This window comes from Rhodobacter viridis, from assembly GCF_003217355.1.
In the GTDB taxonomy this organism is placed as follows: Bacteria; Pseudomonadota; Alphaproteobacteria; order Rhodobacterales; family Rhodobacteraceae; genus Rhodobacter; species Rhodobacter viridis.
The window spans coordinates 167048-224068 of the sequence record NZ_QJTK01000001.1; the positions used below are offsets into that span (position 1 = coordinate 167048).

Annotated in this window: 53 protein-coding genes (2 of these 53 only partly in view); 39 read left to right on the top strand and 14 right to left on the bottom strand. The window is 65.1% G+C overall.

Going from position 1 to position 57021, the window contains the following annotated elements; all coding sequences use genetic code 11:
* From C8J30_RS00795 to C8J30_RS00925, 27 genes are all read left to right on the top strand, one after another.
* On the top strand, positions 1-581 hold the 3' portion of the coding sequence (locus C8J30_RS00795; protein WP_110803833.1) for a glutathione S-transferase family protein. 67 nt of this gene lie to the left of the window's left edge; only the last 581 of its 648 coding nucleotides appear in the window; its start codon lies off the left edge, out of view; it ends in the stop codon at positions 579-581.
* Positions 574-1437 (top strand): hydroxymethylglutaryl-CoA lyase, encoded by an 864-nt coding sequence (locus C8J30_RS00800; RefSeq protein ID WP_110803834.1) that lies wholly within the window; start codon positions 574-576, stop codon positions 1435-1437. The genes C8J30_RS00795 and C8J30_RS00800 overlap by 8 nt, the downstream gene beginning before the upstream one ends.
* Complete coding sequence (locus C8J30_RS00805) at positions 1430-2215, top strand: crotonase/enoyl-CoA hydratase family protein (RefSeq protein ID WP_110803835.1); 786 nt, start codon at positions 1430-1432, stop codon at positions 2213-2215. The genes C8J30_RS00800 and C8J30_RS00805 overlap by 8 nt, the downstream gene beginning before the upstream one ends.
* Before the next feature lie 286 nt (positions 2216-2501).
* Positions 2502-2858, top strand: coding sequence for an NADH-quinone oxidoreductase subunit A (locus C8J30_RS00810; RefSeq protein WP_110803836.1), 357 nt, complete (start codon positions 2502-2504; stop codon positions 2856-2858).
* Positions 2849-3382 (top strand): NuoB/complex I 20 kDa subunit family protein, encoded by a 534-nt coding sequence (locus C8J30_RS00815; RefSeq protein ID WP_110803837.1) that lies wholly within the window; start codon positions 2849-2851, stop codon positions 3380-3382. Before C8J30_RS00810 ends, C8J30_RS00815 begins: the two co-directional genes overlap by 10 nt.
* An 11-nt stretch (positions 3383-3393) precedes the next feature.
* Positions 3394-3993: an NADH-quinone oxidoreductase subunit C gene (locus tag C8J30_RS00820; protein WP_110804261.1), complete on the top strand. Its 600-nt coding sequence runs from the start codon at positions 3394-3396 to the stop codon at positions 3991-3993.
* A 45-nt stretch (positions 3994-4038) separates the two neighbouring features.
* Complete coding sequence (locus C8J30_RS00825) at positions 4039-5280, top strand: NADH-quinone oxidoreductase subunit D (protein WP_110803838.1); 1242 nt, start codon at positions 4039-4041, stop codon at positions 5278-5280.
* Positions 5280-6449, top strand: a complete 1170-nt coding sequence (locus C8J30_RS00830; RefSeq protein WP_110803839.1) for an NADH-quinone oxidoreductase subunit E — start codon at positions 5280-5282, stop codon at positions 6447-6449. The genes C8J30_RS00825 and C8J30_RS00830 overlap by 1 nt, the downstream gene beginning before the upstream one ends.
* Positions 6450-6546: 97 nt before the next feature.
* Entirely contained in the window at positions 6547-6999 is a 453-nt protein-coding gene (locus tag C8J30_RS18265; RefSeq protein ID WP_146227839.1) for a hypothetical protein, read from the top strand.
* A gap of 198 nt (positions 7000-7197) precedes the next feature.
* Complete coding sequence (gene nuoF / locus C8J30_RS00840; RefSeq protein WP_110803840.1) at positions 7198-8493, top strand: NADH-quinone oxidoreductase subunit NuoF; 1296 nt, start codon at positions 7198-7200, stop codon at positions 8491-8493.
* A gap of 17 nt (positions 8494-8510) precedes the next feature.
* Positions 8511-8855, top strand: a complete 345-nt coding sequence (locus C8J30_RS00845) for a hypothetical protein (RefSeq protein WP_146227840.1) — start codon at positions 8511-8513, stop codon at positions 8853-8855.
* Positions 8852-9700, top strand: a complete 849-nt coding sequence (locus tag C8J30_RS00850) for a class I SAM-dependent methyltransferase (RefSeq protein WP_110803842.1) — start codon at positions 8852-8854, stop codon at positions 9698-9700. The genes C8J30_RS00845 and C8J30_RS00850 overlap by 4 nt, the downstream gene beginning before the upstream one ends.
* 92 nt (positions 9701-9792) lie before the next feature.
* Positions 9793-11790 (top strand): NADH-quinone oxidoreductase subunit NuoG, encoded by a 1998-nt coding sequence (gene nuoG, locus C8J30_RS00855; RefSeq protein ID WP_110803843.1) that lies wholly within the window; start codon positions 9793-9795, stop codon positions 11788-11790.
* 3 nt (positions 11791-11793) lie between these two features.
* Complete coding sequence (locus tag C8J30_RS00860; protein ID WP_110803844.1) at positions 11794-12201, top strand: hypothetical protein; 408 nt, start codon at positions 11794-11796, stop codon at positions 12199-12201.
* A 33-nt stretch (positions 12202-12234) separates the two neighbouring features.
* Complete coding sequence (nuoH, locus tag C8J30_RS00865) at positions 12235-13272, top strand: NADH-quinone oxidoreductase subunit NuoH (protein WP_110803845.1); 1038 nt, start codon at positions 12235-12237, stop codon at positions 13270-13272.
* Between the two features lie 2 nt (positions 13273-13274).
* On the top strand, positions 13275-13556 hold the full coding sequence (locus tag C8J30_RS00870; RefSeq protein ID WP_146227841.1) for a hypothetical protein: 282 nt from the start codon (positions 13275-13277) through the stop codon (positions 13554-13556).
* Positions 13556-14047, top strand: a complete 492-nt coding sequence (gene nuoI, locus C8J30_RS00875) for an NADH-quinone oxidoreductase subunit NuoI (RefSeq protein WP_023916454.1) — start codon at positions 13556-13558, stop codon at positions 14045-14047. Before C8J30_RS00870 ends, nuoI begins: the two co-directional genes overlap by 1 nt.
* The gene (locus C8J30_RS00880; RefSeq protein ID WP_110803847.1) at positions 14044-14454 is read left to right on the top strand and encodes a carboxymuconolactone decarboxylase family protein; all 411 of its coding nucleotides are present in this window, start codon (positions 14044-14046) and stop codon (positions 14452-14454) included. The genes nuoI and C8J30_RS00880 overlap by 4 nt, the downstream gene beginning before the upstream one ends.
* Positions 14451-15059: an NADH-quinone oxidoreductase subunit J gene (locus C8J30_RS00885; protein WP_110803848.1), complete on the top strand. Its 609-nt coding sequence runs from the start codon at positions 14451-14453 to the stop codon at positions 15057-15059. The genes C8J30_RS00880 and C8J30_RS00885 overlap by 4 nt, the downstream gene beginning before the upstream one ends.
* 43 nt (positions 15060-15102) lie before the next feature.
* A complete protein-coding gene (gene nuoK / locus C8J30_RS00890) occupies positions 15103-15411 on the top strand; it encodes an NADH-quinone oxidoreductase subunit NuoK (protein WP_110803849.1) in 309 nt (102 codons plus the stop codon).
* 6 nt (positions 15412-15417) lie between these two features.
* Positions 15418-17559 carry an NADH-quinone oxidoreductase subunit L gene (gene nuoL / locus C8J30_RS00895; RefSeq protein WP_110803850.1) on the top strand — a complete coding sequence of 714 codons (2142 nt, stop codon included), beginning with the start codon at positions 15418-15420 and terminating at the stop codon, positions 17557-17559.
* Positions 17559-19097, top strand: a complete 1539-nt coding sequence (locus C8J30_RS00900) for an NADH-quinone oxidoreductase subunit M (protein WP_110803851.1) — start codon at positions 17559-17561, stop codon at positions 19095-19097. The genes nuoL and C8J30_RS00900 overlap by 1 nt, the downstream gene beginning before the upstream one ends.
* A gap of 12 nt (positions 19098-19109) precedes the next feature.
* The gene (nuoN, locus tag C8J30_RS00905) at positions 19110-20546 is read left to right on the top strand and encodes an NADH-quinone oxidoreductase subunit NuoN (RefSeq protein WP_110803852.1); all 1437 of its coding nucleotides are present in this window, start codon (positions 19110-19112) and stop codon (positions 20544-20546) included.
* Positions 20536-21294 carry a biotin--[acetyl-CoA-carboxylase] ligase gene (locus C8J30_RS00910; RefSeq protein WP_110803853.1) on the top strand — a complete coding sequence of 253 codons (759 nt, stop codon included), beginning with the start codon at positions 20536-20538 and terminating at the stop codon, positions 21292-21294. Before nuoN ends, C8J30_RS00910 begins: the two co-directional genes overlap by 11 nt.
* Before the next feature lie 11 nt (positions 21295-21305).
* On the top strand, positions 21306-22082 hold the full coding sequence (locus C8J30_RS00915) for a type III pantothenate kinase (protein WP_110803854.1): 777 nt from the start codon (positions 21306-21308) through the stop codon (positions 22080-22082).
* 47 nt (positions 22083-22129) lie between these two features.
* Positions 22130-23755, top strand: coding sequence for a ribonuclease J (locus C8J30_RS00920; protein ID WP_181420753.1), 1626 nt, complete (start codon positions 22130-22132; stop codon positions 23753-23755).
* 198 nt (positions 23756-23953) lie between these two features.
* A complete protein-coding gene (locus C8J30_RS00925; protein WP_110803856.1) occupies positions 23954-25240 on the top strand; it encodes a DUF3422 family protein in 1287 nt (428 codons plus the stop codon).
* A gap of 80 nt (positions 25241-25320) precedes the next feature.
* Here the strand turns inward: C8J30_RS00925 and ilvN are convergent, their stop codons facing one another.
* Positions 25321-25881: an acetolactate synthase small subunit gene (gene ilvN, locus C8J30_RS00930; protein WP_110803857.1), complete on the bottom strand. Its 561-nt coding sequence runs from the start codon at positions 25879-25881 to the stop codon at positions 25321-25323.
* A 77-nt stretch (positions 25882-25958) separates the two neighbouring features.
* Complete coding sequence (locus tag C8J30_RS00935; RefSeq protein WP_110803858.1) at positions 25959-27704, bottom strand: acetolactate synthase 3 large subunit; 1746 nt, start codon at positions 27702-27704, stop codon at positions 25959-25961.
* 598 nt (positions 27705-28302) lie between these two features.
* Between C8J30_RS00935 and C8J30_RS00940 the strand changes: the two genes are divergently transcribed.
* From C8J30_RS00940 to C8J30_RS00960, 5 genes are all read left to right on the top strand, one after another.
* Positions 28303-28875: a TRAP transporter small permease subunit gene (locus C8J30_RS00940; protein ID WP_110803859.1), complete on the top strand. Its 573-nt coding sequence runs from the start codon at positions 28303-28305 to the stop codon at positions 28873-28875.
* A 2-nt stretch (positions 28876-28877) separates the two neighbouring features.
* The gene (locus C8J30_RS00945; protein ID WP_110804262.1) at positions 28878-30722 is read left to right on the top strand and encodes a TRAP transporter large permease; all 1845 of its coding nucleotides are present in this window, start codon (positions 28878-28880) and stop codon (positions 30720-30722) included.
* A gap of 484 nt (positions 30723-31206) precedes the next feature.
* On the top strand, positions 31207-32841 hold the full coding sequence (locus C8J30_RS00950; RefSeq protein ID WP_110803860.1) for a long-chain fatty acid--CoA ligase: 1635 nt from the start codon (positions 31207-31209) through the stop codon (positions 32839-32841).
* A 99-nt stretch (positions 32842-32940) separates the two neighbouring features.
* A complete protein-coding gene (gene prfB / locus C8J30_RS00955; protein WP_110803861.1) occupies positions 32941-34068 on the top strand; it encodes a peptide chain release factor 2 in 1128 nt (375 codons plus the stop codon).
* 4 nt (positions 34069-34072) lie between these two features.
* Positions 34073-34627, top strand: coding sequence for an AAA family ATPase (locus C8J30_RS00960; RefSeq protein WP_110803862.1), 555 nt, complete (start codon positions 34073-34075; stop codon positions 34625-34627).
* 129 nt (positions 34628-34756) lie between these two features.
* Here the strand turns inward: C8J30_RS00960 and C8J30_RS00965 are convergent, their stop codons facing one another.
* The 3 genes from C8J30_RS00965 to C8J30_RS00975 form a co-directional block, all read right to left on the bottom strand.
* Entirely contained in the window at positions 34757-35263 is a 507-nt protein-coding gene (locus C8J30_RS00965; RefSeq protein WP_110803863.1) for a bactofilin family protein, read from the bottom strand.
* Complete coding sequence (locus C8J30_RS00970) at positions 35253-36569, bottom strand: M23 family metallopeptidase (protein ID WP_110803864.1); 1317 nt, start codon at positions 36567-36569, stop codon at positions 35253-35255. Before C8J30_RS00970 ends, C8J30_RS00965 begins: the two co-directional genes overlap by 11 nt.
* Positions 36570-36756: 187 nt before the next feature.
* Entirely contained in the window at positions 36757-37233 is a 477-nt protein-coding gene (locus C8J30_RS00975; protein WP_110803865.1) for a peroxiredoxin, read from the bottom strand.
* A gap of 153 nt (positions 37234-37386) precedes the next feature.
* Here C8J30_RS00975 and C8J30_RS00980 point away from each other — a divergent pair, with 153 nt between their 5' ends.
* The 5 genes from C8J30_RS00980 (at position 37387) to lpdA (ending at position 45233) form a co-directional block, all read left to right on the top strand.
* Complete coding sequence (locus tag C8J30_RS00980; RefSeq protein ID WP_220033682.1) at positions 37387-40683, top strand: AsmA-like C-terminal region-containing protein; 3297 nt, start codon at positions 37387-37389, stop codon at positions 40681-40683.
* Positions 40680-41732: a tRNA preQ1(34) S-adenosylmethionine ribosyltransferase-isomerase QueA gene (queA, locus tag C8J30_RS00985; RefSeq protein WP_110803867.1), complete on the top strand. Its 1053-nt coding sequence runs from the start codon at positions 40680-40682 to the stop codon at positions 41730-41732. Before C8J30_RS00980 ends, queA begins: the two co-directional genes overlap by 4 nt.
* Positions 41733-41756: 24 nt before the next feature.
* Entirely contained in the window at positions 41757-43016 is a 1260-nt protein-coding gene (locus C8J30_RS00990) for an MFS transporter (RefSeq protein ID WP_110803868.1), read from the top strand.
* Between the two features lie 137 nt (positions 43017-43153).
* Entirely contained in the window at positions 43154-43717 is a 564-nt protein-coding gene (locus C8J30_RS00995; RefSeq protein WP_110803869.1) for a DUF924 family protein, read from the top strand.
* Positions 43718-43838: 121 nt separating this feature from the next.
* Positions 43839-45233, top strand: coding sequence for a dihydrolipoyl dehydrogenase (gene lpdA, locus C8J30_RS01000; RefSeq protein WP_110803870.1), 1395 nt, complete (start codon positions 43839-43841; stop codon positions 45231-45233).
* Between the two features lie 27 nt (positions 45234-45260).
* On the opposite strand, the gene C8J30_RS01005 is transcribed toward lpdA, so the two are convergent.
* Positions 45261-45638 carry a rhodanese-like domain-containing protein gene (locus C8J30_RS01005; RefSeq protein ID WP_110804263.1) on the bottom strand — a complete coding sequence of 126 codons (378 nt, stop codon included), beginning with the start codon at positions 45636-45638 and terminating at the stop codon, positions 45261-45263.
* Between the two features lie 230 nt (positions 45639-45868).
* Here C8J30_RS01005 and uvrA point away from each other — a divergent pair, with 230 nt between their 5' ends.
* Entirely contained in the window at positions 45869-48742 is a 2874-nt protein-coding gene (gene uvrA, locus C8J30_RS01010; protein ID WP_110803871.1) for an excinuclease ABC subunit UvrA, read from the top strand.
* A gap of 22 nt (positions 48743-48764) precedes the next feature.
* Here the strand turns inward: uvrA and C8J30_RS01015 are convergent, their stop codons facing one another.
* Positions 48765-50669 carry a calcium-binding protein gene (locus C8J30_RS01015; RefSeq protein WP_110803872.1) on the bottom strand — a complete coding sequence of 635 codons (1905 nt, stop codon included), beginning with the start codon at positions 50667-50669 and terminating at the stop codon, positions 48765-48767.
* Between the two features lie 165 nt (positions 50670-50834).
* Between C8J30_RS01015 and C8J30_RS01020 the strand changes: the two genes are divergently transcribed.
* Positions 50835-51449 (top strand): class I SAM-dependent methyltransferase, encoded by a 615-nt coding sequence (locus C8J30_RS01020; protein WP_110804264.1) that lies wholly within the window; start codon positions 50835-50837, stop codon positions 51447-51449.
* Positions 51450-51451: 2 nt separating this feature from the next.
* Here C8J30_RS01020 and C8J30_RS01025 read toward each other — a convergent pair whose 3' ends face one another.
* The 7 genes from C8J30_RS01025 to C8J30_RS01055 all read right to left on the bottom strand — a co-directional run.
* A complete protein-coding gene (locus C8J30_RS01025) occupies positions 51452-51799 on the bottom strand; it encodes a hypothetical protein (protein WP_110803873.1) in 348 nt (115 codons plus the stop codon).
* 69 nt (positions 51800-51868) lie between these two features.
* The gene (locus tag C8J30_RS01030) at positions 51869-52069 is read right to left on the bottom strand and encodes a YgaP family membrane protein (protein WP_110803874.1); all 201 of its coding nucleotides are present in this window, start codon (positions 52067-52069) and stop codon (positions 51869-51871) included.
* A gap of 78 nt (positions 52070-52147) precedes the next feature.
* Entirely contained in the window at positions 52148-52804 is a 657-nt protein-coding gene (locus tag C8J30_RS01035) for a Crp/Fnr family transcriptional regulator (RefSeq protein ID WP_110803875.1), read from the bottom strand.
* A gap of 49 nt (positions 52805-52853) precedes the next feature.
* A complete protein-coding gene (gene mmsB / locus C8J30_RS01040; RefSeq protein ID WP_110803876.1) occupies positions 52854-53726 on the bottom strand; it encodes a 3-hydroxyisobutyrate dehydrogenase in 873 nt (290 codons plus the stop codon).
* A 30-nt stretch (positions 53727-53756) separates the two neighbouring features.
* Positions 53757-54797, bottom strand: a complete 1041-nt coding sequence (locus tag C8J30_RS01045; protein WP_110803877.1) for an enoyl-CoA hydratase/isomerase family protein — start codon at positions 54795-54797, stop codon at positions 53757-53759.
* Positions 54794-55942 (bottom strand): acyl-CoA dehydrogenase family protein, encoded by a 1149-nt coding sequence (locus C8J30_RS01050; RefSeq protein WP_110803878.1) that lies wholly within the window; start codon positions 55940-55942, stop codon positions 54794-54796. Before C8J30_RS01050 ends, C8J30_RS01045 begins: the two co-directional genes overlap by 4 nt.
* Positions 55943-56159: 217 nt before the next feature.
* Positions 56160-57021: the 3' portion of a CoA-acylating methylmalonate-semialdehyde dehydrogenase gene (locus C8J30_RS01055; RefSeq protein WP_110803879.1), read on the bottom strand. Its footprint extends 638 nt past the window's final position; only the last 862 of its 1500 coding nucleotides appear in the window; its start codon lies off the right edge, out of view — the gene reads right to left on this strand; the stop codon is at positions 56160-56162.

A 57021-nucleotide genomic window follows, 5' to 3' on the forward strand; every position in this document is an offset into this window, starting at 1 on the left:
GCGAGCCGGCCGAGATCCGACTCTGGTCGCTGACCGATGGCAGCCTGCGCAGCCCCGAGTTTCGCGCGCTCTCGCCCGCCGGGCGGGTGCCTGCGCTGGAAATCGACGGTCGGGTGATCTTTGAATCGGGCGCCATCGTGCAATACCTGACCGAGACCCGCGGGCGGTTGGCGCCGATGCCCGGCGACCCCGAGCGCGGTGCCTTTCTCGAATGGGTGCATTTTGCCGAAACGCAGGGCAACATCCTGCAATCGCTCAACATTCACCACATCTTCCTGCGCCCTGACACGGCGCGCTCGGTGCCGTTGATGCGGCTCGACACGAAGCGGCTCGAAATCACCATGCGCGCGCTTGAAACCCGGCTGACCGGGCGCGACTGGATTCTGGGTGCCTTCTCGGCCGCCGACTGCATGTTCGGCTTCAACATGGATGCGATGTTCCGCTTCGTGCCCCGCGAGAGCTTCCCCGCCATCGCCGATTGGGTGACGCGCGCCAAGGCGCGGCCCGCCCACATCCGCGCGGTCGAGCGCGGCGGCGACACGATCTATACCCGCGAGTTTTACGAGCTGCCCGATGGCTGAGCGCGTCGAAATCGTCGAGATGGCGCCGCGGGACGGCTTGCAGAACGAAGTCCGCTTCATCGCCACGTCCGACAAGATCGCGCTGGTCGATGCGCTTTCGGATGTCGGTTTCACCCGGATCGAGGTGGCCTCCTTCGTCAGCCCGAAATGGGTGCCGCAGATGGCCGATGGCGCGGCGGTGCTTGCGGGCATCACCCGACGCCCCGGCACGCGCTATGCGGCGCTGACGCCCAATCTGCGCGGGGTCGAGGCGGCGCTTGCGGCGGGCGTCGATGAGGTGGCGATCTTCGCCTCGGCCTCCGAGGGGTTTTCGCGCGCCAATCTGAATTGTTCGATCGCCGAGAGCCTTGAGCGTTTCGCCCCCGTCGTGGAAGCGGCGCAGGCGGCGCTGGTGCCGGTGCGGGGCTATGTTTCGATGGTCACCGATTGCCCCTTCGAGGGGGCGATCGCGCCCGACAGGGTGGCGCAGGTGGTGGCCGCCTTGCGTGATCTGGGCTGCTACGAGGTCAGTCTGGGCGACACGATCGGGCAGGGGCGGCCCGAGACCGTCACGGCGATGCTGAACGCTGTTCTGAACCAGATGCCGTCCGAGCGGCTGGCCGGGCATTTCCACGACACCGCGGGCCGGGCGCTCGACAATATCGAGGCAAGTCTGGCACTGGGCCTGCGGGTCTTTGATGCCGCGGCGGGGGGGCTGGGCGGCTGTCCCTATGCGCCGGGGGCAGCGGGGAATGTGGCGACGGAAAAGGTGGCCGCGCGGCTGATGGCGCTGGGCTACGAGACCGGGCTTGACCCGGCGGCGCTGGCCCGGGCGGCGGCTTTGGCGCGGGCGATGAAGGGGGGGAGCCATGTTTGAGACGATCCGGATCGAGACTGACGCGCGCGGGGTGTCGACCCTTTGGCTTTCGCGCGCGGCCAAGCACAACGCGCTCGATGCGCAGATGATTGCCGAACTCACCCGCGCCATCGGCCAGCTCGGCGCCGACCCCGCGGTGCGGGTCGTGGTGCTGGCGGCCGAGGGGGCCAGTTTCTGCGCGGGCGGCGATCTGCGCTGGATGCAGGCCAATATCACCGCCACGCCCGAGGCGCGGGCGGCGAGTGCCCGCACCTTGGCCGCGATGCTGGCTGCGGTGAACGACTGCCCGAAGCCCGTCATCGGCCGTGTGCAGGGCAATGCCTTCGGCGGGGGCATCGGCATGATCTCGGTCTGCGATGTCGCCCTTGCCGTGCCCGAGGCGCGGTTTGGCCTGACCGAAACGAAGCTCGGCCTGACCCCCGCCACCATCTCGCCCTATGTCATCGCCCGGATGAGCCCGGCGAAGGCGCGTGCCGTCTTCATGTCGTCGCGGCTCTTTTCGGCCGAGGAGGCGGTGGGGCTGAACCTGCTTTCGCGGGTGGTTTCGGCCGCCGATCTGGACACCGCGATCGAGGCGGAAGTGACGCCTTATCTGGCCTGTGCGCCGGGCGCCGTGGCCGAGGCGAAGGCGCTGGTGCGTGAGCTGACGCCGGGGCTCGACTCGCAGGCGCAGGAGCGCACCATTGCCGCCCTTGTCGCACGCTGGGAAAGTGACGAAGCGCGCGAAGGTCTGGAGGCCTTCTTTGCGCGTCGTGCGCCTCACTGGCTTGTGAACTGAAAGATTCGCAATATTATTTCGTGAATTGGCCGATTCGGATCGGTTCTCGCCCGCGCACGGAAGCGAGACATGTTGCCGCATTGCGGCAAACACTTGAGCTACCATGAAAACGTCTCAAATCCGGTGTGCATCGGTATACAAAATGCGCGTCAAGCCCAGAATCCGGGCGTCGCGATGTTGACCGGAGGGGGGGAGAGGGCTATTCCATCCCTTGCCGCCTCCGCGCACGGGAAGGTGCAAACGGGGGCAAAAGGGGTCAAAGATGCAAGACGCGCTCACGCATGGAATGTTGCGGGAATATCTTCCCATACTCGTCCTTCTGGCCATGGCGATCGGACTTGGGCTGGTGCTGATTGCCGCCGCTGCGATCATCGCCTATCGCAATCCCGACCCGGAAAAGGTTTCTGCCTACGAATGCGGCTTCAACGCCTTCGACGACGCGCGGATGAAGTTCGACGTGCGCTTCTACCTCGTCTCGATCCTGTTCATCATCTTCGATCTTGAAGTGGCGTTCCTGTTCCCCTGGGCGGTCGCCTTCGGCACGATGAGCATGGTCGCCTTCTGGTCGATGATGGTGTTCCTGACCGTGCTGACCGTCGGCTTTGCCTATGAATGGAAGAAGGGGGCGCTGGAATGGGCGTGATGACCGGAGCCAACACCGCCGCCGTCGACATGGACGTGGCAGCTGCGGCGCTCAACCGCGACCTGCAGGACAAGGGCTTCCTGCTGACAACCGCCGAAGACATCATCAACTGGGCGCGCAACGGCTCGCTGCACTGGATGACCTTCGGTCTGGCCTGCTGCGCCGTCGAGATGATGCATACCGCGATGCCGCGCTATGACGTGGAACGGTACGGCTTCGCGCCCCGCGCCTCGCCGCGTCAGTCGGACGTGATGATCGTCGCGGGCACGCTGACCAACAAGATGGCCCCGGCGCTGCGCAAGGTCTACGACCAGATGCCGGAACCGCGCTACGTGATCTCGATGGGCAGCTGCGCCAATGGCGGCGGCTACTATCACTACAGCTACTCTGTCGTGCGCGGCTGCGATCGCATCGTGCCGGTCGACATTTACGTTCCCGGCTGCCCGCCCTCGGCGGAGGCGCTGATGTATGGTATCCTGCAGTTGCAGCGCAAGATCCGCCGCACCGGGACCCTGGTGCGCTGAGGAGGATGAGCATGAGCGACAAGCTGCAAGCCCTTGCCGATCATCTGGCCGCGAAGCGCGCCGGTGACGTGATCTCGACCGAAGTGGTGCATGGTGAGCTGACGGTGACCGTCAAGGCCGCCGCGATCGTCGGGTTCGTGCAGTTCCTGCGCGACGATGCCGAGTGCCGCTTCACCACGCTGGTGGACATCACCGCCATCGACTGGCCCGAGCGCGTGGCCCGGTTCGACATGGTCTGGCACTTCCTGTCGATGTGGAAGAACCAGCGTATCCGCGTCAAGGCGGCGGTCGCCGAAGACGAGATGTGCCCCTCGATCGTCGAGGTCTATCCGGCGTCGAACTGGTATGAACGCGAAGTCTTCGACATGTTCGGGATCCTGTTCTCGGGCCACCCGGACCTGCGTCGTCTGCTGACCGACTACGGCTTCCGCGGCCACCCGCTGCGCAAGGACTTCCCGACGACCGGCTACATCGAACTGCGCTACGACGAGGTGCAAAAGCGCGTCGTCTACGAACCGGTGAAGCTGGCGCAGGAATACCGGCAATTCGATTTCCTCAGCCCGTGGGAAGGCGCGCAGAGCGTGCTTCCGGGCGACGAGAAGCGCAGCTGATCCGGCATCGGAACGGCTGAGGCAAGAAGCACAAGGGGAAGAGGCATGGACGGCGATATCCGGCACAACAGCTACGACGACGGCTCGGAAGACGTGCTGACCGGCGAGCAGAGCATTCGCAACTTCAACATCAACTTCGGCCCGCAACACCCTGCGGCGCACGGGGTTTTGCGGATGGTTCTGGAGCTTGACGGGGAAATCGTCGAACGTGCCGACCCGCATATCGGTCTGCTGCACCGCGGCACCGAGAAGCTGATGGAAAGCCGGACCTACCTGCAGAACACGCCCTATTTCGATCGGCTCGACTATGTGGCGCCGATGAACCAGGAGCATGCCTGGTGCCTGGCGATCGAGAAGCTGACCGGCACCGCCGTGCCGCGTCGCGCCTCGATCATCCGGGTGCTGTTCTCGGAAATCGGCCGCATCCTGAACCACCTGCTGAACGTCACCACGCAGGCGATGGACGTGGGTGCGCTGACGCCGCCGCTCTGGGGCTTCGAGGAACGCGAAAAGCTGATGATCTTCTACGAACGGGCCTGTGGCGCGCGTCTGCACGCGAACTACTTCCGTCCGGGCGGGGTGCATCAGGATCTGCCGCCTGCGCTGATCGACGATATCGAGATCTGGGCGAAGGCCTTCCCGCAGGTTCTTGACGATATCGAGGGTCTGCTGACCGAAAACCGCATCTTCAAGCAGCGCAACGCCGATATCTGCATCATCACCGAGGAAGAAATCTCGAAATGGGGCTATTCCGGCGTGATGGTGCGCGGTTCGGGCTTTGCGTGGGATCTGCGCCGCGCGCAGCCCTATGAGTGCTACGACGAATTCGACTTCAAGATCGCCGTAGGCAAGAATGGCGACTGCTATGACCGCTACCTTGTCCGCGTGGCCGAGATGCGCGAGTCGACCTCGATCATCCTGCAGGCCTGCGCCAAGCTGCGTGCGCCGGACGGGCAGGGCGATATCCTCTCGCGCGGCAAGCTGACGCCGCCGAAGCGGGCCGAGATGAAGACCTCGATGGAGGCGCTCATCCACCACTTCAAGCTTTACACCGAGGGCTTCAAGGTTCCCGCGGGCGAGGTTTACGCCGCGGTCGAGGCGCCCAAGGGCGAGTTCGGCGTCTATCTGGTCGCCGATGGCACCAACAAACCCTATCGCGCCAAGATCCGCGCGCCGGGCTACGCGCATCTGCAATCGATCGATGCCGTCGCCAAGGGACACCAACTGGCCGATGTGTCGGCCATCATCGGCACGATGGACGTCGTGTTCGGGGAGATTGACCGCTGATGCTGCGCCGTTTGCACGCCACCCAACCCGAGAGCTTCGCCTTCACCCCCGCCAACCGCGCCTGGGCCGAGGCGCAGATCACCAAATACCCCGAGGGCCGTCAGGCTTCGGCGGTGATCCCGCTCTTGTTCCGCGCGCAGGAGCAGGAAGGCTGGCTCTCGAAGCCCGCGATCGAATATGTCGCCGACATGCTCGACATGCCCTATATCCGCGTGCTCGAAGTGGCGTCCTTCTACTTCATGTTCCAGCTGCAGCCGACCGGCTCGGTGGCGCATATCCAGGTCTGCGGCACCACCAGCTGCATGATCATGGGCTCGGAAAACCTGATCGAGGTCTGCAAGCACAAGATCGCGCATCACCCGCATGAGCTGTCGGCCGATGGCAAGTTCAGCTGGGAAGAAGTCGAATGTCTGGGCGCCTGCGCGAATGCGCCGATGGCCCAGATCGGCAAGGATTACTACGAAGACCTGACCGAGGCGGGGCTGGCGCGGCTGATCGACGATCTGGCTGCGGGCAAGGTGCTGAAGCCGGGGTCCGAAGCCGGGCGTTTCGGCGCCGAACCGGCCAGCGGCCTGACCTCCTGCACTGCCACGCCGGGGGCGCGGGAAGAGCATAACGGCACCGTCTCCCGGGCCGTTTCCGTGGGCGATGGAACCCGTCGGATCGACGGCTCCGAGGTGCGGCTTTCCGCCCCATGGCAGGTGTCGGGCCAGATGGCGGCGATCGGTCTGATGACCGCGCGGCCGCGCTCGGCGGTGCTGCAGCAGGCGGCGGCCGAAGCGGCGAAAGCGGCCTCGGCGGCGGCGGTAGCCGGGGGGACGTCAGCCCCGGTTGCGGGCGGGGCAGAGGCCGCGCCGAAAGCCGCGGAATCCGCTGAAACTGCAGGACAGAAGCCGGTTGCATTGGCCGCGGCGCGCGAGGGCAAGGCCGACGATCTGCAAAAGATCGAGGGCATCGGGCCGGTGCTCGAGGGGCTTCTGAACGGGTTCGGCATCTTCCACTTCGACCAGATTGCGGGCTGGGGCGAGGCGGAAATCGCCTGGATGGATGCCAATCTGAAGGGCTTCAAGGGCCGTGTCAGCCGCGACCGCTGGGTCGTTCAAGCGAAGATCATCGTCGACGAGGGGCTTGACCGTTTCCTCGAACGGGCGAAGACAAACAATTACTGAAGACGGAATACTGATCTGAAGACTTGAACGACAACCTTAGAGCCGGGATGGCGTGACGTCCGCCCCCCGGCACGGAAAGAGGGAAAGGAAAGGCAAAATGTCGACGAACGACACAGACTGCCAAACGAAAGCCCGCAAGCTGGGTGGTTGGCTTGGTGCCGCGATTTTCTTTGCACTTTGGCTTCTTGGTTCGGTGGGGATCTGGATGGCGGCGATCGCCGGCGTGATCTCTGCGCTGATCCTTGCACGGCTGATCTGCTGGGCGACCTGCGGGCTGCCCGAGCCGAAAGCGCCGATGACCGCCGAAGAAGGCGCCGCGCTGCGTCGCGCTGTTCCCGCCGCGGCTCCGACCGTTGCGGTGAAAGTGGCCGAGGCTCCGAAACCGGCGCCGAAAGCGGCGGAACCGGTCAAGGCGGCGCCCGTTGCGGCCCCGGCCCCGGTGAAAGCGCCCGAACCCGTCGCTGCTGCGGTGGTGGAAGCGCCGAAACCGGCGGCGAAGCCCGCTCCGGCGCCCGCGCCGAAAGGCAAGTCGAAGCCCCGTCGGGGCTGATCGAAGACCCCGCCCGGCGCTTGGGGAGAGGTGCTGACGCGGCATATCACTATCCCGAGCCCTGCGGGGCTCGGGACATCCCGGACCCGAGGTCCGGAGGATGCCGGGCTGCGGTCCGGCCGTGGGAGACCGTGTGTATCGCACAGCCGATGCCGCGCGGGCCGGAGACCGGCCCCCGCCGAAACCGAGGGAATGGACATGCTCAACGATCAGGATCGCATCTTCACCAACATCTACGGGATGCACGACCGCTCGCTGAAGGGCGCGATGCAACGTGGTCACTGGGATGGCACGGCGGCGATCCTCGGCAACGGCCGTGACTGGATCATCGAACAGGTCAAGGCCTCGGGGCTGCGCGGCCGCGGCGGTGCGGGCTTCCCGACCGGCCTGAAATGGTCCTTCATGCCGAAACAGTCGGACGGCCGTCCGTCGTTTCTGGTGATCAACGCTGACGAATCCGAGCCCGGCACCTGCAAGGACCGCGAAATCATGCGCCACGATCCGCATACGCTGATCGAAGGCGCGCTGATCGCCGGCTTCGCGATGGGCGCGCGGGCTGCCTATATCTACATCCGCGGCGAATATGTCCGCGAAAAGGAGGCCCTGCAGGCCGCCATCGACGAATGCTACGAGGCCGGGCTGATCGGCAAGAACGCCTGCCGCTCGGACTATGCGTTCGACGTCTATCTGCACCACGGTGCGGGCGCCTATATCTGCGGCGAGGAAACCGCGCTTCTGGAAAGCCTTGAGGGCAAGAAGGGGATGCCGCGGATGAAGCCGCCGTTCCCGGCGGGCTCGGGGCTTTACGGCTGCCCGACCACGGTGAACAACGTGGAATCCATCGCCGTCGTGCCGACGATCCTGCGCCGCGGTGGCGCCTGGTTCGCGGGCATCGGCCGTCCGAACAACACCGGCGTCAAACTCTTTGCCATGTCGGGCCATGTGAACACGCCCTGCGTCGTCGAGGAATCGATGTCGATCAGCATGAAAGAGCTGATCGAGAAGCACGGCGGCGGCGTGCGCGGCGGCTGGAAGAACCTCAAGGCGGTGATCCCCGGCGGCGCCTCCTGCCCGGTGATCCCGGCGCACATGTGCGAAGACGCGATCATGGATTATGACGGCATGCGCGAAAAGCAGTCGTCCTTCGGCACCGCCTGCCTGATCGTGATGGATCAGCAGACCGACATCATCAAGGCGATCGCCCGGCTGTCGAAATTCTTCAAGCACGAGAGCTGCGGCCAGTGCACGCCCTGCCGCGAGGGGACCTCGTGGATGTGGCGCGTGATGGACCGTCTGGTGAAGGGCGAGGCCGAGGTCGAAGAGATCGACATGCTCTTCAACGTGACGAAACAGGTCGAGGGGCACACGATCTGCGCCCTTGGCGATGCGGCCGCCTGGCCGATCCAGGGCCTGATCCGTCACTACCGCGAGGAAATCGAGGACCGCATCAAGGCCCGCAAGTCTGGCCGCATGGGCGCTATGGCGGCGGAGTAAGCAGAGCAATGGGGCGCATGCGCAACAGCATCGGCACGATCGCGGGCAGGGCATTGGCCCTCGCTCCCGGCTGCGCCATGCCGGGCCTTGTGCTTCCTTTGACCCTCGCCGCCTGCGCCACGGCTGCGCCGATGGCCGATGGCGGCGCCCGTGCCCCGCGTGTGGCCGAGGCCGCAGGCTATCAGGGGGCGTGGTTGCCCGCGGGCGCGCTTGCGGTGACCCGCAAGGCCGCGCCGTTCCGCCATGACGAGGGCGCCGAGGCGAAACGTGCCGCGAAGGCGCTTTGCGGCGGGGCGGTTGCTTCGGGCGACACCGACAACTTCCGCGATGGCGCTTGGATCTTTCCGGGGGGCTGTGCATGACCGCGACGGATAAAGACGCGCCGGACACCGACGTCATCGATCCCGCCGCGCCGGATGCCCGGCTCGCGGAGGCCTCCACGCCGAAGGCGAAGAAGGAAAAGCCGAATTTCCGCTTTCAGGGCACCGATGTTGCCGCCGATATTCGCGCGAAATACAAGACCGGCGGCGATCTGGTCGATCTTTACGCCACGACCGAGGGGCGCGAGGTGCACAAGTGGCACCACTACCTGCCGATCTACGAGCGCTATTTCGAGAAGTTCCGCGGCAAGCCGGTGCGGATGCTGGAAATCGGCACTTGGCGCGGCGGCTCGCTCGGGCTCTGGCGGCGCTATTTCGGCCCCGAGGCGGTGATCTTCGGCATCGACATCAACCCGGACTGCGCCCAGTACAACGGCGAAGCTGGGCAGGTGCGGATCGGCTCGCAGGCCGACCCGGAGTTTCTGACCCGCGTCATCGCGGAAATGGGCGGCGTCGACATCGTTCTCGATGACGGCAGCCATGTGATGAAACATGTCCGCGCCAGCCTGCGCACGCTCTTCCCGATGCTGTCCGAGGGCGGCCTCTACATGATCGAAGACATGCAATGCGCCTATTGGAAGAACTTCGGCGGCGGCCTTGAGTCCCCCGACAACATCTTCAATTTCCTGCGCAAACTGACCGACGACATGCACCGCTGGTATCACGGCGGCAAGCAGAAGGTCGGGCCGTTCGGGCATCTGGTCTCGGGCATCCATGTGCATGACGCGATCATCGTGCTGGAAAAAGACCCGGTGCACCCGCCGGTCAATTCGATCATCGGCGGCAAACCCGGCGCCTTCGACCGCGAGGAGGACGCCGATGGCTGAGCCCCGCATCCTGAACCCTTTCCGCCGCACCGGCGGCATCTCCGGGGCGCGCCCTGCGCGCCTCGCCTGAAGTTCGACATGGAGAGCCAAGCGTGAGCACCCTGCGCAAGATCATCATCGACGGTATCGAGGTCGAGGTCGATCCCAGCCTGACCCTGATCCAGGCCTGCGAACAGGCGGGCATCGAAGTGCCGCGGTTCTGCTACCACGAGCGGCTGTCGATCGCGGGCAACTGCCGGATGTGTCTGGTCGAAGTGGTCGGCGGCCCGCCCAAGCCCACCGCCAGCTGCGCCATGCAGATCAAGGACTTGCGCCCCGGCCCGAATGGCGAGCCCTCGGTGATCAAGACGAATTCTCCGATGGTGAAAAAGGCCCGCGAGGGCGTGATGGAATTCCTGCTGATCAACCACCCGCTCGATTGCCCGATCTGTGATCAGGGCGGCGAGTGCGACCTGCAGGATCAGGCGATGGCCTATGGCGGCTCGGTCTCGCGCTATCGCGAAGTCAAGCGCACCTCGGACAACCTCGAGCTTGGTCCGCTGGTGAAGACCGAGATGACCCGCTGCATCAGCTGCACCCGCTGCGTGCGCTTCACCACCGAAGTCGCGGGCATCACCCAGATGGGCCAGACCGGCCGCGGCGCCGACAGCGAGATCACGAGCTATCTGAACTGCACGCTCGACAGCAACCTGCAGGGCAACATCATCGATCTGTGCCCGGTCGGCGCGCTGACTTCGAAGCCCTATGCCTTCACCGCCCGGCCGTGGGAACTGGTGAAGACCGAAAGCATCGACGTGATGGACGCGCTTGGCTCGAATATCCGCATCGACGCCAAGGGCCGCGAAGTCAAACGCATCGTGCCGCGCAACCATGATGGCGTGAACGAGGAATGGCTGAGCGACAAGGGCCGCTTCATCTGGGACGGCCTGCGCCGTCAACGTCTTGATACGCCTTACATCCGCGAAAACGGCAAGCTGCGCAAAGCCTCGTGGGGCGAGGCGCTGGCCGCCGCTGCCGCTGCGATGAAGGGCAAGAAGGTTCTGGGGCTCGTCGGCGATTTGGTCTCGACCGAAGCCGCCTTCAGCCTGAAGACCCTGATCGAGGGGCAGGGCGGTTCGGTCGAATGCCGCACCGATGGCGCGCGTCTGCCGATCGGCAACCGTTCCGCCTATGTCGGCAACGTGGCGATCGCCGATCTCGACGACGCCAAGGAAATCATCCTGATCGGCACCGATCCGCGCACCGAAGCGCCGGTGTTGAACGCCCGCATCCGCAAGGCCTGGGCGAAGGGCGCCGTGGTCAAGCTGATCGGCCCGGCGGTCGATCTGACCTATGATTACGAGCATGTCGGCACCGACCGCGCGGCGCTGGCCTCGCTGAAGGCTGGCAAGGATGCGATCGTGATCGTCGGTCAGGGCGCGATCTCGGAAGCCGATGGCGATGCGGTCATTGCCAATGCGATGGCGCTTTCGGGCCGGATGCTGATGCTGCACACCGCCGCGTCGCGCGTTGGCGCGATGGATGTGGGTGCGGTGACGAATGGCGGGTTGCTGGTCGCGCTCGAGGGCGTGCAGGTGATCTACAACATGGGCGCCGACGAGGTGGAGATCACTCCGGCCTCGGAAGGTGGGCCGTTCGTGATCTATCAGGGCTCGCATGGCGATCGTGGGGCGGCGCGCGCCGACATCATCCTGCCGGGCGCGGCCTATACCGAAGAACACGGGCTTTTCGTCAATACCGAGGGCCGTCCGCAGCTTGCCTTCCGCGCGACCTTCGCGCCGGGCGAGGCCAAGGAAAACTGGGCGATCCTGCGCGCGCTGTCGGCCGAACTTGGCGCCGTGCAGCCCTGGGACAGCCTTGGCGGGTTGCGTCAGGCGATGCTGGCCGCTGTCCCGCATCTGGGCGATATCGACCATCTGGCCGACAACGGCTGGACGGTGCCCGAGCGGCGCGACATGGGCAAGGCGAGCTTCCGCCTTGCGCTGAAGGACTATTACTTCACCAACCCGATCGCCCGGGCGTCGGTCGTGATGGCCGAGTGCTCGGCGCAGGCCAAGGGGCGCAAGGCCCCGGCCGTGGCGGCGGAGTGATCCATGACCCTTTCCCCGATCCTTTCCGTGGCGCTTCTGACCGGCCTTGCCGCCGGGCTGAGCGGCTGCGCGGAAGCCGGGGGCGGGGCTGTCTCGGGCGCGACGATCACCTATGAAGGGGTCGAAACGCATCTGCTCGATGACGATCTGGTAGGATTTCAGGTGGCGCTGTCGGGCACCACCAGCCATGCGGCGGTGACGGCTTATGCCGCCTGCGCCGCCGCACAATATGCGCAGATCCGCGGCTTCGGCTTTGCCCGGCATGTGCGCACCAACGTGACACGCTCTGGCGGCAGCCTGAAGGCGGATGCGGTTTACCTCATCTCGCCGGCGCTGCCGCGGGGCCTGCGCACGATCGATGCGGAAGTGACCGTCGCCGATTGCCACGAGCGCGGCATTCCGACGGTTTGAAACGAATGATGCAGGACGGATCCGAGGGACAACATGGCTGACTTCTGGGCAACATCACTTGGACAGACACTCATCCTGCTTGCGCAGGGGTTGGGCATCATCGCTTTCGTGATGATCGGCCTGTTGCTCCTTGTCTGGGGGGACCGGAAGATCTGGGCGGCGGTGCAGATGCGCAAGGGCCCGAACGTGGTGGGCGCGTTCGGCCTGCTGCAATCGGTGGCCGATGCCGCCAAATACGTGTTCAAGGAAATCGTCGTCCCCGCGGGCGTCGACAAGCCGGTCTACTTCCTCGCGCCGATGCTCAGCCTCGTGCTGGCGCTGCTGGCCTGGGTCGTCGTGCCGTTCAACGAAGGCTGGGTGATGGCGGATATCAACGTCGCCGTCCTCTTCGTCTTCGCGGCCTCGTCGCTGGAAGTCTATGGCGTGATCATGGGCGGCTGGGCGTCGAACTCGAAATATCCGTTCCTCGGCTCGCTGCGCTCTGCGGCACAGATGATCTCTTATGAAGTCTCGATGGGTCTGATCATCGTCGGCGTGATCATCTCGACCGGCTCGATGAACCTTTCGGCGATCGTCGAGGCGCAGCGCGGCTCGTTCGGGCTTCTGAACTGGTACTGGCTGCCCCACCTGCCGATGGTGGCGCTGTTCTTCATCTCGGCGCTGGCCGAGACCAACCGTCCGCCGTTCGACCTGCCGGAAGCGGAATCCGAACTCGTCGCGGGCTTCATGGTCGAATATTCCTCGACGCCTTACCTTCTGTTCATGGCGGGCGAATATATTGCCGTCTGGCTGATGTGCGCGCTGACCTCGGTGCTGTTCTTCGGCGGCTGGCTCTCGCCCATCCCCGGCGTGCCCGATGGCGTGCTCTGGATGGTCGCCAAGATGGCGGGCGTGTTCTTCGTCTTCGCGATGGTGAAGGCCATCGTGCCGCGCTACCGCTATGACCAGCTGATGCGGATCGGTTGGAAAGTCTTCCTGCCGCTCTCGCTCGCCTGGGTCGTCGTGGTGGCTTTCCTTGCAAAATTCGAAGTCCTTGGCGGCTTCTGGGCCCGCTGGAGTATCGGAGGATGAACGTGAAAGATCCGAACCGACCGACCCTTTCCGTCACGCTCGATGGCCGCGATGTGAAGCTCGTGCCGGTGATCGTCGAGGGCTACCGGCTCGAGGTGGACGGCAAGAACGTCACCTCGTTCCTGTCGAAGACGCCGCCGATCATGCGCGCGGTGGGGGCCCTTGAAGGGCGCGGAGATTTTGGCGTGGGCGATCTGGAGATCGCCTCCGACACCCGGAAATGGACCGTTTCCGGCCCAGTCAAGCAAGGCACCGGCAAGACCGATCCGGCGGAGAACAACTGATGGCTTTCGATTATGTTCGCGCAGCGAAATACTTCGTCCTGTGGGACTTCATCAAAGGCTTCGCGCTGGGGATGAAATACTTCGTGGCGCCGAAGCCCACGTTGAACTATCCGCATGAAAAGGGGCCGCTGTCGCCGCGCTTCCGGGGCGAGCATGCGCTGCGCCGCTACCCTTCGGGCGAGGAACGCTGCATCGCCTGCAAGCTGTGCGAAGCGATCTGCCCGGCGCAGGCGATCACCATCGACGCCGAACCGCGCGAGGACGGCTCGCGCCGCACCACGCGCTACGACATCGACATGACCAAGTGCATCTACTGCGGCTATTGCCAGGAAGCCTGCCCGGTCGATGCGATCGTCGAGGGGCCGAACTTCGAATATGCGACCGAGACCCGCGAGGAACTCTTCTACACCAAGGAGAAACTCCTCGAGAACGGCGCCCGCTGGGAAGCCGAGATTGCCCGTAACATCGAGATGGATGCACCCTACAGATGAACACGGAATTTCAGAAGCTTTTCATGGCGATGATGGAACAGGGCACGGAAATGGCCCGGATGTTCAACCCGGCTCTGGAGAGCTTCAACCCCCGGGCCTTCGAGAAGATGTTTCCGACGATGCCCGCGGATGTGCTGGAGATGTTCTTCGGCAAGACCTTCAACCGGGATGGGCTTGATGCGCGCACCCGGCTTCTGGTGACGCTGGCAGGCCAGGTGACCCTGGGCGCGCAGGCCGAGGCGCCGATCCGGCTGACCATCCGCCACGCGCTCGAAGCGGGCGCAACCGAGCGGGAGATCGCCGAGGTGATCTTCCAGATGAGCATGTTCGGCGGCGTGCCCGCCATGACCAAGGCGCTGGAACTTGCGCGCGAGGTCTTCGACGAGAAATCGGGGGAAAACACATGACGGTGTTCGTATTCGCCTTTTACCTCTTTGCCGTGGTGGCGGTGGTTGCGGGCCTCATGGTGGTTTTGTCCAAGAACCCGGTCCATGCGGTTCTGTGGCTGATCCTGACCTTCCTCTCGGCGGCGGGGCTCTTCGTGCTGATGGGGGCGGAATTCGTCGCCATGCTTCTGATCATCGTCTATGTCGGCGCGGTGGCGGTGCTCTTCCTCTTCGTCGTGATGATGCTCGACATCGACTTTGCGGCGCTGCGGGGCCAGTTGGTGCGCTATGCGCCGGTGGGTGGTCTGATCGCGCTCGTCATGCTGATGCAGCTCGGCACCGGGCTTGCGGTCTGGCACGCGGCTGATGGTGCGGCCGGTCTGCGCGCGGCGCCTGCGCCCGAGGGCATGACCAACACCGCCGCGCTCGGCATGATCCTTTACGACAAATACCTCTACCTCTTCCAGGGCGCGGGTCTGGTGCTTCTGGTTGCGATGATCGGGGCGATCCTGCTCACGCTGCGCCACCGCACCGACATCAAGCGTCAGAACGTGCTGGCGCAGATGCACCGCGATCCGGCCAAGGCGCTGGAGATGGTCGACGTGAAACCGGGGCAGGGGCTGTGATGACAAAGAACAAGAAAACGGGGTCGGGCCCGGAGGGGAAGCGATGACGATCGGATTGGAACATTACCTGAGTGTGGCGGCGATCCTGTTCGTCACCGGCATCTTCGGCATCTTCGTCAACCGCAAGAACGTCATCGTCATCCTGATGTCGATCGAACTGATGCTCTTGGCCGTGAACATCAACCTCGTCGCCTTCTCGACGCATCTGGGGGATCTGGTCGGACAGGTCTTCACGATGTTCGTCCTGACCGTGGCGGCGGCCGAGGCCGCGATCGGCCTGGCGATTCTGGTGGTCTTCTTCCGCAACCGCGGCACCATCGCGGTCGAAGACGTCAACGTGATGAAGGGGTAAGGCGTCATGGCCACGATCATCCTGCTTGCGCCCCTCCTCGGGGCCCTGATCGGCGGCTTCGGCTGGCGGCTGATCACGGAAAAGGGGGCGCTTGTCGTCACCACCGGCCTGCTGTTCTTGTCCTGCGCGCTGTCTTGGTATGTCTTCCTGACGCTGCCCGCAGGCACGCAGCACATCCACCTGCTCGACTGGATCCGCTCCGGCTCGCTTGATACCTCCTGGGGGATCCGGCTCGACCGGATGACCGCGATCATGCTGATCGTCGTCACCACGGTCTCGGCGCTGGTGCACCTGTATTCGTGGGGCTACATGGCCCATGACGACAACTGGACCCATCACGAGGCCTACAAGGCGCGCTTCTTCGCCTATCTGTCGTTCTTCACCTTCGCCATGCTGATGCTGGTGACGGCGGACAACCTCGTGCAGATGTTCTTCGGCTGGGAAGGCGTGGGCGTTGCCTCGTATCTTCTGATCGGCTTCTACTTCAAGAAACCCTCGGCCAACGCGGCGGCGATCAAGGCTTTCGTGGTGAACCGGGTCGGCGACTTCGGCTTCGCACTTGGCATCTTCGGGCTTTACTACCTGACCGACAGCATCGACATGGATGTGGTCTTTGCCGCGGCGCCGAAACTGGCGCAGACGCAGCTGCACTTCCTGTCGTGGGACTTCAACGCCGCGAACCTGCTCGCCGTGCTTCTGTTCATCGGCGCGATGGGGAAATCGGCGCAGCTCTTCCTGCACACCTGGCTGCCGGACGCGATGGAAGGCCCGACGCCGGTTTCGGCGCTGATCCACGCCGCGACGATGGTGACCGCGGGGGTGTTCCTTGTCTGCCGGATGTCGCCCTTGTTCGAATATGCGCCCGAGGCCAAGATGATGGTCGTCTATGTCGGCGCCGTCACCGCCTTCTTCGCCGCGACCGTGGGTCTGGTGCAGAACGACATCAAGCGCGTGATCGCCTATTCGACCTGTTCGCAGCTCGGCTACATGTTCGTGGCCGCGGGCTCGGGCGTCTATTCGGTCGCGATGTTCCACCTGCTGACGCATGCCTTCTTCAAGGCGATGCTGTTCCTTGGTGCGGGCTCGGTGATCCATGCCATGCACCATGAACAGGACATGCGGAACTATGGCGCCCTGCGCAAGAAGATCCCCTTCACCTTCGCGATCATGCTGATCGGCACCCTCGCCATCACCGGCGTCGGCATCCCGTTCTTCTCGATCGGCGGCGTGCCGGTGGGCTTCGCGGGCTATCTGTCGAAAGACGCGATCATCGAAAGCGCCTTCGCCAGCGGCAACGGCTTTGCCTTCTATGTTCTGGTCGCGGCGGCGGGGATGACCTCTTTCTACTCGTGGCGTCTGATCTTCCTCACCTTCTTCGGCGAGGAACGGGGCGATCATCATGCGCATGAGCATGCGCATGAAAGCCCGCTGGTCATGCTGACGCCGCTCGCGCTTCTGGCCGTCGGCTCGGTGCTGGCCGGGATGGTCTGGTACAACTCCTTCGTGGGCGAGAAAGTCGCGACCTTCTTCAACCTGCCGGCGGAAGAACATGCGATGGCCGAGGGACACGCGCCCGAGGGTCATGGCACCGAAGCGGCGCCGACCGCAGAGGCAGCGCATGAAGCCGCGATGGCGGGCACGATGATGGCGATGACCATGGCCGAGCCTGCAGCCGAGACCGAGGTGGCGAAAGCCCCGCAAGGCGCGATCTTCATGGCGGAAACCAACCATGTCCTGCATGAATCGCACTCGGTGCCGGATTGGGTGAAACTCTCGCCCTTCGGCGCGATGGTCACCGGCTTCTTCTTCGCCTGGCTCTACTACATCGGCGACAAGCCGCTGCCGGGCCGGACCGCGCGGGCGCTGCCGGGGCTCTATCGCTTCCTGCTCAACAAGTGGTATTTCGACGAGCTTTATGACCTGCTCTTCGTGAACCCGGCCAAATCGCTTGGTCGCAAACTGTGGAAGGGCGGCGATGGCGCCGTCATCGACGGGGCGATCAACGGGCTCGCGCTTGGCTGGATCCCGTTCTTCACCCGCGTCGCGGGCCGGATCCAGTCGGGTTATCTCTTCCACTATGCGTTTGCGATGGTGCTGGGCATCGTTGCTCTGATGTTCTGGGTCGTGCGGACCGGGGGAATGAACTGATGCAAAACCTCCTCTCCATCATCACCTTCCTGCCGCTCGCGGCGGCGGCGGTGCTTGCGGTCACGAGCCGCGGGGCCAGCCCCGCTGCCGACCGGAATGCGAAATGGGTGGCGCTGAGCGCGACCACGATCACCTTCCTCGTGTCGCTGCTGCTGCTGGCGAGGTTCGACCCCGCCAACCCGGGCATGCAGTTCGTCGAGGACCGTGACTGGATCATGGGCCTGCACTACAAGCTCGGCGTGGACGGCATCTCGGTTCTCTTCGTGATGCTGACCACGTTCCTGATGCCGCTGACCATCGCCTCTGCCTGGCATGTGGAAAGCCGCGTCAAGGAATACATGATCGCCTTCCTTGTGCTGGAAGCGCTGATGATCGGCGTCTTCGTGGCGCTGGACCTTGTGCTCTTCTACCTCTTCTTCGAGGCGGGGCTCATTCCGATGTTCCTGATCATCGGGATCTGGGGCGGCAAGGATCGCATCTACGCGACGTTCAAGTTCTTCCTTTATACCTTCCTCGGCTCGGTGCTGATGCTGGTCGCGATGATCTCGATGTTCATGATGGCGGGCACCACCGACATCGTGAAGCTGATGGCCTTCGACTTCCCGCATGCGGATCTGCCGTTCCTCGGCTACTGGAGCCTGACGGGTGGCGTGCAGTCGCTGCTGTTCCTCGCCTTCTTCGCCTCCTTCGCGGTGAAGATGCCGATGTGGCCGGTGCACACCTGGCTGCCTGACGCCCACGTGCAGGCGCCGACGGCGGGTTCGGTCGTGCTGGCCGCGGTTCTGCTGAAAATGGGCGGCTACGGCTTCCTGCGCTTCTCGCTGCCGATGTTCCCGGTAGGGACCGAGACGATGACCACTTTCGTCTTCATCCTGTCGGCCGTCGCGATCGTCTACACCTCGCTGGTCGCGCTGGCGCAGGAAGACATGAAGAAGCTGATCGCCTATTCGTCGGTCGCCCACATGGGCTATGTGACGATGGGGATCTTTGCGGCGAACCAGCAGGGTGTTGACGGCGCGATCTTCCAGATGCTCAGCCACGGCTTCATCTCGGGCGCGCTCTTCCTTTCGGTCGGCGTGATCTATGACCGGATGCACACCCGCGAGATCGCGGCCTATGGCGGTCTGGTGAACCGGATGCCCGCCTATGCGATGATCTTCATGTTCTTCACCATGGCGAACGTCGGCCTGCCGGGCACCTCGGGCTTCGTCGGTGAATTCCTGACGCTGATGGGCATCTTCCAGGTCAACACCTGGGTGGCGCTGTTTGCCACCTCGGGGGTGATCCTGTCGGCGGCCTATGCGCTGTGGCTCTACCGCCGCGTCGTCTTTGGCGAACTCGTCAAGGAAAGCCTGAAGACCATTTCCGACATGACGACGCGCGAAAAGGCGATCCTCGCGCCGCTCGTCGTGATGACGCTGCTGCTCGGCATCTATCCGAGCCTTGTGACCGACATGATCGGGCCGTCCGTGGCCAATCTTGTCCAGACTTACCACGCCGACCTCGGCACCGTCGCGCAAGCGACCGCGGGCAACTGAGGAGAAAGACCCATGACCAAAGCGGAACTCTCTCTCGTCCTGCCCGAAGTGCTGCTCGCCCTTTATGCGATGGGCGTGCTGCTGTTCGGCGTCTGGACCGGCAAGGACAAGGTCGCGAAGCCCATTCTGTGGGCTTCGGCGGCGACCATGCTGGCGCTGGCGCTGATCATCGGCATGGGCACCGGCAAGGACACGGCCTTTGGCGGGCTTTTCATCGCCGACGGCTTTGCGCGCTTCTCGAAAGTGGTGATCCTGATCTCGGCCGCCGCCGTTCTGGCGATGAGCTCGGACTACATGGGCCGTCGCGGCCTGCTGCGGTTCGAATATCCGATCCTGATCGTGCTGGCCGTCGTCGGCATGATGATGATGGTATCGGCGGGCGATCTGATGTCGCTTTACGTCGGGCTCGAGCTGCAATCGCTCGCGCTTTACGTCGTCGCGGCGCTGCGTCGGGACTCGGCGGTGTCGTCGGAAGCCGGTCTGAAATACTTCGTGCTCGGCTCGCTGTCGTCGGGTCTGCTGCTTTACGGCGCCTCGCTCGTCTATGGCTTCGCGGGCACCACCACCTTCTCGGGCATCATCACCGTGGTCGAGCAAGGCCACCTGCCGATCGGCCTGCTGTTCGGTCTGGTGTTCCTGCTCGCGGGCCTTGCCTTCAAGGTCTCGGCCGTGCCCTTCCACATGTGGACGCCCGACGTCTACGAAGGCTCGCCCACCCCGGTCACCGCCTTCTTTGCCACCGCGCCGAAACTGGCCGCGATGGCGCTGATCGCGCGGGTCGTGCATGACGCCTTCGGTCAGGTGCCGGGCGAATGGGGTCAGGTTCTGGCCGCGCTCGCGCTCGCCTCGATGTATCTCGGCGCCATCGCCGGGATCGGTCAGCGCGACATCAAGCGCCTGATGGCCTATTCCTCGATCTCGCACATGGGCTTTGCGCTTCTGGGCCTGAGCGCGGGCAGTGCCGAGGGCGTGCAGTCGATGCTGATCTACATGACGATCTATATCGTGATGAACGTCGGCACCTTCGCCTTCATCCTGTCGATGGAGCGCGACGGCAAGCCGGTGACGGAAATCGCGGCGCTGAACATGCTGTCGAAGACCGACCCGGTGAAGGCCTTTGCGCTCTTGGTGCTGCTGTTCAGCTTGGCCGGTGTGCCGCCGATGCTCGGCTTCTTCGCGAAATTCGCCGTCATCAAGGCGTCGATCGCGGCGGGCTTCGTCTGGGTGCCGGTGGCGGCGGTCGTGGCCTCGGTCATCGGTGCCTTCTACTACCTGCGCATCGTCTACTTCATGTACTTCGGCGACAAATCCGAGCCGCTCGACGGCCGGATGCCGGTGCTGCAATTCGCCTTCCTCGTGCTGGCGGCTGTGGCGATGGTGGGCGGCGCGATCAACATGGTCGGCATCGAAGGCGCGGCGCAGGCTGCGGCGGCCTCCCTTGTCCAGTGAGGACGACTGGCCCGAGGGTGTGGCCCGCCACGTCCTTGGGCAGACAGACTCGACCATGGCCGAAGCGGCCAGACTGGCTCCGCATCTTGCGGGGCCAGCTTGGGTTTTTGCCCATCGTCAAACCGCGGGGCGGGGCAGGCGGGGCCGCGACTGGCTGATGCCGGAGGGCAATTTCGCCGCGACGCTGGTGCTGCGCCCGGCGGTGACGCCCGCGACGGCGGCGCTGTATTCCTTTGTCGCGGCGCTCGCGCTCGATGCGGCGCTGGCCGAGGTTACCGGCCCCGGTCCCGTCACCGCGATCAAATGGCCCAATGACGTGCTGCTGAACGGCGGCAAGGTCGCCGGGATCTTGCTCGAAAGCGTCGGCACCGGCGGGCAGATCAGCCATCTTGCCATCGGCATCGGCGTCAATCTGGCCGAGGCGCCGCCCGCCGCGGCGCTCGAACCGGGCGCCGTCGTCCCGGTGTCGCTGGTGGGCGAAACCGGGCTGAAGATCGCCCCGCTGGATTTCCTGTCGCCGCTCGCGCGGGCCTTCGCGCATTATGCCGCAACCTTCGAGCGCTATGGTTTCCCCCCCATTCGCGCGGCATGGCTTGCCCGCGCCGCAAGGATCGGGCAAAGGATCACCGCCCGCACCGGCACCGAGAGCACCACGGGCACCTTCGAGACGATCGACGACACCGGCGCGCTGATCCTTGTGACCGGCTCGGGGCGGCGGGCGATCTCGGCGGCGGACATCTTCTTCTGAGGGCAAGCCCCATGCTTCTGTGCATCGACTGCGGCAACACCAACACCGTGTTTTCGGTCTGGGACGGGGTGGAGTTCACCGCCACCTGGCGCATCGCCACCGACCATCGCCGCACCGCCGACGAATATTTCGTCTGGCTGAACACGCTGATGCAACTCAAGGGCATGCAGGGCAGGATTTCCGAGGCGATCATCTCCTCGACCGCGCCGCGCGTCGTCTTCAACCTCCGAGTGCTCTGCAACCGCTATTTCGATTGCCGCCCCTATGTCGTCGGCAAGCCGGGCTGCGAATTGCCGGTCGCGCCGCGCGTCGATGTCGGCACCACCGTCGGGCCGGACCGTCTGGTGAACACCGTGGCAGGCTTCGAACGCCACGGCGGCGATCTGATCGTCGTCGATTTCGGCACCGCCACCACCTTCGACGTGGTCGCCCCCGATGGCGCCTATATCGGCGGCGTGATCGCGCCGGGGGTGAACCTGAGCCTTGAGGCGCTGCATATGGCGGCAGCCGCCCTGCCGCATGTCGATGTCACGAAACCGCAAGGCGTGATCGGCACGAATACGGTAGCCTGTATCCAATCCGGGGTGTATTGGGGCTATATCGGCCTTGTCGAAGGCATCGTGCGGCAGATCCGGATGGAGCGTGACCGCCCGATGAAGGTGATTGCCACCGGGGGTCTTGCCTCGCTCTTCGATCTGGGGTTCGATCTGTTCGATAAGGTCGAGGACGACCTGACCATGCATGGTCTGCGTCTGATCTTCGATTACAACAAGGGACTTGGGGCGTGAGCGAGCGACTGATCTACCTTCCTCTGGGCGGTGCCGGCGAAGTCGGCATGAATGCCTATGTCTATGGCTATGGGCCCGAGGGGAAGGAACGGCTGATCGTCGTCGATCTGGGTGTGACCTTCCCGGATATGGACGGCTCGCCCGGGGTCGATCTGATCATGGCCGACACGGCTTGGCTTGAAGCCAACGTCAACCGGATCGATGCGATCTTCCTCACCCACGGTCACGAGGACCATATCGGCGCGATGCCGCATCTGTGGCCCAAGCTGCGCGCGCCGGTCTTCACCCGCCGCTTCACCGCCGCGCTTGTCGCAATCAAGATGGAAGAGGCCGGGATGGCCTCGGACATGATCCGCGTGGTCGAGCCGCGGCCGAAGGCGGTCGATGTCGGCCCGTTCCGGGTGCAATTCGTCCCCGTCAGCCACTCGATCCCGGAAAGCTCGGCCTTGATCATCGACACGCCCGCGGGGCGCATCGTGCATACGGGCGACTTCAAGCTTGATGGCAATCCGGTGGTGGGCGAGCCCTTCGACCCGCTCGAATGGCACGAGATCGCGAACGAGGGCGCGGGCATCAAGGTGCTCTGCTGCGACTCGACGAACGTCTTCACCCACAACCCGGGCCGGTCGGAATCGACGCTGGTGGCGCCGCTGCGCGATTTCATCGCCTCGCAAAAGGGGATGGTGGTGGCGACCACCTTCGCCTCGAACGTCGCGCGTCTGAAAACGCTGGCCGAAGCGGGCCGGGCCGCCGGTCGGTCCGTCTGTCTTCTCGGCCGGGCCATGCGCAAGATGGTGCAGGTCGCGGAAGAGGCGAATGTTCTCAAGGGCTTTCCGGGCACAATTCAGCCCGAGGATGCGGTCGATGTGCCGCGTGACAGCCTGATGCTGATCGTCACCGGCTCGCAGGGCGAACGCCGGGCGGCGACGGCGCAGCTCAGCCGCGGCAAATATCTGGGCCTGTCGATGAAGGAAGGGGACACGTTCCTCTTCTCCTCGAAGGTCATTCCGGGCAACGAGCGTGGCGTGATCCGGATCATGAACGCGTTTTCCGAAATGGGCGTCGATGTGGTCGATGACCGGGGCGGGCTTTACCACGTCTCGGGCCACGCGAACCGCCCCGACCTCGAGGCGGTGCATGACCTGCTGCGGCCGCAGATCCTCATTCCGATGCATGGCGAGCACCGCCACCTGCGCGAGCACGCGAAGATCGCGCTGTCGAAGGGCATCGCGACCGAGGTGGCGACGAACGGCACGATGCTTGACCTGACCGGCCCCGCGCCGAAGGTGGTCGAATATATCGAGACCGGGCGGTTTTATCTGGATGGCACGGTGCTGATCGGCGCGCTCGACGGGGTGGTGCGTGAGCGTATCCGCATGGCGCTGAACGGCCATGTGCTGATCACCGTGATCATCGACGAGGACGACGTGCCCTTGGGCGATGCCTGGGTCGAGCTGATGGGCCTGCCCGAGCGCGGCAAGTCAGGCGGCGACATGATGAAGATCATCGAGGACGAGCTCTCGGCCTTCCTTGAAACCGCGCCCGAGAAGATCGTGCGCGATGACGACAAGCTGGACGAGGCGCTGCGCCGCATCGCCCGGCAGGTCGCGATGGAAGAGATCGGCAAGAAGCCCGAGGTGACGGTCGTCGTCTCGCGGCTGATGGCCGACTGAGCCTTTCGGTCTTCCGAAGGACGCGGGCCTCGGCACAGCCGGGGCCTTTCGTTTTGGGGCTTCGCTGTTGCAGCAATGCCCGTATGCGCCGGTATGCCGCAAAGCTGCGTGAATTCCGCCTCTTCCGTTCTTGCGCCGTCACTGTGCAGGATTATCTGGACCGCAGATCAGAACAAGAAATCAGCCAAAGGCTTTGACATGACGCCCATCGACGACCATCCGCTGCGCTATGCGTTGGTGAACGAGCTTCACGCCCGGCCGTTTCCCTCGGTCGGTGTTCCTGCCCATGTCGTCTATCTTGCGATCAAGGAGCCCTTCGACGCGGCCAACCGCGACCGCGCCAAGGATCACACCCATCTGTGCAACCTGCTGACCCGCTATGGCGCGGCGATCCCGCCCGCCGATGTCACGCATTACTCGGGCGAGATCGGCCGTCACACGCTGAAATGGGACAGCCACACCGAATTCACCACCTTCCTTGCCTATGCGCCGGGGATTTCCGCGCGGCCCTTCGATCCGGCCGAGGCCGAGGTGTTTCCGACCGACTGGATTCAGTCGGCGCCGGGGCGACGGCTGGCGGCGGTCTCGATCCGCATTGACGAGCTGCCCGAGGATACCGAGGCGATCCTGCCCTTGATCGACAGCTGGTTCGTGCCCGAAAGCCTTGTGTGCACCTGGGTGCTCGAGGAAACCGCGGTGATCGCCACCGACTTCCGCATCGACCCGGCGGGGCAGATGCGCTTTGCGGTCTTTGCCAAGCCCGGCACGGGGCAGGGGCGGATTGGTCGCATCGTGCAGCGGATCTGCGAGCTCGAGACCTATCGCGCGATGTCGATGCTGGGTCTGGGCCGGGCGCGGGCGCTGACGCAGACGCTGAATGCGCTCGACCCCGAGCTGACCAATCTCGTCGCGCTGATGAACGACGACGCCCATCCGGCCGAGGATACGCTGCACCGGCTGCTGGAGGTCTCGACCGAGCTTGAAAGCCTTGCGGTGACGAACACGTTCCGGTTCTCGGCCACCGCGGCCTATGAGGCGATCGTGAACGAGCGGGTCGAGGTGCTTCGTGAAAGCCGCTTCCACGGGCGGCAGAAGTTCTCCGAATTCATGAACCGCCGCTATGATCCGGCGATGCGGACGGTGAAATCGGCCGAGGTGCGTCTGAATGCGATGGTCGAACGCGCGGCACGGGCGGGCGAATTGCTGCGCACCCGGGTCGATGTGGCGCGGCAGGCGCAGAACCAGAAACTCTTGGAAAGCATGGACCGGCGCTCGGATCTGCAATTGCAGCTGCAACGCACGGTCGAGGGGCTGTCGGTGGTGGCGATCAGCTATTACGCGGTCAGCCTTGCGGGCTATGCCGTCTATCCGATCGCCAAGGAGCTGGGCCTGTCGAAGGAAATGGCCGTCGCCGGTCTGACGCCCTTCGTCGTCGCGATCGTCTGGCTGGCCCTGCGCCGGATCCGGAACGGCGTCGGGCACTGACCTCTTTCCGGCCGCAACAGCTTCAATGACAAAAGAAAAGGGGGCCGGTTGGCCCCCTGATGCTTTTCCGGATCGGCTGTTCAGACGCCGCGCGCCAGCGCCGCGACGCCGGTGCGGGCCACGTCGACCAGACCGAGCGGCCGCATCAGCTCGGCAAAGGCGTCGATCTTTTCCGAGGTGCCGGTGATCTCGAAGATGAAGCTTTCGAGCGTGCTGTCGACCACCGAAGCGCGGAAGATATCGGCTAGACGCAAAGATTCCACCCGCTTCTCCCCGGTCGCCGTGACCTTGAACAGCGCCAGTTCCCGCTCGACCGCGCGGGCCTCGGTCGTCAGGTCATGGACCTCGTGCACCGGCACGATACGGCCAAGCTGGGCGCGGATCTGCTCGATCACCGCTTCGGTGCCGCGGGTCACGATGGTGATGCGGCTCCGGTGCCCCTTGTGGTCGATCTCGGCCACGGTGAGGCTGTCGATGTTGTAGCCGCGCCCGGAAAAGAGCCCGATCACGCGGGCTAGAACCCCTGGTTCGTTCTCGACGATGACGGCGAGCGTGTGGCTGCGTTCGATATCCGAATGGAAGTCGCGCAGGTCATAGGCGGAGTGGCTCGACGAGCCTTTCTTGATGTTCAGAGCGGCCATGGGCTCTCTCCTCTCAACGTATGTCTTCTTCTTGGCGCAAATACGCCGGGGGTCCGGGGGCAGCGCCCCCGGCGCTCTCACACCAGCGCGGCGCCGCCGCGGAAGGCCTCGGCATCGGCCGACAGCAGCATGTCGTTATGCGGCTTGCCCGAGGGGATCATCGGGAAGCAGTTCTCGTGCTTCTCGACGAGGCAATCGAACAGCACCGGACCGTCGTGGTTGATCATTTCCATGATCGCGTCGTCCAGTTCCTTCGGATCGCGGCAGAGGATGCCCTTCCAGCCGAAGCTCTCGGCCAGTTTCACGAAATCGGGCAGGCTTTCCGACCAGCTTTGCGAATAGCGCCCGCCATGCAGCAGATCCTGCCATTGCCGCACCATCCCCAGACGCTCGTTGTTCAGGATGAACTGCTTGACCGGGGTGCGGAACTGCGTCGCCGTGCCCATTTCCTGCATGTTCATCAGCCACGAGGCCTCGCCGGCGATGTTGATCACAAGCGCGTCCGGATGCGCGATCTGCACCCCGATCGAGGCCGGGAAGCCATAGCCCATCGTGCCGAGACCGCCCGAGGTCATCCAGCGGTTCGGCGCCTCGAAGCCCAGATATTGCGCCGCCCACATCTGATGCTGGCCCACTTCCGTGGTGATGTAGCGGTTGCGCCCCTTGGTCAGGGCCTCCAGCCGCTCCAGCGCATATTGCGGTTTGATGATGCTGTCCGAATTCGTGTAGGCGAGGCAGCGGATCTTCTTCCACTCCTCGATCTTGTGCCACCACTTGGCCAGACCGTCCTTGTTCACCTTGCGCCCGCGCGCCTTCCAGACCTTCAGCAGGTCTTCCAGCACATGGCCGATGTCGCCCACGATCGGCAGATCGACGGTGATGATCTTGTTGATCGACGAGGCGTCGATATCGACATGCGCCTTGGTCGAATGGGGGCTGAAATCGGCGACGCGCCCGGTGATGCGGTCGTCAAACCGCGCGCCGAGGTTGATCATCAGATCGCAGCCATGCATCGCGAGGTTGGCCTCGTAGAGCCCATGCATGCCGAGCATGCCCAGCCACGACTTTCCGGAGGCCGGATAGGCGCCGAGCCCCATCAGCGTCGAGGTGATCGGGAAGCCCGTCGCATCGACGAGTTCGCGCAGCAGCTGCGACGCCCCGGCGCCCGAGTTGATCACGCCACCGCCGGTGTAGAACACCGGCCGCTCGGCCTTTTCGATCAGCTCGACGAGCTTGGTGATCGCGTCGAGATCGCCTTTCACCTTCGGCTGATAGTGATCGACACGGGCGAGCTTCGGCCCGGTATATTGGCCGGTGGCGAATTGCACGTCCTTCGGCAGGTCGATCAGCACCGGGCCCGGACGGCCCGAGGTGGCGACATGGAAGGCCTGATGGATCGTTTCGCTCAGCTTCGCCGGGTCCTTCACCAGCCAGTTGTGCTTGGTGCAGGGACGGGTGATGCCGATCGTGTCGGCCTCCTGAAAGCCGTCGGTGCCGATCATGAAGGTCGGCACCTGACCCGAGAAGACGACGAGCGGAATGCTGTCCATCAGCGCGTCCGTCAGGCCCGTCACGGCATTCGTCGCGCCGGGGCCAGAGGTCACCAGCACCACCCCCGGCTTGCCGGTCGAGCGGGCATAGCCCTCGGCCATGTGCACCGCCGCCTGTTCATGCCGCACGAGGATGTGGCGGATGTCGTTTTGCTGGAAGATCGCGTCATAGATCGGAAGAACCGCGCCGCCCGGATATCCGAAGATCGTATCGACCCCCTGATCCTTCAGCGCCTGCACCACCATTTCCGCGCCGGTCATCTGCCGCGACATCTTCTCCGTCCTTTCCGGGGGTTTCGAACCCCGCCCGTTCGTCAACAAAAAGCCCCCGCTGGGTTGGCGAGGGCGCATGGGAACCATCATGGTCGACCGTCACCGGCCCATGCGCCAATCCTTCCCTACGACAAGAAGCGAGAGCATCGCTGATCCTTTCCCACTATCGCGGCGGACATTAGGGGGCTGCGGCAACAGCGTCAACGGCAAAACCGTGAATATAATGTCGCGCTTTGGGCAAATTGCATTGCGAAAATTGCGCAAACCGGCAAGTCGCGCGACATTTCCGAAAATTCGCCCCCGGTTCTGGCGGCGCAAGGGCGTATTTGGACCAAGAAGAAACCGCCGCCGAGTCGGGAGAGATGCAGTTTCCCGCCTCGGTTGCAAAGGCCGGGGGCGGCGCGTTTTCGCTTTTCTTCTTTGGTCAAATCTTTAGGTTAAGGGCAGTTCGGACCGTCTCTTCGTCGAATTTTCGCGGGATTGGTAAGAAAAGCGGACCGGATCGGCCCGAATTTCTTGATTTACGCAGCACAACCCGGCAAGGAAGTCCGCAGCCCCCGCAGTGGGGTCAAGGGAAATAAGGGAAGGGGAGGAGACGATGGGCGCTTTGCTTGCCCTCGCACGGGGCATCGACCGCATCAACGAATTCATCGGCAAATCGGTGTCGTGGCTCATTCTGGTGGCGGTGCTGGTCTCTGCCATCAACGCGGCCATCCGCAAGATCTTCGACGTCTCGTCGAACGCCTGGCTTGAAGCGCAGTGGTATCTGTTCGGCGCGGCCTTCCTGCTCGCCGCCGCCTATACGCTGAAGCAAAACGAGCATATCCGCATCGACATCGTTTACGGCGCCTTCTCGCGCCGCATCCAGCACTGGATCGATCTGTTCGGCCATGTCTTCTTCCTGATGCCCTTCCTTGTGCTGATGCTGTGGCTGATGTTCCCCTGGCTGATGATGTCGGTGCGCTCGGGCGAGGTTTCGACCAACTCCGGCGGTCTGATCATCTGGCCGGCGAAATCGCTGCTGCTGATCGGCTTCGGGCTGCTTTTCCTGCAGGGCATTTCTGAAATCATCAAGAAGGTCGGCGTGATGCTGGGGCTGATCCCCGATCCGCATACCTTCACGGGCCACCATGGCGCTGCCGAGGCCTTCGTCGAAGAGGAAGGCATCTGATGCTGATGGAACTCATCGCGCAGAACATGGCGCCGATCATGTTCGTCTCGCTGATCATCTTCCTGCTGCTCGGCTATCCCGTCGCCTTTTCGCTCGCCGCGAACGGTCTGGTGTTCTTTATCGTCGGCGTCGAACTTGCGCCGCTCTCGGGCGGTTCGATCAACCTTGACTGGCCGCTTCTGCTGGCGATGCCGGAACGGTTCTGGGGGGTCTTGTCGAACGAGACATTGCTCGCCATTCCCTTCTTCACCTTCATGGGGATCGTGCTGGAGAAATCCGGCATGGCCGAGGATCTGCTCGACACCATCGGGCAGCTTTTCGGGCCGATCCGCGGTGGTCTCGCCTATGCGGTGATCATCGTCGGCGCGCTTCTGGCCGCGACGACCGGCGTCGTGGCCGCTTCCGTGATCGCGATGGGGCTGATCTCGCTGCCGATCATGCTGCGTTACGGCTATGACCGGCGGATTGCGAGCGGTGTCATTGCCGCCTCGGGGACGCTGGCGCAGATCATCCCGCCCTCGCTTGTGCTGATCGTTCTGGCCGACCAGCTCGGCCGCTCGGTGGGCGACATGTACAAGGGCGCGATGATCCCGGGGCTCGTGCTGACCGGGCTTTACATGCTCTATGTGCTCGTCATGTCGATCGTGAAACCGGCCTCGATGCCCGCGCTGCCGAAAGAGGCGCGCACGCTCGGCTCGGGGGTGATGTCCTTCTTTGTCGCCATGGCGATCGCGATTGCGGTCTATTTCCTTGCCGCGCAGTGGCTGGCGACGACGGCTGCGGCGAAGAACACGCCGATCCTGGCCTCGTCGATCGCGGTGATCTTCGTGTATCTGATGGCGCTGATCGACAAGGCGAGCGGGCTCGACCGGATGAGCCACCTGGCGCAACAGGTGATCATCGTGCTGATCCCGCCGCTGGCGCTGATCTTCCTCGTGCTGGGCACCATCTTCCTTGGCGTCGCGACGCCGACCGAGGGCGGCGCGATGGGCGCGGTGGGGGCCTTGATCCTGTCGGGGGTGAAGAAGCGGCTGTCGATGGAGGTCGTGCGCGAGGCGCTGGCCGCCACGACCCGGCTCTCGGCCTTCGTGATGTTCATCCTGCTCGGCGCGCGGGTGTTCTCGCTCACCTTCTACGGGGTGAACGGGCATATCTGGGTCGAGCATCTGCTGGTGTCGCTGCCGGGCGGCGAGATGGGCTTCCTGATCTTCGTCTCGATGCTGGTGTTCTTCCTCGCCTTCTTCCTCGATTTCTTCGAGCTGGCCTTCATCATCGTGCCGCTGCTGGTCGCGCCTGCCGAGAAGCTGGGCATCGACCTGATCTGGTTCGGGGTGATCCTGGGCGTGAACATGCAGACCTCGTTCATGCACCCGCCGTTCGGCTTTGCGCTGTTCTTCCTGCGCTCGGTTGCGCCGAAGGTGCCGTTCCTCGACAAGGTGACGGGCAAGCTGACCGATCCGGTGAAGACCTCCGAGATCTATTGGGGCGCGGTGCCGTTCGTCGGCATCCAGATCCTGATGATCGGGGTGGTGATCGCCTTCCCGAGCCTTGTGATGCATTACAAGGGCAAGCCGGTGGATGTGTCGCATGTCAAGGTCGTGGTGCCGGGCGGTGGCGTCGGCGGTGGTCTGGGCGGCGGGTTGAGCCTGCCGGGGGGCATGGGCCTGCCGCCGATCGGGGGCAAGCCCGCGGCCGGTGGCGCGATCCCCGCGCCGGGCGGGCTTGGCGGTCTGCCGCCGGGTCTGGGTGCGCCCTCGGGCAAGCCGGTGACCCCGCCTGCAGGCGGCGCGAGCCTCGGCATTCCGGCGCCGATGGGTCTGGGCGGAGCGCCGATCTCGGGCAACTGAGACAGGTGACAGAAAAGACGGCGGTCCTTCGGGGCCGCCGTTTTCGTTTGAGCCGATCCAACGGAGGATCGGGCGGAACAGGAAAGGCACCGCCTTTCCCCGCCCGCTGGCGCACCTGCGTCTGCAAGACCGCATCCCCAAGCGACCGAGAGGCCGGCGCCTGCCCCGGCGGGCGAGAAGCGCCCGCCATGGGCGGGGCGGGCGCTGGCCGAGGGCCTTTGGGCCCCCGGCGGTCACGGGGCCACTGTTGCGCGGGGCCTCGGCGATGGCCTCGGCCAGGCTTGGTCCTTGCCCGTTCAACCCTTGCGTGATTTCCGCCGCATCGCGGCAAATGCCGTAACGTCAATTCTGCGCTGCGGCCTTTCGCCCGTGCGACCGCTTGACACGAGGACCCCGAGCCGTCGGAATAGGCGCGAGGAGTGAGGACCCTCGCGCGCAGCCCCGAGGAAGGCCGCCGTGCGGGGTCGTATCGAGGGAGGGACCCATGCAGAATTCGATGATGCACATGCCGCTGGTGATCGGCTCGCTGGCCGATCATGCCGAGCGCTTTCACACCGCGACCGAGGTGGTCTCGGTCGAAACCACGGGCGAGGTGACGCATACCAGCTGGGGCGAGGTGATCGGCAACGCCCGCCGTCTGGCCTCGGCTTTGGAGATGCACGGCGTGATGCAGGGCGACCGCTGCGGCACCATCGCCTGGAACACCCGCCGCCATCTGGAAATCTATTTCGGCGTCTCGGGCGGCGGCATGGTCTGCCACACGCTGAACCCCCGCCTGTCGGCCGAGCAGCTGGTCTATATCGTCAATGACGCGCGCGACCGGGTGCTGTTCATCGACCGCGGCTTCGTGGCGACCATCGCCGGGCTGATCGACCAGATGCCGACGGTGAAGATGGTGGTGATGATGGGTGCGCGCGACGAGGCGCTGGCGCTGCAACTCGAAGGCATGGTCTTTTACGACGAGCTGATCGCGCAGGGCGATGTCACCTTCAAATGGCCGAAGTTTGCCGAAACCGAGCCCTCGTCGCTGTGCTACACCTCGGGCACGACCGGGCACCCGAAGGGCGTGCTTTACACCCACCGCTCGACGCTGCTGCACACGCTGGCGGGCAATTCGCCCGACGGGCTGGCGCTGTCGGCGCGTGACACGGTGATGCCCGCGGTGCCGATGTTCCACGTCAACGCCTGGGGCATTCCCTATATCGCCGCCGCGGTTGGGGCGAAACTGGTGCTGCCCGGCCCGAAGCTGGATGGCGAGAGCCTTGCGCGGCTGATCGCGGGCGAGCGGGTGACGCTGGCGCTTGGCGTGCCGACGGTCTGGCTTGGTCTTCTGCAGGGGCTCGAGGCGACCGGGGCGGATGTCTCCTGCCTGCGCCGCGCCATGGTCGGCGGCACGGCGCTGCCGCCCTCGATGATCGCCGAATTCCGCGACAAATACGGCGTTGACCTCGTGCATATCTGGGGCATGACGGAAACCAGCCCCTTGGGCACGGTGAACCAGCTTTTGCAAAAGCACGTCGAACTGCCGCCCGAGGACCAGGCCGAACGCCGTCTGGCGCAGGGGCGCCCGCCCTTTGGCGTGCAGCTGCGTCTGGTGGACAGCGCCGGTCACGTCCTGCCGCATGATGGCGTCACGCAAGGCGAATTGCAGATTCGCGGCCATTGGGTCGTCGACACCTATTACAACAAGGACCGCTCGGCCCTGACCTTCGACGGCTGGTTCGATACCGGCGACATCGCCACCATCGATCCCGATGGCTTCATGGTGATCCGCGACCGCTCGAAGGACATCATCAAATCGGGCGGCGAGTGGATCTCCACGGTCGAGCTTGAAAACATCGCCATCGCCCATCCCGCCGTGGTCAATGCCGCCGCCATCGCCGCGCGGCATCCGAAATGGGACGAGCGCCCGGTGGTGATCGTGCAGCGCCATCTGCGCATGGAAGTGTCCGAGGAAGAGATCCTCGCCTGCTACAAGGGCAAGGTGCCGAGCTGGCAGATCCCCGACCGGGTGCTCTTCATCGACAACCTGCCTCTGGGTGCCACGGGCAAGGTGGTCAAGGCGCGGCTGCGCGAGCTTTACGGCGATGTGCTGATGCCGGAAGAAGAGGCCGTCTGAGGTCTTTGGCGGGCGGGAAGGACATGGCCTTTCCCGCCCCCCTTGCCCGAGACGCGCGGGGATTGTATGACCCGGCCAACCCCGCGAAAGGACAGTGCCATGCGCGCCGAAATGCTCAATATCGTGGAAGCGATCCGCAAGACGCTCAAGCTGCTTGCGCAGCGCATGGATCTCGAGACCGCGCCGCACCGGCTCGAGGAATTCAACGCCATGATCGAACATGGCGATCTGTGGTCCGACCCGGCCCGCGCGCAAAAGCTGATGCGCGAGCGCCAGACCCTGATGGACAAGCTCGAAACCTATCGCCGGATCGACCGCGATCTGACCGACAACATCGAGCTGATCGAACTGGGCGAGATGGAGGACGATCCGGAAATCGTCTCGGAAGCCGAGAAATCCCTGCGCGCGCTGAAGGAACTCGCCGCGGCGAAGGAGCTTGAGGCGCTGCTCGATGGCGAGGCCGACGGCAACGACACCTTCCTTGAAATCAACGCGGGCGCGGGCGGCACGGAAAGCTGCGACTGGGCCTCGATGCTGGCGCGGATGTATACCCGCTGGGCCGAGAAAAAAGGCTACACGGTCGAGTTGCAATCGGAAACCGCGGGTGACGAAGCGGGCATCCGCTCGGTCGCCTACAAGATTTCCGGGCAGAACGCCTATGGCTGGCTGAAGTCGGAATCGGGCGTGCATCGCCTCGTGCGGATCTCGCCCTATGACTCTGCCGCGCGGCGGCATACCTCGTTCAGCTCGGTCTGGGTCTATCCGGTCGTTGACGACAATATCGAGATCGAGATCCCGGCCTCCGATATCCGCATCGACACCTATCGCTCGTCGGGCGCCGGTGGGCAGCACGTCAACACCACCGACTCGGCGGTGCGGATCACCCACTTGCCGACCAATATCGTCGTGACCTCGTCGATGAAATCGCAGCACCAGAACCGCGAAGCCGCGATGATCGCGCTGCGCGCGCGGCTCTATCAGCTCGAACTCGACAAGCGCAACGCGGCGATCAACGCGCAGCACGAAGCCAAGGGCGATGCGGGCTGGGGCAACCAGATCCGCTCTTACGTCCTGCAGCCCTATCAGATGGTGAAAGACCTGCGCACCGGCCACGAGACCTCGGACACGCAGGGCGTGCTCGATGGCGACATCGACGCCTTCATGGCGGCGACTTTGGCGATGGATGTGGCGGGCAAATCGCGCGCCGACGCGAATTCGGACGATTGAGCCGGTGGCGGCACGGATCTACATCACCGGCGCCGCCGGGTCAGGAACCTCGACGCTGGGCCGCGCGCTTGCTGCCGACCTCGATCTGCCCTTTCTCGATACCGACGATTTCTACTGGGCGCCGACCGCGCAGCCCTTCACACAAAAACGCCCTGTGACCGAACGGCTGGCGCTGATCTCGGCGGCGCAGCTGGGGCAGGGGCTGGATGGCGGCTGGGTGCTGGCGGGCTCCTGCGACGGCTGGGGCGACACGGCGATTGCCGGGGCCGAGCTGATCGTCTTCCTGACCGCGCCGACGCCGGTGCGGCTGGCGCGCATCCGCCGCCGCGAGGGCGAGAAATTCGGCGCCCGCATCAAGCCCGGCGGCGACATGGAACATGCCCACGCGCAATTCCTGAAATGGGCGGCGAGCTATGACGAGCCCTATTTCTCGGGCCGGTCGCTGACACGCCATCGCAACTGGCTCTCGGGCCGTCCCGAGCCGGTGCTGGAACTGTCCGGCTCGATGCCGCTTGAGGAATTGCTGGCGAAGGTGCTGGCGCGGCTCGCGGCGCTCTGAGCCGCATCCTCTTTATCTTGCCACAAATACCTCGGGGTCCGGGGCAGAGCCCCGGCCTTTGCCTCAAGCCCCCCGGCCAAAGAAAAAGGGCGGCCAAAGCCGCCCTTTCGTCCCGGTCAAGGGAAAGACTTACTTGCCCGTATAGGGCAGGTCGGCCGCCGGCGGCATCAGCTTGGGGGCATTCGCGCCTTGCAGCGGGTCGTCCTGACGCTGCACCGAGCCTTCGAAATGCGCGCCGCTTTCGATCGCGATGGTCTTGTGGATGATGTCGCCTTCGACCCGAGCGGTCGAGGTCAGACGCACCTTCAGGCCGCGCACGCGACCGACGACGCGGCCATGCACGACGACGTCATCGGCGACGATCTCGCCCTTGATCGTGGCGCTTTCGCCAACGGTCAGCAGATGCGCGCGGATATCGCCTTCGACGATCCCTTCGACCTGCACGTCGCCGGTGGTCTTGATGTTGCCGGTCACCGTCAGGTCTGCCGACAGCACCGAAGCGGCTGCCTTCGGCCGCGGCGCGGCGGGAACGAAATCGCCCAGCGAGCGCGGCGGGATGGTGCCCGACTCGGGTTTCTTCTCGGGTTCGGAGGCCGCTTTCGGGCCGGGTTCGTGGATCTTGCTTTTAGAAAACATCCTGAGCCGCCTTGATGAAGGTCATCGGATTGATGGGGGCGCCACCGATCCGGATTTCATAGTGCAGATGCGGTCCCGTGGACCGTCCGGTATTTCCACTATCACCAATTACATCCCCGCGCGACACCTTTTGCCCGACCTTCACGCGGATTTTGGACAGATGGCCATAGACGGTGGAGACGCCGAACTTGTGGCGCAGCTTGATCACCTGACCATAGCCGTTCTCCCAGCCCGCATCGGTGACGACCCCATCGGCGGGCGCATGCACGTCCATGCCGACCGGACCGGCCAGATCGATCCCCGCATGCAGCCGCCCCCAGCGATAGCCCATCGGCGAGGTGAAACGGTAGCCGCCTTTCAGCGGAATCGCATAGGGCAGCTGATCGACGGCGATGCGATACATGTTCATCTCGTCGAGCTGTTTCAGGATGCCCTTGGCGCGGGCAAGGTCTTCGCTGTTGTCGACAAAGCCCTTGGTCGAGATCGCCGCCGACAAGAGCGGCCCGCCCGAGCCCGAGTAGCCGCGGCGGATCTCGCGCAGGATGTCGTCCGGGTCCATGCCCGACTTGCGGAACATCCGGTCGAGCGGCTCCATCGAGACCGTCACCGCGCCTTCGAGCGTGTCGAAGATCTCGGCGTTGCGTTCCTCGATCTGGCGGCGTTCCTGCAGCGCCTGATCGGCTTCGGCGCGCGCGCTTTCGGCGGTGCGGGTGGCGCGGTCGCGCTCGCGCGCCGTGGTGTCGAGCGCCGAGGACAGCAGATCGACGGTGCCGTCCATCTCGCCGACGCGCTGGCGCAGCGCCGCGGCGCTGCCCGAGCCGGTGCCGCGGGTCTTGTCCAGTTCCGCCCGCGCGGTGTCGCGCTCGGTCATCGTGCGCTTCAGCGTCGTCTGGATCACGTTGATGCCGGTTTCCAGCTCGCGGCGGCGTTCTTCCGACAAAAGCAGCTGCGACTGCATCCGCGACACCTGATCGAGCGCCAGCTGAAAACGTTTTTGCGCCGCCAGCGCCTCGGCCGCGCGGGCATCGCGCTCATGCGACAGGCTTTCGAGACGCGCCTCGAATTGCGCCCGCGCGATCGCCGATTGCTCGCGCGCGCCGCCCGAGGAAATCCCGTCGATGAACAGAAGCGAGGTCGCGATCACCGACCACAGGAACAGCACCAGCCCCGCCATCAGCGTCATGGCCTGCGTGAGCGGGCGCATCCGCACGAAGCGGGTCGCATCCTCCGATTTCAGGAACAGGCGTTGTTCGGGAAGCCACCGGTCAAGCACCACATTGATGCGGTCGAGTATCCGTCTGGGCAAAGCGGTTTTCCTGTCTTGCGGGCAGGGCCCGGTCTTACCACGCGGGCAGCGCCCGGTCCTTGCCGGACTTACCAACTGCCGTGGCCACGGTGCAACCGCTTTCACCCGCGCGGGCGGGACGCGCCGCGTCGGGGGGGGCGGTTTGGGCGAAAACCTGCCGAAAACCGCCCCTTGGACCAGAGGCGGATCAGGCCAGCGCCTGTACCGCCGCCAGAACCGCCTCGGCATGGCCCTTGACCGAGACCTTGGGCCAGACCTGCGCCACCGTGCCCGTGGCGTCGATCAGGAAGGTGGCGCGCTGGATCCCCATCGAGGTGCGGCCATACATGCTTTTCTCGACCCAGGTGCCGTAAGCGTCGCAAACCGCGCCGCTTTCATCCGAGACGAGCGCGACACCGAGCGCGTGCTTGGCGCAGAATTTCGCATGCGATTTCGTGCTGTCCTTGGAAATCCCCACCACGATCGCGCCCGCCGCGTCGAAATCGGGGCCGAGACGGGTGAAATCCAGCGCCTCGGTGGTGCAGCCGGGGGTATCGTCCTTGGGGTAGAAATAGAGCACCACCTTGCGCGGTGCGAGGCTGGAGAGCGTCAATTCCCCCGTCTCTTCGCCCTGACGGGTGACGGGAAGGGTGAAATCTGGCGCCTTTTCGCCGATAGCGATCATTTGCGTTCCTCCTTGTCGGATGCGTAAATTAGAGTAGGGCAGAAGAACGCGCGGTCAAAGGGGCGCGACGCCAAGGGCAGGATGAACGAAACGAACGACATTTCGGATCTCGGGGGGCCTCCTCGCGAGCATGAGACGGCAGCGCCGTCGCTGTTGGCATGGCCGCGGCGGCGGCTGGGGATCTGGCTGGTTCTGGGGCTGGCTTTGCTCGCCGCGATGTTGGCGGTCGCAACGGTGGCCCTGACGCATCTGCCGGTGCCGGTGCCGCATGCGCTTGTCAGCCGGATCGAGGCGCGCGCCAATGCCGCGCTGGCCGGGCGGATGGTGCTGCATGTGGGCTCGGCCTCGCTTGTCATCGAAGAGGGCTTCGCCCCCGAGGTGCGGCTGGGCATGGTGCAGATCGCCCAGCCCTCCGGCCTGCCGCTGGCGGTTCTGCCCGAACTGCGCACGCGCCTGCGGCCCGAGGAACTTTTGCGCGGTCGGGTACTGCCGCAGCGGCTGCAGATCGCCGGGGCTTCGGTGGCGCTTTTCCGCGGGGCGGATGGGCGGATCGATCTCAATCTCGGCAATGGCGGGGCGATCAAACTTGATCTGACCGATCCGCTGAAGGTCACCGACAGTATCGAGGCGATCTTTGCCACTCCGGCGCTGCAGGGCGTGACCGAGGTCTCGGCCGAGGATCTGCATATCCGCATGGTCGACGAGCGGCTGGAGCGGATCTGGGAAGTGTCGCAGGGGCGGTTCCGCCTGACCCAGACGGCCGAGGCGATCGGGCTGACGCTGGCCTTCGATGTCGGCGCCAAGGATGCGCTGCCCGCGCAGGTGGCGCTGACCGCCTCGACGCAAAAGCACAGCCCCGCCGCCGAATTCGGCGCCGCCGTGACCGGGATGCCCGCCGCCGATCTGGCGGTGCAATCGCCTGCGCTGGCGGTTTTGCGCACGCTCGATGCGCCGATCTCGGGCACGCTGCGCTCGGGCATCACCGAGGAAGGCGTGGTGCGTCAGCTTGATGCGAGCCTGCATATCGGGCAGGGCGCGCTGCAACCCTCCGAGGCGGTGAAGCCCGTGCCCTTCGACGCGGCCGATCTGCGGCTGAGCTATCAGCCCCACAGCGGCGTGGTCGAGATCAGCCGTCTTGATCTGCAAAGCCGGGCCTTGCGGCTGGCGGCGACCGGCACGGTGCGGCTGGCCGATTTCGAAAAGGGCCTGCCGCGCGAGGCGTTGGCGCAGGTGACGCTCTCGGACATCGCTTCCGACCCGGAGGGGCTGTTCGAGAAACCGGCGCGGTTTTCGCAAGGCGCGATCGACCTGCGGCTGCGGCTTGATCCGTTCCGCGTCGATCTGGGGCAGGTGCAACTGGTCGAGGGCAGCCGCCGGATTTCCGCCAAGGGGCAGGTTCTGGCCGGGCCCGCGGGCTGGCGCGTGGCCTTCGATGCCGGGGTGGGGGCGATCAGCAGCGCGGATCTGCTGGCGCTCTGGCCGAAATCGCTGGTGCCGCCGACCCGCGAATGGCTGGCAGAAAACGTCGCCACCGGCGAATTGCGCAATGTTCACGCGGCCTTGCGGCTGGTTCCGAAAGTGCCGCCGCGGCTTGAGCTCGGCTATGAATTCCGCGGTGCCGAGGTGAAGGTGCTGCGCACGCTGCCCCCTGTGCGCGAAGGGCGTGGCTTCGCCGGCATCACCGAGAACAAGCACACGCTGATGGTCGAGGAGGGCACGTTGCAGGCGCCCTCGGGCGGGCAGATCGAGGTGGCGGATTCGGTGATGACCGTGCCCGACATCCGCGAAAAACCCGCGCGCGCCGAGGTGAAGCTGGTCACCCGCGCCCCGATTCCCGCGGCGCTGTCGCTGCTTGATCAGGAGCCGTTCCATTTCATGTCGAAGGCCGGGCGCGGCACCGACATTGCCACCGGCTGGGCCGAGGCCCGCACGCAGCTGCGCTTTCAGATGAAGAAGCGCATCCTGACCGAGGATGTCGATTTTCAGGTCGCGGCGCGGCTGACCGACGTCGTCTCCGACAAGATCGTGCCGGGCCACACGCTGACCTCGCCGCGGCTGACGCTGACCGCCGATCGCGCCGGGATGGTGATTTCGGGCGCGGGAACCTTTGATATCGTGCCGTTCCAGGGCCGCTGGGCGCAGCGCTTCGGGCCGGAGTTCCGCGGCATCTCGCGCGTCGATGGCTTTGTCGAGGTGACGCCCGAGGGGCTCGATCATTTCAAGATCGCGCTGCCCAAGGGCTCGGTTCTGGGCGAGGGCTGGGGCTCGCTTGTGATCGATCTGCACAAGGATCAGGTGCCGGCCTATCGCTTTGCCTCGGACCTGAAGGGGCTGAAGCTTGCGATCCCCGAAGTGGGCTGGTCGAAGGGCGCGGCGGCGACGGGGCGGATCGAGGTGGCAGGGCATCTGGGCCCGGTGGCCTCGGTCGACAGTCTGAAGGCCAGCGCGCCCGGGATCGCGGCCGAAGGGCGGCTGCAGATTTCCGACAAGGGCTTCGAGAAGGCGATCTTCAGCAAGCTTGCGATCGGCAAATGGTTCGATGGCGTCGTCGATCTGATCGGCCGCGGCAAGGGGCGGGTGCCCGATGTGAAGGTGCATTCCGGCTGGCTCGATCTGCGCAGCGCAAGCTTTGGCGGTGCGGCAGCTGGCGGCGGAACCGGCGGCGCAGGTCGCGCGGGCGCGGGCGGTGGCGCTGCGACAGGGGCGGGCAACCGGATCGACGCGCAGCTCGACCGGCTGACGGTCTCGAGCGGCATCGCGCTCACGCCGCTTTCGGGGCAGTTCACCAGCAAGAGCGGCTTTTCGGGCGATTTTCGCGGCAGGGTGAATGGCGGCCCCGAAGTGACGGGCGCGGTGCTGCCGACCGGAAACGGGCGTTCCGCGGTGCGGATCACCGGGCCCGATGCCGGGGCGGCGCTGGCCGCGGCGGGGGTGTTCTCGAAGGCCCGCGGCGGCACGCTCGATCTGACGCTGATGCCGGTCGAGACGAAAAGCTACGACGGGCGTCTGGCCGTGTCGAACCTGCGGGTGAAGGACGCGCCGGTGCTGGCCTCGATGCTGTCGGCGGCCTCGGTGATCGGGCTTCTGGAACAGCTCAACGGCGAGGGCATCCTGTTTTCCGATGTGTCGGGGCGGTTCCATCTGTCGCCGCAGGGCGTCTCGGTCACCTCGGGGCAGGCGGTCGGCGCCTCGATGGGCGTGACGATGAACGGCAATTATTACCCCGACACCAAGGCCATCGACATGCAGGGCGTGGTGACGCCCTTCTATCTGGTCAATGCCATCGGGCAGATCTTCGCGCGCAAGGGCGAGGGGCTCTTTGGCTTCAACTACCGCATGCGGGGCACCTCGGACGCGCCGCGCATCGCGATCAACCCGCTGTCGATCTTCACCCCCGGCATGTTCCGCGAGATCTTCCGCCGCGCTCCGCCGAAACTGGTAACCGAATGAACCTTTCCGACTTCGACTTCGACCTTCCCGAGGGGCTGATCGCCACCCGGCCCGCCCGTCCGCGCACCGCGGCGAAGCTGCTGGTGGCGACGCCCGAGGCGATCCGCGATCTGACCGTGGCGGATCTGCCCGATCTGCTTGGCCCCGGGGATCGGCTTGTGCTGAACACGACGAAGGTCATTCCGGCGCGGCTCTCGGGCAGGCGCACGCGCCAAAGCGCGCAAGGCGAGGTGGTGGCGAAAGTCGAGGTGACGCTTCTCGAACCCGCTCCGGGCGGGGACTGGATGGCCTTGGCGAAACCGCTGCGCAAGCTGAAGGAAGGCGAGGAGATCGTCTTTTCCGCGTCCCTGTCGGCCCGGGTCGAGGCGATCGCCGAGGCGCAGATGCGCATCCGCTTCAACCTGACCGGACCGGATTTCGACGCGGCGCTGGCGGAAGCCGGGGCGATGCCGCTGCCGCCCTATATCGCGGCCCTGCGCGCGCCCGACGAGCAGGACAAGACCGATTACCAGACCGTCTTCGCGCAAAATCCGGGGGCTGTCGCCGCGCCCACGGCCAGCCTGCATTTCACCCCGGAACTTCTTGAAAAGCTGCGCGAAAAAGGCGTTCAGTTCACCGAGGTGACGCTGCATGTCGGCGCCGGAACCTTCCTGCCCGTCAAGGTCGAGGATGTCACGACGCACAGAATGCATGCGGAATGGGGCGAGGTGTCCGCCCAAGCCGCGGCCGAGATCAACGCGACGAAGCTTGCTGGCGGGCGGGTGATTCCGGTCGGCACGACGGCGCTGCGGCTGATCGAGAGCGCCGCGACCGGGCCGGGCGTGATCGCGCCTTTCGCCGCCACGACCGACATCTTCATCTATCCGGGCTACCGCTTCCGCATCGCCGATGCACTGATGACGAATTTCCACCTGCCGAAATCGACGCTGCTGATGCTGGTGTCCGCCCTGATGGGGCAAGAGCGCATTCGCGAAATCTATGCCCATGCGCTCACGAAGAATTATCGCTTCTTCTCTTATGGTGATGCCTCGCTTCTGCTACCCGGGTGACGACCCCAAACTGCGAGTATTCCGATGCTGTCCGTTCTGCGTTCCACCTGGCCACTGCTTCTGGGCGTGATGCTGCTGATGGTCGGCAACGGCATGCAGGGCACGCTTTTGGGCATCCGCGGCGCGCTTGAAGGCATCGGCACCTACAAGATGTCGATGGTGATGTCGGCCTATTTCGTGGGCTTCCTGCTGGGCTCGCATTTCACCCCGCAGATGATCGCGCGGGTGGGCCATGTGCGGGTCTTCGCCGCCCTTGGCAGCATGATTTCCGCGGTGCTGATCCTCTATCCGGCCTGGCCGAACTGGATCGGCTGGGCGGCGATGCGGGTGGTGATCGGATTTTCCTTCTCGGGCGTCTATATCACCGCCGAAAGCTGGCTGAACGCCTCGGTCAGCAACCGGATGCGGGGGCAGGCGCTTTCGGCCTATATGATCGTGCAGATGATCGGCATCATCTCGGGGCAGGCGCTGATGAACGTCGGCGATCCGGGCGGGTATCTGTTGTTCGTCATCCCCTCGGTGCTGGTCTCGGTCGCCTTCACGCCGATACTTTTGTCGGTCGCGCCCGCCCCCGAATTTTCCGAGGTGCGGCGGCTGAATTTCCGCAAGCTTTTCGCCGTCTCGCCGCTCGGCGTCGTGGCGATGTTCCTGATGGGAGGCGTCTTCTCGGCGCTGTTCGGGATGGTCTCGGTCTGGGGCACCTCGGCGGGTCTGTCGGTCAAGCAGATTTCGATCTTCGTTGGTGCGATCTATCTGGGCGGGCTTGTGGCGCAATATCCGATTGGCTGGATGTCCGACCGGATGGACCGGCGCAAGCTGATCCTGCAGGTGGCGATCATCGGCGCGGCGGCGATGTTTGCGGCTGCGGTGCTGAATCCCGGCTTCTGGGCGCTGGTCGGCCTTGGCGCGGTGATCGGCGGCGTCGCCAACCCCCTTTACGGCCTGCTCATCGCCTATACGAACGACTATCTCGACAAGACCGACATGGCTGCGGCCTCGGGCGGGCTTCTTTTCGTCAACGGCGTCGGGGCGATCAGCGGCCCGCCGGTCACCGGCTGGCTGATGGAGCGCACGGGCTCGGGCGGCTTCTTCCTGTATGTCGCGATCCTGATGGCGGGCATCGCGCTTTACGCGGGTTGGCGCATCCTGCGCGCGCCCGGACGGGCCGGGGCTTATCCGGCCTCTTTCGCGGTGGTCTCCCCCGCCGCAACCGCGCTCGCGGTCGAGGCGGTGCTCGACTCGGGGGGTGAGGGCGGCAAGTCGCGCGGTTCGCATACTGCCTGAGCCTTGGGCAATCTGCCGCAGTTTTGGGCAAAATGGGGCAGAGTTGCGGACCAATTCTCTGCGGATGCGGGGCGGGCTTGCAATTCTCGGGCCGGTTGGCACGCTGACAGGGCTGCTCCTAACCCAAGGGGGGACACATGGATGAGATCACCGAAGTGATCGCGTACTGGCACGACGATGTCGGCCCGGATCGCTGGTACAACGCAACACCCGAACTCGATGCCGAGATCCGCACCCGCTATCAGGGGTTGTGGGAGCGCGCACGAACGGGCGCCTGTGATGATTGGGCGCAATCGGCCGTGGGCGCGCTCGCGCTCTGCATCCTCTTCGATCAGATGCCGCGCAACATGTTCCGCGGCGAGAAACTGGCCTTCGCGACGGACGCGCAGGCCCGCAAGGTGGCCGATGCCGCGATCGAGCGTGGCTTCGACATGGAAATCGTCGATCCGCTGCGGCAGTTCTTCTATGTGCCGTTCATGCATTCCGAAAGCCTTGCCGATCAGGAACGCGGTGTGCGTCTGGCGGCGGAACGGATGCCGGACGAGCATCTGCTGCACGCCAAAGCCCATCGCGCGGTGATCGCGCGGTTCGGCCGCTTCCCGTGGCGCAACGAACTCGTTGGCCGTTATTCCTCGGACGAGGAAGCCGTCTTCCTGTGGCAGGGCGGTTACGAGCGGATGCTGGCGCACGTCGCCCGCTGAATGATCGCACCAGATCCCGAAACGCGCCCTTTTCGGGGCGCGTTTTCCATTTCGGGGTGCGGCTTCTTGAAGCGGCTGCGAAAATAGTTTAATGCCAAACCATCTTGAGATGGAGGGACGGATGGCCGCCAAGAGCTTCGACATGATCGTGATCGGTGCGGGACCGGGGGGCTATGTCGCCGCGATCCGCGGCGCGCAGCTGGGGCTTTCGGTGGCCGTGGTCGAGCGCGAGCATCTGGGCGGCATCTGTCTGAACTGGGGCTGCATCCCGACGAAGGCGCTTCTGCGCTCGGCCGAGGTGTTCCACCTGATGCATCGCGCCAAGGACTTCGGTCTGAAGGCCGAGGGGCTGGGCTATGATCTTGATGCCGTAGTGGCGCGGTCGCGGGCGGTGGCGAAGCAGCTCTCGGGCGGCATCGGGCATCTTTTGAAAAAGAACAAGGTCACCGTGCTGATGGGCGAGGCGAGCCTGCCGCGCGCCGGTGTGGTGGCGGTGAAATCCGCCGCGGGGGTCGAGGAAATCACCGGCAAGGCGATCGTTCTGGCCACCGGCGCCCGGGCGCGGACCCTGCCGGGGCTCGAGGCGGATGGCGATCTGGTCTGGACCTACAAGCATGCGCTGGTGCCCAAGCGGATGCCGAAGAAGCTGCTGGTGATCGGCTCGGGCGCGATCGGGATCGAATTTGCCTCCTTCTTCAACACGTTGGGCGCCGATACCACGGTGGTCGAGGTGATGGACCGCGTGCTGCCCGTTGAAGATGCGGAGATTTCGGCTTTCGCGAAGAAGCAATTCGTCAAACAGGGGATGAAGATCCTGGAAAAGACGACGGTGGTGAAGCTCGACCGCAGCCCGGGCAAGGTCGTCGCGCATCTGCAGGATGCCAAGGGCACCACGACCGCCGAGTTCGACACGGTGATTTCGGCCGTCGGCATCGTCGGCAATGTCGAGGGGCTGGGGCTGGAGGCGCTTGGCGTGAAGATCGACCGGACCCATGTGGTCGTCGATGAATTCTGCCGCACCGGCGTGCCGGGGCTTTACGCCATCGGCGACATCGCCGGGGCGCCGTGGCTGGCGCACAAGGCCAGCCATGAAGGCGTGATGGTGGCCGAGCTGATCGCGGGCAAGCATGCCCATCCGATCAAGCCGGGCACGATCGCGGGCTGCACCTATTGCACGCCGCAGGTGGCCTCGGTCGGCATGACCGAGGAAAAGGCGAAAGCCGCGGGTTACGAGGTCAAGGTCGGCCGCTTCCCCTTCATCGGCAACGGCAAGGCGATTGCATTGGGCGAGCCCGAGGGGATGGTGAAAACCGTCTTTGACGCGAAGACCGGGGAGTTGCTTGGCGCGCATATGGTCGGCGCCGAGGTGACCGAGATGATCCAGGGCTATGTGATCGGCCGCACGCTGGAAACCACCGAGGAAGACCTGATGCACACCGTCTTCCCGCATCCGACGCTGAGCGAGATGATGCATGAAGCGGTGCTCGACGCCTATGGGCGCGCGCTGCACATGTGACAGAGCGGGGGCGCCGCCCCCTGCCGCTCAGACCCGCACCACCGCGCCGCCGCCCGACACCCAGTCGCCGAAGCCGCCGAGGTTGTAGACCTCCTTGTAGCCCATCTCGACGAGCATCTGCGCCGCGCCCGCGCTGCGCCCGCCCGCGGCACAAAACAGCACGACGGGTTTTTCAAGCGACAGCTCCTTCAGGCATTCCGGGCTCGACGGGTCGCATTTCATTTTCACCGTGGCCAGCGGCACATGCAGCGCCCCCTTGGCCGTGCCCGAGGCGCGCAGTTCCATCCCGTCGCGCACGTCGATCAGCACCACGTCGCCCTTGGCCGCTTTCGCCACCGCATCGGCGGGCGCGATCCGTTGCACGTGGGCGCCACCCGACACGGCAGACCGCAGGAAGTTGAACATCGAAAACTCCTTCTCCATGCGCCCCGACCGGCGCCTTGATGCTGTTCATGCGGCCAAACCGCCGCGGCTTTCAAGCTATTTCATATTATACATGCGAAGATTTGCATGCAATGCCCGCCGTTGTCCTATTTCCGGGCACGGCAGGGAAAAGTTCTCGTTACGTTCGCAATTTCTCGTTGGAGACTCGGGCGCAAGCCCCTATCTATGGGGCCTGACATCTGGGGGCGGGCATGGCCGAGCAAAAGTTCATCGAAGTGCGCGGGGCGCGCGAGCATAACCTCAAGGGTGTCGATCTCGACATTCCCCGCGATGCGCTGACGGTGATCACCGGGCTGTCCGGCTCGGGCAAGTCCTCGCTCGCCTTCGACACGATCTATGCCGAGGGGCAGCGCCGCTATGTCGAAAGCCTGTCGGCCTATGCGCGGCAGTTTCTCGATCAGATGGGCAAGCCCGATGTCGATCACATCTCGGGGCTGAGCCCCGCGATTTCGATCGAGCAGAAGACGACCTCGAAGAACCCGCGCTCGACCGTTGGCACGGTGACCGAGATCTACGACTATCTGCGTCTGCTGTTCGCCCGCGCGGGCACGCCCTATTCGCCCGCCACCGGCCTGCCGATCGAGGCGATGCAGGTGCAGGACATGGTGGACCGTGTCATGGCGATGGAGGAGGGGGCGCGGGGCTATCTGCTGGCCCCGGTCATTCGCGACCGCAAGGGCGAATATCGCAAGGAATTCGCCGAATGGCGCAAGGCGGGCTTTCAGCGGGTGAAGGTGAACGGGGCGTTTTACGACCTTGAAGACCCGCCGGTGCTCGACAAGAAATTTCGCCACAACATCGATGTGGTGGTGGACCGGATCGTCGTTCGCGCGGGGCTGGAGACGCGGCTGGCCGACAGTTTCCGCACGGCGCTCGATCTGGCCGATGGCATCGCGCTTTGGGAAGATGCGCTCTCAACCGAAGAAACCGAGGCGGGCAAGGAAGCCGGACGGATCACCTTCTCGGAAAAATTCGCCTGTCCGGTCAGCGGCTTCACCATTGCCGAGATCGAGCCGCGGCTGTTTTCCTTCAACGCGCCCTTTGGCGCCTGTCCGGTCTGCGACGGGCTGGGGGTGGAGCTGTTCTTCGACGAGCGGCTGGTGGTGCCCGATACCTCGCTGACGCTGGCGGCGGGGGCCTTGGCGCCCTGGTCGAAGTCGAAAAGCCCCTATTTCACCCAGACCATCGACGCGCTGTCGAAGCACTATGGGTTCGACAAGCGCAAGCAATGGAAGGATCTGGCCCCCGAGGTGCAGCGGCTTTTCCTTTATGGCTCCGGCAAGGACGAGATCAAGTTCCGCTTCGACGAGGGTGGGCGGGTCTATGAGGTCGCGCGCAGCTTCGAGGGCATCATTCCGAACATGGAACGGCGCTACCGCGAGACCGACTCTGCCTGGTCGCGCGAGGAGATGGAGCGGTATCAGAACAACCGCCCCTGCGGGGTCTGCGGCGGCTACCGGCTCAAGCCCGAGGCGCTGGCGGTGAAGATCGGCGGGCTGCACATCGGGCAGGTCGTGGAAATGTCGATCAAGGAAGCCTATGCGAAGATCGAGGAAGTCCCCGAGCATCTGAGCAGGCAGAAGAACGAGATCGCCCGCCCGATCCTGAAGGAAATCCGCGAGCGGCTGGGCTTCCTGATCAATGTGGGGCTGGATTACCTGACGCTGAGCCGCGCGGCGGGAACGCTTTCGGGGGGCGAAAGCCAGCGGATCCGGCTGGCGAGCCAGATCGGCTCGGGGCTGACCGGGGTGCTTTATGTGCTTGATGAACCGAGCATCGGGCTGCATCAGCGCGACAACGACCGGCTGCTGCAAACGCTGAAGAACCTGCGCGATCAGGGCAATACGGTGCTCGTGGTCGAGCATGACGAAGACGCGATCCGCCACGCGGATTACGTCTTCGACATCGGTCCGGGGGCGGGGGTGCATGGCGGGCAGGTGGTGGCGCAGGGCACGCCCGCCGAGATTGCCGCTGATCCGGCGAGCCTCACCGGGCAATATCTGGCGGGCACGCGGCGTATCGAAGTGCCCGTGCAACGGCGCGAGGGCAATGGCAAGAAGCTCAAGATTTCAAAGGCCTGCGGCAATAACCTGAAGGATGTGACGGCCGAGTTCCCCCTGGGCAAGTTCGTCTGCGTGACGGGCGTTTCGGGCGGCGGCAAATCCACGCTGACGATCGAGACGCTGTACAAGACCGCGGCGATGCGGCTGAATGGGGCGCGGGAAACGCCTGCACCTTGTGACAGCATCAAGGGGTTCGAGCATCTCGACAAGGTCATCGACATCGACCAGCGGCCGATCGGGCGCACGCCGCGCTCGAACCCCGCGACCTACACAGGCGCCTTCACCCCCATTCGCGACTGGTTCGCGGGCCTGCCCGAGGCGCAGGCGCGCGGCTACAAGCCGGGGCGGTTCAGCTTCAACGTCAAGGGCGGGCGCTGCGAGGCCTGTCAGGGCGATGGCGTGATCAAGATCGAGATGCACTTCCTGCCCGATGTCTACGTCACCTGCGAAACCTGCAAGGGCCACCGCTACAATCGCGAGACGCTGGAGATCAAGTTCAAGGACAAGAGCATCGCCGATGTCCTTGAAATGACGGTGGAAGACGCGCAGGAGTTCTTCAAGGCCGTGCCCTCGATCCGCGAAAAGATGGATGCGCTGGTCGAGGTGGGGCTGGGCTATATCAAGGTCGGGCAGCAGGCGACGACGCTGTCTGGCGGCGAGGCGCAGCGGGTGAAGCTGTCGAAGGAACTGGCGCGGCGGGCCACCGGACGGACGCTTTACATCCTTGATGAACCGACCACGGGGCTGCATTTCGAGGATGTGCGCAAGCTTCTGGAAGTGCTGCATTCGCTGGTCGATCAGGGCAATACCGTCGTGGTGATCGAACACAATCTGGATGTGATCAAGACCGCCGACTGGATCATCGACATCGGGCCGGAGGGCGGCGATGGCGGCGGCCGGATCGTCGCCGAGGGCACGCCGGAGAAGGTGGCCGCCAATCCGGCCAGCCATACCGGGCGCTATCTGGCGCCGATGCTGGGGATGAAGGTGGCCGCGGAGTAACCCGCGGCCAGCGCGTGCGAAGTCAGAGCAGATCGGCCATGGCCAGGGAGCCATCCGCGAAGCGGAGGAATTCGGCCTCGTAGATCGTATCGGTGCCGTCGCTGGCGGTGCCGCGGGCATGGACGACTTCGATGTAAGAGCCGTGCGAGATCAGGTCGTATTCGGCGCTCATGCCCGAAAAGATCACCGTGTCGGTGCCCGCGGAGCCGCTGATCATGTCATTGCCCGCGCCGCCGGTCAGCAGGTCGTCGCCGCGCCCGGAAAAGATGCCATCGTCCCCGCCACCGCCGGAGATGGTGACGCCGTGATCCGAGTCGAACAGGAATTGGTCCGCCTGCGCGCTGCCCACCAGCGCAAGGCTGCGCCCGAAATCGAAAAAGACCATGCTGATCCCGGCGCCCTGCAGGTCGTGGCAATCAATGCTGCTGACGCCGTCAAGATAGCCGAGCGAGGTCGTCGTGCCTGCGGCGTCATTGTCCGACAGTCCGCAAATGCCGGGGTCGCAATAGAGGCTGACGAGCCCCTCCGTGCGCGCCGCGGCGCCGCTGATGACGAGGATGGAGCCCTCCTGCGTCGCCTTGAACGCGTTGGTCGCTTCCGTCAGCGCCATCACCCCGTCGCGGAATTCAAGGAATTCGACATCCGTCAGCACGTCGACCCCGCCGCCTCCGCCATGCGACACATCTTCGACGCGCCAGGTCGACCCGTCTTGCGTGACGAGGTAATCGGCCCGGTTCCCCGCGAAGACCACGGTATCGGCGCCCTGGTCGCCAAAGATGCTGTCGTTGCCCTTCTGCCCGCTCAACCGGTCATCGCCGTGGCCGCCGCGCAGGAAGTCATCGCCGCTCCCGCCCAGAAGCGTGTCATTGCCGCGACCGGCGATGATGACGTCATTGCCGCCAAGCCCCTGCACGCGCCGTGTGCCCGCGCCCCGGTCCACGTTGATGTAATCCGCCTGTTCGGTGGCGGTGACAGAACTGGTTCCGGGCAGATACCAGCGCAGGTAGAGACCGGTCTCGAGCCCGCTCGCATCAAGGCGGTTCACCTGCGACAGATCCCCGTCGATCGGCAGGCCGACATGGCCGAGGTTGTTTTCGTAGATGCGGATCCCGCCCAGCATGGTCGCATTCATTGTGACCGGGTTTTCCGCAACGAAGGGCGTCCCGGCAAGGATCAGCGTGCCACCTGTCACCGCCGCCTGCAGGGCGCTCGCGGCGTGGGGCAGGGCGATGGTCTGGTCACTGAACTGCAGCATTTCGACGTTGCCGATTGTGTCCTGCCCGTCCGCATGGCCCGCGCGCAGATCGGTGATCACGTAATCGCCCGCGACGATGCTGATCCGGTACTCCGACCGGGCCCCGGTGAGCAGCAGCATATCCCGGCCGCCGCCGCCGAGGATCAGATCGTCGCCGCCGCGCCCCGCGAGGGTGTCGTCCCCCGCATTGCCCCGCAACGTGTCATTGCCCGCGCCGCCGATGAGCACATCGGCCATCTTGTCGCCCGCAAGAAGGTCATCGCCCGCGCCACCGCGGAGGGTGACGGCGCCGCCAAAGGACATCAGGCTGTCATTCGCCGCGGTGCCGATCGCCGCGATCGACCCGCCTTCGATGTCGAAGGTGAAGTCGACCCCGGCACCGGTCACCGCGCTGAGGTCGATCCGCCGCATCCCGCTCAGATCGGAGGGCAGGGCGATGGCGCTGCCGTCGGTATCCTCGGCCGTGGTGCCGAGGCCCGAGACAGTCACATAGAACGCATAGCTGCCATTGCCGGTATCGGGGGCCGCCGTCCCGCTCAGGCGCAGCGTGGGACCCGCAAGCGTTGCCACCAGATCGGTCTGGGCCACGGCGTCAAGGTAGGAGGCCGCGGTGCGAAGGCTGTGGAAATCGGGCGAAAACACGCCCCTGCGGGCGGGATCGGAAAAGCTCATCGGAAAGTCCTGCTCTTGGGATGGTCAGTTGTTGTCTATATTTTGGTCCCCATCTTTCCTGCTCACGTGCGCTTGGCAAGCCGGGCGCTTGGCGCGACCATCCGGGGCCTTGTCGCTGTGGTTGTGGTGCATCATCTTGGGGCGGGTGACGGGCGCGGAGGCCACATGACCGACAAGATCGATTTCTGGAACCGGGTGGCCGGGCGCTATGCCGCGCGGCCCGTCCGCGATACCGCCGCTTACGAGGCGATGCTGGCCGAGATCGCGGCGCGGCTGCACCCCGGGGATCGCGTGCTCGAGATCGGCGCGGGCACCGGCTCGACCGCGCTGCGGCTTGGGCCGAGCGTGGCGCTGTGGCTTGCCACCGACCTCTCGCCCGAGATGCACCGGATCGCCTGCGCCAAGCCCGGCTCCGACCGGGTGCAGTTCCGGCTGGCTGCGGCCGAGACCTGCCATGCCGAGGCGCCCTTCGATGCGATCTGCGCCTTTCACATCCTGCATCTGGTGCCCGATGCCGGGGCGACACTTCAGGCGCTTTTCGCGCAGCTGAAACCGGGCGGGCTTTTTCTGTCGAAAACCTGGTGTCTGGCCGATCTGCCGTTCTGGATGAAGGCGATCTTGCCGCTTCTGCGGCTGCGCGGCTGGATGCCGCCCGCCCGCGCCCTGAAGGCGCCGGAACTGCGGGCGCTGATCACCGCTGCGGGTTTCGCGATCGAGGGCGAGATGACCTTCGGCAAGGGGCGGCACAGCCGCTACATCGTCGCGCGCAAGCCGGGCTGAACCTAGTTGGTGTGGGCCGGACCGACGACCCCGATCACCCTGCCGGTCTCGGCCGAGACCTTGTAGATGATCCCGTCGCGCAGGTAATAGCGCCAGCGCCCGTCGACCGGGGGCAGGTCGTAGCGATCCAGATCGATCAGCATCGACTGGCTCGCGACCGGGAAGTCATCGCCGAACTGGAACGCAGGCGGGCGGGGGGTCTGCAGCCGCCAGCGATTCCCGAACTTGCAAAACGTGTCTTGGGTCGATTGCATCACCTTGCAAGCCGTCGCGCCGGGCGGCAGCGGCAGATCCGCCGCGAGGGCGGGCAGCGGCAGGGTCAGGCACAGCAGAAGCAGGGGCGCGCGCATGGGACGAATTTAGGCGCAGGCCGCGCAAAAGAAAACCCGCCGCCGCCGGGGCGCGGCGGGTCGATTTGGTCAGCGTTTGCAGGTGTTGATCCCCACCAGCGTGTAAAGCGGGCAGGTGTTCAGAAGTCCGGTCGCCAGCGGCACGACGCCAATGAGGAAAATCCAGTTGTAGGCGCCCTCGCCGCGGGTGAGGACCCCGGCCAGCAGCAAAAGGACCCCGGCGACGATGCGGGCGATCTTGTCGATCCCGCCAACATTGGTCTTGAACATATGTGCTCCCTTCCGGGCCGGGCAGATCCGGCCGATGCGGAAGGGTAACAAAGCCGCGGGGCGCTGTCGGTGACCTCGTCACACAGTCTCGGTCGCGGCGAGCTTCGAGAGTGCGGCGGCATCGCAGAGTTCGACCGCGCCGCGTTCGGTGCGCACCCAGCCGCGGCGGGCAAAGGCATCAAGGCGGCGCGACACCACCTCGCGCGCCGAGCCGATCTGCACCGCGATCTCGGCATGGGTGGCAGCGACGCGCCCGGCCTCGGCCCGCGCCACCAGCCAGCCCGCCAGACGGCTTTCGACCGACTGGAACGAGACCCGCTCCATCAGCCGGATCAGATCCTCCATCCGCACCGCCATCGCGGCAAAGACGAGGCTGCGAAACCCGGCCGAGCTTTCCATCAGTTTCAGAAAGACGGGCCGCGGCACCAGCACAAGGCGGCTTGTCTGCGTGGTGATCGCCTCGCCGCTGTAGCTGGCCTCGCCCAGCAGGCCAAGCGTCGTCTGCACGCAGGTCTGGCCCGGTTCGACCGCGTAAAGCAGCAGCTCGCGGCCGTTCGCCCCGGTCAGAAAGACCTCGATCCGGCCCTCGAGCATCAGAACGAAGCCCTGCACCGCATCGCCGGGACGAAAGAGCACCGTGCCCTTGGGCACCTCGACCGGCCCCAGCGGCGCAAGCGCGGCGCGGGCGGTGTCGTCAAGGCAGGCAAGGGCGGGGGCGGCGTCGATCCATGTCATATGCGCATGTTTAGCGCCGCCGCGCGCCCGCCCGCAAGGGGGCGGACCGTCAGCCGCGCCCGCGTTTCTCGAACCGCGGCAGCATGGCGGAAAAATCCATCCCCTTGCCGTCTTCTTCCTCGACGAAGCGGGCGTAAAGCGCGGCCGCAAGCGCGCCCATCGGCGTGTCGGCATCCGCACCCTCGGCCGCCTGCTGGCTCAGCCGCAGGTCTTTCAGCATCAGTTCGGCCGCGAAACCGGGCTTGTAACCGTTGTCCGCCGGGCTTTTCGGACCGACGCCGGGGGCGGGGCAATAGGCGTTCATCGTCCAGCTGTACCCGGACGAGGTCGAGACGACATCGAACATCTTCGCCCGGTCAAGGCCCAGCTTGTCGGCGAGCGCAAAGGCCTCGCAGGTGGCGATCATGGTGACGCCCAGGATCATGTTGTTGCAGATCTTCGCCGCCTGTCCGGCGCCGGAAGCGCCGCAATGCACCGCCTTCTGGCCCATCACGTCGAAAAGCGGTTTCACCGTGGCGAAAGCCGCATCCGAGCCGCCGACCATGAAGGTGAGCGTGCCCGCCGTCGCCCCGCCGACGCCGCCCGAGACCGGCGCATCAAGCGCGCCCATGCCCGCGGTGGCCGCCTCGGCCGCGACCTGACGGGCGCTTTCGACATCGACGGTCGAGCAATCGCACAGCACCGCGCCCGGGGTCATCGCGCGAAGCGCCTCGTCGGCGACAAGCCGCAGGATCGCGCCATTGGGCAGCATGGTGATGACGACTTCGGCGCCGCGCGCGGCCTCGGCGATCGATTTCGCCTGCGCGACACCTTCGGGGCAAGGCGCGGCCAGATCGAAGCCCATCACCCGGTGCCCCGCTTTCGCCAGATTGGCCGCCATCGGCGCGCCCATGTTCCCAAGTCCGATGAATCCGACTTTCATGTGTCCTCCCAAAGATTTGTGACGCGATGTTCAGGCGTCGAAAGGAATTTCCCAGCCCTTCGGCAGGGGGGCGAGCAACTCGGCCAAAAGCGCTTCGGGCAGGGTGTCGAGCGCGTAGCGCCAGACCGGCTTGCGGTCCTTGTCGATGATCTGCGCCCGCACGCCTTCGAGGAACTCCGCCTTTTCGACCGCGCGCAGGGTGAAGCGGAACTCGTTCGAGAGCGCCTCGCGGATCGTCGGCGTCGCCCGGGTCATCCGCACCAGCCGCAGCGTCGCCTCGGCCGAGAGCGCCGAGACCCGGCGCAAGGTGGTGGCAGTCTCCTGCGCGAAATCGCCGGGCATCCGGTCAAGAGTTCCGACGATTTCGCGCAGGTTCCCCCCGCCAAAGGCCGCGTCGATCTCGGGGCGGAAATCGGCAAGGCGGCCCTTCTGGGCGGGGGTATGGTGTTTCGGCAGACAGGACGGATCGCCGGTCGCGGTGATTTTCGCGATCAGCTCGGGCCAGTCCGCCTCGGGGATGTAAAGATCGGCAAAGCCCGCATCAATCGCATCGGCGGCGTTGATGCGTCCGCCGGTCAGGCCGAGATATTCGCCGACCCGCCCGGGGGCGAGGGCGAGGATCAGCGTGCCGCCGACATCGGGAATGAGGCCGATCCCGGTCTCGGGCATGGCGATTTGCGTCGTGTCGCCGACGATGCGGTGGCTGGCGTGACCGCCGACACCGACGCCGCCGCCCATGACGAAGCCCTGCATGAAGGCGACGATCGGCTTTTCATATTCCTTGATCAGCGCATTCAGCCGATATTCGGCCCGCCAGAACCGCGGCCCGATCTCGAAATCGCCTTCCTTGCCAAGGTGATAGATCGTGGCAATGTCGCCGCCCGCGCAAAAGGCGCGTGGCCCCTCGGCGTCGATGATCACGACCTCGACCGCGGGGTCATGTCGCCAGTCGTCGAGCGCCTTCTCGATCGCCCCGGCCATGTCGTGATCGAGCGCATTGAGCGCTTGCGGGCGGTTGAAGGTGATGCGGCCCGCGCGGCCCTCCTTGCGGGCCAGGATCCAGTCGCTCATCGGTCGCGCTCCGCAATCAGGCTGCGGCCCACGATCAACCGCATGATTTCATTGGTGCCTTCGAGGATCTGATGGACGCGCAGATCGCGCACCAGCTTCTCGATGCCGTAATCGGCCAGATAGCCGTAGCCGCCATGCAGCTGCAGGCATTGGTTGGCCACGTCGAAAGCGGCATCGGTGACGTAAAGCTTTGCCATCGCACAGAATTTCGTCGCATCCGGGCTGGCGTGATCAAGCTTCCACGCCGCCTGCCGCAGGAAGATCCGCGCCGATTGCAGCTTGACCTCCTGCTCGGCGAGCCGGAATTGCAGCGCCTGAAACTGATCGAGCGACTGGCCAAAGGCCTTGCGCTCGCCCATGTAGCGCAGCGTCGCATTCAACGCCGCCTGCGCGCCCCCAAGCGCCGAGGCCGCGATGTTGAGCCGCCCGCCATCGAGCCCCGCCATCGCATAGCTGAACCCCTTGCCCTCGTCGCCGACAAGGTTCTCGGCCGGGATCACGCAATCGTCGAAGTTCACCTGCGCCGTCGGTTGCGCCCGCCAGCCCATCTTGTCCTCGAGCCCGCCGAACGAAAGGCCCTTCGTGCCCGCCGCGACCACCACGGTCGAGATGCCCTTCGGCCCGTCCCCCCCGGTGCGCACCATCGTCAGATAGGCGTCGGAATAGCCGCCGCCCGAGATGAAGGCCTTTGTCCCGTTGATCTTGTAGCCCTCCGGCACGGGTTCGGCCCGGGTGCGCAGGGCTGCGGCGTCCGAGCCCGAGCCGGGTTCGGTCAGGCAATAGGAAAAGATCGTCTCCATCGTGCAGAGCTTCGGCAGGAGCCGGGCTTTCGTCTCGGGCGCGCCGAATTTGTCGATCATGCCGCCGCACATGTTGTGGATCGACAGGAACGACCCCACCGCCGGGCAGGCCATGGCAAGTGCCTCGAAGACGAGCGTCGCATCCAGCCGCGACAGCCCCGAGCCGCCGTAGTCCTCGGAAACATAGATGCCGCCCAGCCCCAGCGCGGCCACCTTGGGCCACAGAGCGCGCGGAATCGTGCCCGCCGCCTCCCAGTCGCGCGCGTGCGGCGCGATCTCTTCCTGCCCGAAGGCGAAGGCCATGTCGAAGATGGCCTGTTGCTCCTCGCTCAGCGCGAAATCCATGCGCCCCTCCCAAAGTGCCTGAATTGAACGTCTGTTTAATTTCGAATCCTTGCACGAGTTTTGCAAGGGAACGGGGAGGGGCGCTGCCCCTCTTGGCCTGCGGCCAATTCACCCCGAGGTATTTCGGGCAAGATGAAACGCGATGTTTCTTCTTGGCGCAAATACGCCTCTGGCCCGAAGGGCAGGCCGCGCCGAAGCGCGGCCCGCTGTCGTTCGATCAGTCGAGCGCCTTGAAGTTCAGCGCCACGCCGTCCTTGATCCCCGAGAACCAGCGCGCGGTGACCGTCTTCGTCTTGGTGTAGAAGCGGAAGGCATCCGGCCCGTATTGGTTCAGATCGCCAAAGGCCGATTTCTTCCAGCCGCCGAAGGTGTAGTAGGACAGCGGCACCGGGATCGGGAAGTTGATGCCGACCATGCCGACATTGACGCGGCTGGCGAAATCGCGCGCGGTGTCGCCGTCGGCGGTGAAGATCGCCGTGCCGTTGCCGTAGTCGTTGTCGATCACCAGCTTCAGCGCGTCTTCATAGGTGTCCTTGCGCACGACGCTCAGCACCGGCCCGAAGATCTCCTGCTTGTAGATCTCCATCTCGGTCGTCACCTCGTCAAAGAGGGTCGGGCCGACGTAATAGCCGTTCTCGTAGCCCTGGATCTTCAGCCCGCGGCCGTCGACGACAAGTTTCGCGCCTTGCTCGACGCCCGAGCCGATCAGCCCTTCGATCCGGTCTTTCGCCTGTTTGGTGATGACCGGCCCGAAATCGACATCGGCGCCGCCGGTGTAGGGACCGACCTTCAGCTTTTCGATCTTCGGAATGAGCCGCGAAACCAGCGCCTCGGCCGTGCCCTGGCCCACCGGCACCGCGACCGAGATCGCCATGCAGCGCTCGCCCGCCGCGCCGTAACCGGCGCCGACCAGCGCATCCGCCGCCTTGTCCATGTCGGCGTCGGGCATGATGATCATGTGGTTCTTGGCGCCGCCGAAGCACTGCGCGCGTTTGCCATTCGCACAGGCGCGGCCATAGATATATTGCGCGATCGGCGTCGAGCCGACGAAGCCCACGGCCTGAATGGTCTCGTTGTCA

Bases quoted from the DNA above. Each gene is read 5' to 3' on its own strand.
- C8J30_RS00995 (WP_110803869.1), top strand. From the start codon at position 43,154: ATGGATGAGATCACCGAAGTGATCGCGTACTGGCACGACGATGTCGGC.
- C8J30_RS00965 (WP_110803863.1), bottom strand. From the start codon at position 35,263: ATGTTTTCTAAAAGCAAGATCCACGAACCCGGCCCGAAAGCGGCCTCC.
- C8J30_RS01015 (WP_110803872.1), bottom strand. From the start codon at position 50,669: ATGAGCTTTTCCGATCCCGCCCGCAGGGGCGTGTTTTCGCCCGATTTC.
- C8J30_RS00800 (WP_110803834.1), top strand. From the start codon at position 574: ATGGCTGAGCGCGTCGAAATCGTCGAGATGGCGCCGCGGGACGGCTTG.
- C8J30_RS00990 (WP_110803868.1), top strand. From the start codon at position 41,757: ATGCTGTCCGTTCTGCGTTCCACCTGGCCACTGCTTCTGGGCGTGATG.
- C8J30_RS00805 (WP_110803835.1), top strand. From the start codon at position 1,430: ATGTTTGAGACGATCCGGATCGAGACTGACGCGCGCGGGGTGTCGACC.
- C8J30_RS01050 (WP_110803878.1), bottom strand. From the start codon at position 55,942: ATGGATTTCGCGCTGAGCGAGGAGCAACAGGCCATCTTCGACATGGCC.
- C8J30_RS01035 (WP_110803875.1), bottom strand. From the start codon at position 52,804: ATGACATGGATCGACGCCGCCCCCGCCCTTGCCTGCCTTGACGACACC.
- prfB (WP_110803861.1), top strand. From the start codon at position 32,941: ATGCGCGCCGAAATGCTCAATATCGTGGAAGCGATCCGCAAGACGCTC.
- uvrA (WP_110803871.1), top strand. From the start codon at position 45,869: ATGGCCGAGCAAAAGTTCATCGAAGTGCGCGGGGCGCGCGAGCATAAC.
- C8J30_RS00915 (WP_110803854.1), top strand. From the start codon at position 21,306: ATGCTTCTGTGCATCGACTGCGGCAACACCAACACCGTGTTTTCGGTC.
- C8J30_RS00845 (WP_146227840.1), top strand. From the start codon at position 8,511: ATGCGCAACAGCATCGGCACGATCGCGGGCAGGGCATTGGCCCTCGCT.
- C8J30_RS00825 (WP_110803838.1), top strand. From the start codon at position 4,039: ATGGACGGCGATATCCGGCACAACAGCTACGACGACGGCTCGGAAGAC.
- C8J30_RS00880 (WP_110803847.1), top strand. From the start codon at position 14,044: ATGAACACGGAATTTCAGAAGCTTTTCATGGCGATGATGGAACAGGGC.
- mmsB (WP_110803876.1), bottom strand. From the start codon at position 53,726: ATGAAAGTCGGATTCATCGGACTTGGGAACATGGGCGCGCCGATGGCG.
- C8J30_RS00925 (WP_110803856.1), top strand. From the start codon at position 23,954: ATGACGCCCATCGACGACCATCCGCTGCGCTATGCGTTGGTGAACGAG.
- C8J30_RS00860 (WP_110803844.1), top strand. From the start codon at position 11,794: ATGACCCTTTCCCCGATCCTTTCCGTGGCGCTTCTGACCGGCCTTGCC.
- C8J30_RS01020 (WP_110804264.1), top strand. From the start codon at position 50,835: ATGACCGACAAGATCGATTTCTGGAACCGGGTGGCCGGGCGCTATGCC.
- C8J30_RS01045 (WP_110803877.1), bottom strand. From the start codon at position 54,797: ATGAGCGACTGGATCCTGGCCCGCAAGGAGGGCCGCGCGGGCCGCATC.
- C8J30_RS00900 (WP_110803851.1), top strand. From the start codon at position 17,559: ATGCAAAACCTCCTCTCCATCATCACCTTCCTGCCGCTCGCGGCGGCG.
- ilvN (WP_110803857.1), bottom strand. From the start codon at position 25,881: ATGGCCGCTCTGAACATCAAGAAAGGCTCGTCGAGCCACTCCGCCTAT.
- nuoI (WP_023916454.1), top strand. From the start codon at position 13,556: ATGGCTTTCGATTATGTTCGCGCAGCGAAATACTTCGTCCTGTGGGAC.
- C8J30_RS00975 (WP_110803865.1), bottom strand. From the start codon at position 37,233: ATGATCGCTATCGGCGAAAAGGCGCCAGATTTCACCCTTCCCGTCACC.
- nuoH (WP_110803845.1), top strand. From the start codon at position 12,235: ATGGCTGACTTCTGGGCAACATCACTTGGACAGACACTCATCCTGCTT.
- C8J30_RS01030 (WP_110803874.1), bottom strand. From the start codon at position 52,069: ATGTTCAAGACCAATGTTGGCGGGATCGACAAGATCGCCCGCATCGTC.
- C8J30_RS00935 (WP_110803858.1), bottom strand. From the start codon at position 27,704: ATGTCGCGGCAGATGACCGGCGCGGAAATGGTGGTGCAGGCGCTGAAG.
- C8J30_RS18265 (WP_146227839.1), top strand. From the start codon at position 6,547: ATGTCGACGAACGACACAGACTGCCAAACGAAAGCCCGCAAGCTGGGT.
- C8J30_RS00830 (WP_110803839.1), top strand. From the start codon at position 5,280: ATGCTGCGCCGTTTGCACGCCACCCAACCCGAGAGCTTCGCCTTCACC.
- queA (WP_110803867.1), top strand. From the start codon at position 40,680: ATGAACCTTTCCGACTTCGACTTCGACCTTCCCGAGGGGCTGATCGCC.
- C8J30_RS00810 (WP_110803836.1), top strand. From the start codon at position 2,502: ATGTTGCGGGAATATCTTCCCATACTCGTCCTTCTGGCCATGGCGATC.
- lpdA (WP_110803870.1), top strand. From the start codon at position 43,839: ATGGCCGCCAAGAGCTTCGACATGATCGTGATCGGTGCGGGACCGGGG.
- C8J30_RS00820 (WP_110804261.1), top strand. From the start codon at position 3,394: ATGAGCGACAAGCTGCAAGCCCTTGCCGATCATCTGGCCGCGAAGCGC.
- C8J30_RS00950 (WP_110803860.1), top strand. From the start codon at position 31,207: ATGCAGAATTCGATGATGCACATGCCGCTGGTGATCGGCTCGCTGGCC.
- C8J30_RS00815 (WP_110803837.1), top strand. From the start codon at position 2,849: ATGGGCGTGATGACCGGAGCCAACACCGCCGCCGTCGACATGGACGTG.
- nuoL (WP_110803850.1), top strand. From the start codon at position 15,418: ATGGCCACGATCATCCTGCTTGCGCCCCTCCTCGGGGCCCTGATCGGC.
- nuoK (WP_110803849.1), top strand. From the start codon at position 15,103: ATGACGATCGGATTGGAACATTACCTGAGTGTGGCGGCGATCCTGTTC.
- C8J30_RS00920 (WP_181420753.1), top strand. From the start codon at position 22,130: ATGAATGCCTATGTCTATGGCTATGGGCCCGAGGGGAAGGAACGGCTG.
- nuoF (WP_110803840.1), top strand. From the start codon at position 7,198: ATGCTCAACGATCAGGATCGCATCTTCACCAACATCTACGGGATGCAC.
- nuoN (WP_110803852.1), top strand. From the start codon at position 19,110: ATGACCAAAGCGGAACTCTCTCTCGTCCTGCCCGAAGTGCTGCTCGCC.
- C8J30_RS01025 (WP_110803873.1), bottom strand. From the start codon at position 51,799: ATGCGCGCGCCCCTGCTTCTGCTGTGCCTGACCCTGCCGCTGCCCGCC.
- C8J30_RS00940 (WP_110803859.1), top strand. From the start codon at position 28,303: ATGGGCGCTTTGCTTGCCCTCGCACGGGGCATCGACCGCATCAACGAA.
- C8J30_RS01005 (WP_110804263.1), bottom strand. From the start codon at position 45,638: ATGTTCAACTTCCTGCGGTCTGCCGTGTCGGGTGGCGCCCACGTGCAA.
- C8J30_RS00850 (WP_110803842.1), top strand. From the start codon at position 8,852: ATGACCGCGACGGATAAAGACGCGCCGGACACCGACGTCATCGATCCC.
- C8J30_RS00885 (WP_110803848.1), top strand. From the start codon at position 14,451: ATGACGGTGTTCGTATTCGCCTTTTACCTCTTTGCCGTGGTGGCGGTG.